This is a genomic window from Winogradskyella undariae, assembly GCF_013285155.1.
GTDB classification, from domain to species: Bacteria; Bacteroidota; Bacteroidia; order Flavobacteriales; family Flavobacteriaceae; genus Winogradskyella; species Winogradskyella undariae.
Window position 1 is genome coordinate 1 of the sequence record NZ_JABTEL010000008.1, and the last position, 57,671, is coordinate 57,671.

At 31.0% G+C, this 57,671-nt stretch carries 60 protein-coding genes; 31 read left to right on the forward strand and 29 right to left on the reverse strand.

The window, feature by feature from the left end:
- Positions 1-817: 817 nt before the first annotated feature.
- Positions 818-1,750, forward strand: a complete 933-nt coding sequence (locus HSX10_RS11610) for a peptidylprolyl isomerase (RefSeq protein WP_173588396.1) — start codon at positions 818-820, stop codon at positions 1,748-1,750.
- 96 nt (positions 1,751-1,846) lie between these two features.
- On the opposite strand, the gene HSX10_RS11615 is transcribed toward HSX10_RS11610, so the two are convergent.
- Complete coding sequence (locus HSX10_RS11615) at positions 1,847-2,407, reverse strand: type 1 glutamine amidotransferase domain-containing protein (protein WP_173588397.1); 561 nt, start codon at positions 2,405-2,407, stop codon at positions 1,847-1,849.
- Between the two features lie 293 nt (positions 2,408-2,700).
- Here HSX10_RS11615 and HSX10_RS11620 point away from each other — a divergent pair, with 293 nt between their 5' ends.
- Positions 2,701-4,173 carry a T9SS type A sorting domain-containing protein gene (locus HSX10_RS11620; RefSeq protein ID WP_173588398.1) on the forward strand — a complete coding sequence of 491 codons (1,473 nt, stop codon included), beginning with the start codon at positions 2,701-2,703 and terminating at the stop codon, positions 4,171-4,173.
- Between the two features lie 76 nt (positions 4,174-4,249).
- Here HSX10_RS11620 and HSX10_RS11625 read toward each other — a convergent pair whose 3' ends face one another.
- The 7 genes from HSX10_RS11625 to HSX10_RS11655 all read right to left on the reverse strand — a co-directional run bounded on the left by HSX10_RS11625 (position 4,250) and on the right by HSX10_RS11655 (position 10,735).
- The gene (locus HSX10_RS11625) at positions 4,250-4,786 is read right to left on the reverse strand and encodes an acyl-CoA thioesterase (RefSeq protein ID WP_173588399.1); all 537 of its coding nucleotides are present in this window, start codon (positions 4,784-4,786) and stop codon (positions 4,250-4,252) included.
- Entirely contained in the window at positions 4,779-5,495 is a 717-nt protein-coding gene (locus HSX10_RS11630; protein WP_367651268.1) for a DUF3307 domain-containing protein, read from the reverse strand. The genes HSX10_RS11625 and HSX10_RS11630 overlap by 8 nt, the downstream gene beginning before the upstream one ends.
- Positions 5,492-6,103, reverse strand: a complete 612-nt coding sequence (locus HSX10_RS11635; RefSeq protein ID WP_173588400.1) for a transcriptional regulator — start codon at positions 6,101-6,103, stop codon at positions 5,492-5,494. Before HSX10_RS11635 ends, HSX10_RS11630 begins: the two co-directional genes overlap by 4 nt.
- A gap of 131 nt (positions 6,104-6,234) precedes the next feature.
- Positions 6,235-7,623, reverse strand: coding sequence for a DNA recombination protein RmuC (locus HSX10_RS11640; protein WP_173588401.1), 1,389 nt, complete (start codon positions 7,621-7,623; stop codon positions 6,235-6,237).
- 92 nt (positions 7,624-7,715) lie between these two features.
- Entirely contained in the window at positions 7,716-8,510 is a 795-nt protein-coding gene (locus tag HSX10_RS11645; RefSeq protein ID WP_173588402.1) for an ABC transporter ATP-binding protein, read from the reverse strand.
- A gap of 1 nt (position 8,511) precedes the next feature.
- Positions 8,512-9,534 (reverse strand): FecCD family ABC transporter permease, encoded by a 1,023-nt coding sequence (locus HSX10_RS11650; protein WP_173588403.1) that lies wholly within the window; start codon positions 9,532-9,534, stop codon positions 8,512-8,514.
- A gap of 49 nt (positions 9,535-9,583) precedes the next feature.
- Entirely contained in the window at positions 9,584-10,735 is a 1,152-nt protein-coding gene (locus HSX10_RS11655; protein ID WP_173588404.1) for an ABC transporter substrate-binding protein, read from the reverse strand.
- Positions 10,736-11,077: 342 nt separating this feature from the next.
- Here HSX10_RS11655 and HSX10_RS11660 point away from each other — a divergent pair, with 342 nt between their 5' ends.
- A complete protein-coding gene (locus HSX10_RS11660) occupies positions 11,078-12,145 on the forward strand; it encodes a YncE family protein (protein ID WP_173588405.1) in 1,068 nt (355 codons plus the stop codon).
- A gap of 114 nt (positions 12,146-12,259) precedes the next feature.
- Here the strand turns inward: HSX10_RS11660 and HSX10_RS11665 are convergent, their stop codons facing one another.
- Positions 12,260-13,690, reverse strand: coding sequence for a GFO_1087 family putative carboxy terminal peptidase (locus tag HSX10_RS11665; protein ID WP_254453236.1), 1,431 nt, complete (start codon positions 13,688-13,690; stop codon positions 12,260-12,262).
- 157 nt (positions 13,691-13,847) lie between these two features.
- Between HSX10_RS11665 and HSX10_RS11670 the strand changes: the two genes are divergently transcribed.
- Genes HSX10_RS11670 through HSX10_RS11685 form a run of 4 tightly spaced genes read left to right on the forward strand, consistent with a single transcriptional unit; the run spans position 13,848 to position 16,018 of the window.
- Positions 13,848-14,357 (forward strand): GFO_1088 family ECF-type sigma factor, encoded by a 510-nt coding sequence (locus HSX10_RS11670; protein ID WP_173588406.1) that lies wholly within the window; start codon positions 13,848-13,850, stop codon positions 14,355-14,357.
- Positions 14,344-14,835, forward strand: a complete 492-nt coding sequence (locus HSX10_RS11675; RefSeq protein ID WP_173588407.1) for a PG0215 family putative anti-sigma factor — start codon at positions 14,344-14,346, stop codon at positions 14,833-14,835. Before HSX10_RS11670 ends, HSX10_RS11675 begins: the two co-directional genes overlap by 14 nt.
- 28 nt (positions 14,836-14,863) lie before the next feature.
- Positions 14,864-15,463 carry a GFO_1090 family protein gene (locus tag HSX10_RS11680; protein ID WP_246293646.1) on the forward strand — a complete coding sequence of 200 codons (600 nt, stop codon included), beginning with the start codon at positions 14,864-14,866 and terminating at the stop codon, positions 15,461-15,463.
- A 9-nt stretch (positions 15,464-15,472) separates the two neighbouring features.
- Complete coding sequence (locus HSX10_RS11685; RefSeq protein WP_173588408.1) at positions 15,473-16,018, forward strand: GFO_1091 family lipoprotein; 546 nt, start codon at positions 15,473-15,475, stop codon at positions 16,016-16,018.
- Positions 16,019-16,066: 48 nt separating this feature from the next.
- Here HSX10_RS11685 and HSX10_RS11690 read toward each other — a convergent pair whose 3' ends face one another.
- The 3 genes from HSX10_RS11690 to HSX10_RS11700 all read right to left on the reverse strand — a co-directional run bounded on the left by HSX10_RS11690 (position 16,067) and on the right by HSX10_RS11700 (position 18,400).
- Entirely contained in the window at positions 16,067-16,294 is a 228-nt protein-coding gene (locus HSX10_RS11690; RefSeq protein WP_173588409.1) for a hypothetical protein, read from the reverse strand.
- 13 nt (positions 16,295-16,307) lie between these two features.
- A complete protein-coding gene (gene purB, locus HSX10_RS11695) occupies positions 16,308-17,651 on the reverse strand; it encodes an adenylosuccinate lyase (protein ID WP_173588410.1) in 1,344 nt (447 codons plus the stop codon).
- A 185-nt stretch (positions 17,652-17,836) separates the two neighbouring features.
- Positions 17,837-18,400: a HEAT-like fold family protein gene (locus HSX10_RS11700; RefSeq protein WP_173588411.1), complete on the reverse strand. Its 564-nt coding sequence runs from the start codon at positions 18,398-18,400 to the stop codon at positions 17,837-17,839.
- Positions 18,401-18,440: 40 nt separating this feature from the next.
- Between HSX10_RS11700 and HSX10_RS11705 the strand changes: the two genes are divergently transcribed.
- Both HSX10_RS11705 and HSX10_RS11710 read left to right on the forward strand, forming a co-directional pair.
- A complete protein-coding gene (locus HSX10_RS11705; protein WP_173588412.1) occupies positions 18,441-18,914 on the forward strand; it encodes a heme-binding domain-containing protein in 474 nt (157 codons plus the stop codon).
- Positions 18,915-18,979: 65 nt separating this feature from the next.
- The gene (locus HSX10_RS11710; RefSeq protein ID WP_173588413.1) at positions 18,980-20,212 is read left to right on the forward strand and encodes a glycosyltransferase; all 1,233 of its coding nucleotides are present in this window, start codon (positions 18,980-18,982) and stop codon (positions 20,210-20,212) included.
- Between the two features lie 28 nt (positions 20,213-20,240).
- On the opposite strand, the gene HSX10_RS11715 is transcribed toward HSX10_RS11710, so the two are convergent.
- From HSX10_RS11715 to HSX10_RS11750, 8 genes are all read right to left on the reverse strand, one after another.
- Complete coding sequence (locus HSX10_RS11715) at positions 20,241-20,912, reverse strand: RluA family pseudouridine synthase (protein ID WP_367651269.1); 672 nt, start codon at positions 20,910-20,912, stop codon at positions 20,241-20,243.
- A gap of 200 nt (positions 20,913-21,112) precedes the next feature.
- Positions 21,113-21,310 carry a hypothetical protein gene (locus HSX10_RS11720; protein ID WP_173588414.1) on the reverse strand — a complete coding sequence of 66 codons (198 nt, stop codon included), beginning with the start codon at positions 21,308-21,310 and terminating at the stop codon, positions 21,113-21,115.
- A gap of 224 nt (positions 21,311-21,534) precedes the next feature.
- Positions 21,535-22,197, reverse strand: a complete 663-nt coding sequence (locus HSX10_RS11725) for a peroxiredoxin-like family protein (protein WP_367651270.1) — start codon at positions 22,195-22,197, stop codon at positions 21,535-21,537.
- 4 nt (positions 22,198-22,201) lie between these two features.
- On the reverse strand, positions 22,202-23,044 hold the full coding sequence (locus tag HSX10_RS11730) for a DUF6503 family protein (RefSeq protein WP_217363267.1): 843 nt from the start codon (positions 23,042-23,044) through the stop codon (positions 22,202-22,204).
- Positions 23,045-23,064: 20 nt separating this feature from the next.
- On the reverse strand, positions 23,065-23,799 hold the full coding sequence (locus tag HSX10_RS11735; protein ID WP_173588416.1) for a glucose 1-dehydrogenase: 735 nt from the start codon (positions 23,797-23,799) through the stop codon (positions 23,065-23,067).
- Positions 23,800-23,805: 6 nt separating this feature from the next.
- Positions 23,806-24,612: a haloacid dehalogenase type II gene (locus HSX10_RS11740; protein ID WP_173588417.1), complete on the reverse strand. Its 807-nt coding sequence runs from the start codon at positions 24,610-24,612 to the stop codon at positions 23,806-23,808.
- A gap of 58 nt (positions 24,613-24,670) precedes the next feature.
- Positions 24,671-25,273 carry a TetR/AcrR family transcriptional regulator gene (locus tag HSX10_RS11745; RefSeq protein WP_173588418.1) on the reverse strand — a complete coding sequence of 201 codons (603 nt, stop codon included), beginning with the start codon at positions 25,271-25,273 and terminating at the stop codon, positions 24,671-24,673.
- Between the two features lie 105 nt (positions 25,274-25,378).
- A complete protein-coding gene (locus HSX10_RS11750) occupies positions 25,379-26,065 on the reverse strand; it encodes an SIR2 family NAD-dependent protein deacylase (RefSeq protein ID WP_173588419.1) in 687 nt (228 codons plus the stop codon).
- Between the two features lie 139 nt (positions 26,066-26,204).
- Between HSX10_RS11750 and HSX10_RS11755 the strand changes: the two genes are divergently transcribed.
- Positions 26,205-26,864, forward strand: a complete 660-nt coding sequence (locus tag HSX10_RS11755; RefSeq protein ID WP_173588420.1) for a TrmH family RNA methyltransferase — start codon at positions 26,205-26,207, stop codon at positions 26,862-26,864.
- Between the two features lie 11 nt (positions 26,865-26,875).
- On the opposite strand, the gene HSX10_RS11760 is transcribed toward HSX10_RS11755, so the two are convergent.
- From HSX10_RS11760 to HSX10_RS11770, 3 genes are all read right to left on the reverse strand, one after another.
- Positions 26,876-27,679: a carboxypeptidase-like regulatory domain-containing protein gene (locus tag HSX10_RS11760; RefSeq protein WP_173588421.1), complete on the reverse strand. Its 804-nt coding sequence runs from the start codon at positions 27,677-27,679 to the stop codon at positions 26,876-26,878.
- 190 nt (positions 27,680-27,869) lie between these two features.
- A complete protein-coding gene (locus HSX10_RS11765) occupies positions 27,870-29,765 on the reverse strand; it encodes a DEAD/DEAH box helicase (RefSeq protein WP_173588422.1) in 1,896 nt (631 codons plus the stop codon).
- Positions 29,766-30,052: 287 nt separating this feature from the next.
- The gene (locus tag HSX10_RS11770; RefSeq protein ID WP_173588423.1) at positions 30,053-30,631 is read right to left on the reverse strand and encodes a non-canonical purine NTP diphosphatase; all 579 of its coding nucleotides are present in this window, start codon (positions 30,629-30,631) and stop codon (positions 30,053-30,055) included.
- A gap of 156 nt (positions 30,632-30,787) precedes the next feature.
- Between HSX10_RS11770 and HSX10_RS11775 the strand changes: the two genes are divergently transcribed.
- A complete protein-coding gene (locus HSX10_RS11775; protein ID WP_173588424.1) occupies positions 30,788-31,684 on the forward strand; it encodes a DUF4421 family protein in 897 nt (298 codons plus the stop codon).
- Positions 31,685-31,917: 233 nt separating this feature from the next.
- A complete protein-coding gene (locus HSX10_RS11780) occupies positions 31,918-32,217 on the forward strand; it encodes an HPF/RaiA family ribosome-associated protein (protein ID WP_173588425.1) in 300 nt (99 codons plus the stop codon).
- Between the two features lie 38 nt (positions 32,218-32,255).
- Here HSX10_RS11780 and rlmH read toward each other — a convergent pair whose 3' ends face one another.
- Positions 32,256-32,729: a 23S rRNA (pseudouridine(1915)-N(3))-methyltransferase RlmH gene (gene rlmH / locus HSX10_RS11785; RefSeq protein ID WP_173588426.1), complete on the reverse strand. Its 474-nt coding sequence runs from the start codon at positions 32,727-32,729 to the stop codon at positions 32,256-32,258.
- 173 nt (positions 32,730-32,902) lie between these two features.
- Between rlmH and nadC the strand changes: the two genes are divergently transcribed.
- The 4 genes from nadC (at position 32,903) to priA (ending at position 37,859) form a co-directional block, all read left to right on the forward strand.
- Positions 32,903-33,760, forward strand: a complete 858-nt coding sequence (gene nadC / locus HSX10_RS11790) for a carboxylating nicotinate-nucleotide diphosphorylase (RefSeq protein WP_173588427.1) — start codon at positions 32,903-32,905, stop codon at positions 33,758-33,760.
- 28 nt (positions 33,761-33,788) lie between these two features.
- Positions 33,789-34,760: a YihY/virulence factor BrkB family protein gene (locus HSX10_RS11795; protein ID WP_173588428.1), complete on the forward strand. Its 972-nt coding sequence runs from the start codon at positions 33,789-33,791 to the stop codon at positions 34,758-34,760.
- A gap of 217 nt (positions 34,761-34,977) precedes the next feature.
- A complete protein-coding gene (locus HSX10_RS11800; protein ID WP_173588429.1) occupies positions 34,978-35,406 on the forward strand; it encodes a DUF2147 domain-containing protein in 429 nt (142 codons plus the stop codon).
- The gene (gene priA / locus HSX10_RS11805) at positions 35,406-37,859 is read left to right on the forward strand and encodes a replication restart helicase PriA (RefSeq protein ID WP_173588430.1); all 2,454 of its coding nucleotides are present in this window, start codon (positions 35,406-35,408) and stop codon (positions 37,857-37,859) included. The genes HSX10_RS11800 and priA overlap by 1 nt, the downstream gene beginning before the upstream one ends.
- Positions 37,860-38,097: 238 nt before the next feature.
- Here the strand turns inward: priA and HSX10_RS11810 are convergent, their stop codons facing one another.
- Positions 38,098-38,793 (reverse strand): LytR/AlgR family response regulator transcription factor, encoded by a 696-nt coding sequence (locus tag HSX10_RS11810; protein ID WP_173588431.1) that lies wholly within the window; start codon positions 38,791-38,793, stop codon positions 38,098-38,100.
- 201 nt (positions 38,794-38,994) lie between these two features.
- Between HSX10_RS11810 and rpsF the strand changes: the two genes are divergently transcribed.
- The 5 genes from rpsF (at position 38,995) to HSX10_RS11835 (ending at position 41,709) form a co-directional block, all read left to right on the forward strand.
- Positions 38,995-39,339: a 30S ribosomal protein S6 gene (gene rpsF, locus HSX10_RS11815; protein WP_173588432.1), complete on the forward strand. Its 345-nt coding sequence runs from the start codon at positions 38,995-38,997 to the stop codon at positions 39,337-39,339.
- The gene (gene rpsR / locus HSX10_RS11820; RefSeq protein WP_173588564.1) at positions 39,339-39,638 is read left to right on the forward strand and encodes a 30S ribosomal protein S18; all 300 of its coding nucleotides are present in this window, start codon (positions 39,339-39,341) and stop codon (positions 39,636-39,638) included. Before rpsF ends, rpsR begins: the two co-directional genes overlap by 1 nt.
- A gap of 14 nt (positions 39,639-39,652) precedes the next feature.
- Complete coding sequence (gene rplI / locus HSX10_RS11825) at positions 39,653-40,114, forward strand: 50S ribosomal protein L9 (protein ID WP_173588433.1); 462 nt, start codon at positions 39,653-39,655, stop codon at positions 40,112-40,114.
- A 135-nt stretch (positions 40,115-40,249) separates the two neighbouring features.
- The gene (locus HSX10_RS11830) at positions 40,250-41,122 is read left to right on the forward strand and encodes a glycerophosphodiester phosphodiesterase family protein (RefSeq protein ID WP_173588434.1); all 873 of its coding nucleotides are present in this window, start codon (positions 40,250-40,252) and stop codon (positions 41,120-41,122) included.
- A gap of 113 nt (positions 41,123-41,235) precedes the next feature.
- Positions 41,236-41,709, forward strand: a complete 474-nt coding sequence (locus tag HSX10_RS11835; RefSeq protein WP_173588435.1) for a DUF6495 family protein — start codon at positions 41,236-41,238, stop codon at positions 41,707-41,709.
- Between the two features lie 234 nt (positions 41,710-41,943).
- Here the strand turns inward: HSX10_RS11835 and HSX10_RS11840 are convergent, their stop codons facing one another.
- Positions 41,944-43,185: an ABC transporter permease gene (locus tag HSX10_RS11840; RefSeq protein ID WP_173588436.1), complete on the reverse strand. Its 1,242-nt coding sequence runs from the start codon at positions 43,183-43,185 to the stop codon at positions 41,944-41,946.
- Positions 43,186-43,385: 200 nt separating this feature from the next.
- Between HSX10_RS11840 and hisS the strand changes: the two genes are divergently transcribed.
- Positions 43,386-44,768, forward strand: a complete 1,383-nt coding sequence (gene hisS / locus HSX10_RS11845) for a histidine--tRNA ligase (protein WP_173588437.1) — start codon at positions 43,386-43,388, stop codon at positions 44,766-44,768.
- Between the two features lie 60 nt (positions 44,769-44,828).
- On the opposite strand, the gene bamG is transcribed toward hisS, so the two are convergent.
- Entirely contained in the window at positions 44,829-46,064 is a 1,236-nt protein-coding gene (gene bamG, locus HSX10_RS11850; protein WP_173588438.1) for a BamG family beta-barrel-assembly machinery protein, read from the reverse strand.
- Complete coding sequence (locus HSX10_RS11855) at positions 46,057-47,364, reverse strand: DUF4270 family protein (RefSeq protein ID WP_173588439.1); 1,308 nt, start codon at positions 47,362-47,364, stop codon at positions 46,057-46,059. The genes bamG and HSX10_RS11855 overlap by 8 nt, the downstream gene beginning before the upstream one ends.
- Positions 47,365-47,982: 618 nt before the next feature.
- Here HSX10_RS11855 and HSX10_RS11860 point away from each other — a divergent pair.
- The 4 genes from HSX10_RS11860 (at position 47,983) to HSX10_RS11875 (ending at position 51,241) form a co-directional block, all read left to right on the forward strand.
- The gene (locus HSX10_RS11860; RefSeq protein ID WP_246293645.1) at positions 47,983-48,978 is read left to right on the forward strand and encodes a Kelch repeat-containing protein; all 996 of its coding nucleotides are present in this window, start codon (positions 47,983-47,985) and stop codon (positions 48,976-48,978) included.
- A gap of 130 nt (positions 48,979-49,108) precedes the next feature.
- The gene (locus HSX10_RS11865) at positions 49,109-49,459 is read left to right on the forward strand and encodes a DUF4907 domain-containing protein (RefSeq protein ID WP_173588441.1); all 351 of its coding nucleotides are present in this window, start codon (positions 49,109-49,111) and stop codon (positions 49,457-49,459) included.
- Positions 49,460-49,511: 52 nt separating this feature from the next.
- Positions 49,512-50,510, forward strand: a complete 999-nt coding sequence (locus tag HSX10_RS11870; RefSeq protein ID WP_173588442.1) for a sensor histidine kinase — start codon at positions 49,512-49,514, stop codon at positions 50,508-50,510.
- Positions 50,511-50,512: 2 nt separating this feature from the next.
- Positions 50,513-51,241: a LytR/AlgR family response regulator transcription factor gene (locus HSX10_RS11875; protein WP_173588443.1), complete on the forward strand. Its 729-nt coding sequence runs from the start codon at positions 50,513-50,515 to the stop codon at positions 51,239-51,241.
- Here HSX10_RS11875 and HSX10_RS11880 read toward each other — a convergent pair.
- Positions 51,238-52,680: an SLC13 family permease gene (locus tag HSX10_RS11880; protein WP_173588444.1), complete on the reverse strand. Its 1,443-nt coding sequence runs from the start codon at positions 52,678-52,680 to the stop codon at positions 51,238-51,240. The genes HSX10_RS11875 and HSX10_RS11880 overlap by 4 nt on opposite strands.
- A gap of 285 nt (positions 52,681-52,965) precedes the next feature.
- On the opposite strand from HSX10_RS11880, the gene HSX10_RS11885 reads away from it, so the two are divergent.
- The 5 genes from HSX10_RS11885 to HSX10_RS18750 all read left to right on the forward strand — a co-directional run bounded on the left by HSX10_RS11885 (position 52,966) and on the right by HSX10_RS18750 (position 57,607).
- Positions 52,966-54,366 carry a nicotinate phosphoribosyltransferase gene (locus tag HSX10_RS11885; protein ID WP_173588565.1) on the forward strand — a complete coding sequence of 467 codons (1,401 nt, stop codon included), beginning with the start codon at positions 52,966-52,968 and terminating at the stop codon, positions 54,364-54,366.
- A 159-nt stretch (positions 54,367-54,525) separates the two neighbouring features.
- Positions 54,526-56,094, forward strand: coding sequence for a tetratricopeptide repeat-containing sensor histidine kinase (locus tag HSX10_RS11890; protein WP_173588445.1), 1,569 nt, complete (start codon positions 54,526-54,528; stop codon positions 56,092-56,094).
- A 2-nt stretch (positions 56,095-56,096) separates the two neighbouring features.
- Positions 56,097-56,762 carry a DNA-binding response regulator gene (locus tag HSX10_RS11895; protein WP_173588446.1) on the forward strand — a complete coding sequence of 222 codons (666 nt, stop codon included), beginning with the start codon at positions 56,097-56,099 and terminating at the stop codon, positions 56,760-56,762.
- A 211-nt stretch (positions 56,763-56,973) separates the two neighbouring features.
- On the forward strand, positions 56,974-57,135 hold the full coding sequence (locus tag HSX10_RS18745) for a hypothetical protein (protein WP_254453237.1): 162 nt from the start codon (positions 56,974-56,976) through the stop codon (positions 57,133-57,135).
- Between the two features lie 280 nt (positions 57,136-57,415).
- Positions 57,416-57,607, forward strand: a complete 192-nt coding sequence (locus HSX10_RS18750) for a hypothetical protein (RefSeq protein ID WP_246293643.1) — start codon at positions 57,416-57,418, stop codon at positions 57,605-57,607.
- Positions 57,608-57,671 lie beyond the last annotated feature (64 nt).

Genomic DNA, 57,671 nt, shown 5'->3' on the forward strand with positions numbered 1-57,671 from the left:
ATTTCACTCGAACTGACGTTGTTTGTGATTATTTGATTTTTGGTTTTAATTTATGTTAGGTGTTATGAGTGGCTCTCGATACTAAATATAAATTTCCGCTTTGCTTCAATTTATATTTCACTCGGACTGACGTTGTTTGTGATTATTTGATTCTTGTTTTTTTTATTTGTGTTAGGTGTTATGAGTGGTTCTCGATATAAAATATAAATTTCCGCTGTGCTTTAATTTACATTTCACTCGAACTGACGTTGTTTTGTGATTATTTGATTTTTGGTTTTTATTTGTTGTTATGTGTGCTAATAGTTCTCGATACAACATATAAATTTCCGCTTTGCTTCAATTAATATTTCATTCGAACTGACGTTGTTTTGTGATTATTTGATTTTTGGCTTTTATTTGTGTTAAGAGTACTGAATGGTTCTCGATACAACATATAAATTTCCGCTGTGCTTTAATTTACATTTCACTCGAACTGACGTTGTTTGTGATTATTTGATTTTCGGTTTTTATTTGTTGTTATGTGTGTTAATAGTTCTCGATACGAAATATAAATTTCCGCTGTGCTTTAATTTACACTTCACTCGAACTGACGTTCTTTTGTGATTATTTGATTCTTGGTTTTTATTTGTGTTAAGTGTTAATGGTTCTTGATATAAAATATAAATTTCCGCTTTGCTTCAATTAATATTTTACTCGAACTGACGGATTATTGTTAAACAATTTATAATATTTTCAGAATCATAGGCTTTAAACTTTTGGCTTTATGTTCTAAACTTTCAATTCACTATCTTTGCAACTTCAAATAAAAACACAGACAATGCAAGACGGTTTATACGCAAAATTCAACACTTCAAAAGGTGAGATATTAGTAAATTTAGAGTTCGAAAAAGCTCCGGGAACGGTAGGTAATTTTGTAGCTTTAGCTGAAGGTAATTTAGAAAATTCGGTGAAGCCACAAGGAACACCTTACTATGATGGCTTAAAATTCCACAGAGTAATTCCTGATTTTATGATTCAAGGTGGTTGTCCACAAGGTACAGGTACTGGAAACCCAGGTTATAAATTTGACGATGAGTTTCATCCCGATTTAAGACATAGTGGGCCTGGTGTTTTAGCTATGGCAAACTCTGGTCCTGGTACAAACGGAAGTCAATTTTATATTACTCACGTTGCTACAGACTGGTTAGATGGTAAACATACTGTTTTTGGAAATGTAGTTGAAGGACAAGATATTGTTGATGCTATTGCTCAAGGTGATACTATTGATAGTTTAGAAATCGTAAGACAAGGAGAAGCAGCAGAAAAATTTAATGCTATTGAAGCTTTTAGAACATTTGAAGGTTCTCGTGAAAAGCGTGTTGCAGCAGAGCGTGAAGCAGCAAGAGCTGAGTTAGATAAATTAGCTCTTGGTTTTGAAGAAACGGCTTCTGGTTTACGTTATAAAATTATTCAAAAAGGAGACGGTAAAAAAGCAGAGAAAGGACAAATGGTTTCTGTACATTATAAAGGTCAGTTAGCAGACGGGACTGTTTTTGATTCGTCTTACAAAAGAAACTCGCCATTAGATTTTCAAGTAGGAGTTGGTCAGGTTATTTCTGGTTGGGATGAAGGAATTTGTTTATTAAACGTTGGTGATAAAGCTCGTTTAGTAATTCCTAGTGATTTAGCATACGGTTCTGCAGGTGCAGGTGGTGTAATTCCACCAGATGCAACTTTAGTATTTGATGTTGAATTAATGGGGACTAAATAATCATTAGTTTAAAAACTCAATTTTTAAATTGAAGTTTTAATCATAAAAAAAAGCGAACTTTTTAAAGTTCGCTTTTTTATTTTTATAATTTTAGTATTATGCGGTTTGCAATTGATGTTTACCTTCATAAACTTCTTCTATTAACTTAGCATTAAATGCAGGTAAATCATTTGGGTTTCTACTTGTTACTAATCCATGATCTACAACAACTTCGCTATCTTCCCATTCAGCACCGGCATTAATCATATCTTGCTTAATAGAACCATAAGAGGTGATTTTACGTCCCTTTAATACATCAGCTTCTGCTAACAACCATGGTGCGTGGCAAATTGCAGCAACGGGTTTTTTATTCTTGAAGAAGGCTTTTACAAAATTAACGGCTTCTTTATTTTGTCTTAAAGTATCTGGATTCATAACGCCTCCAGGTAACATTAAAGCATTATAATCTGCTTCAGAAGCTTCATTTAATGTTTTATCAACATCATATTCATTACTCCAATTACCGTTTTGCCATCCTTTAATTTTTCCTGATTTATCTGAGATGATATGAACGTCAGCTCCAGCTTCTTTTAAAGCATCCATTGGTTCTTTTAATTCACTTTCCTCAAATCCATTTGTTGCTAAAATTGCAACTGTCTTTCTTTTTAAATTTTCCATTTGTGATTTTATTTTATTCATTTTAACTATCACTAAGATAAAGGATGTATTGCGTTGTAGCTAATTTTGAAAGAGGCTTAACTTCAGTTTAATACTAGATGTTAAATGAAGTATGCTACTTGTTAAAATGTAGAAAATAAGTTAAAGCATTTAACAGATTTCGATTTTAAAATATTATAATTTTTATATTTCTAAATATATACTTATAAGAAAATTCTTATAAAGAAAACGATTTTGAATGTTGTTTTTGTAATATTTTTTATAGTTTTATGGCAACTAAAATCAATTTATTTATGAAAAAATTTTTACTCAGTCTTTTAGCAAACATTAGTGTCATTGCGATGCTTTCAGCTCAAGGTTATACCACTCCAGATACCGGAGTCACTTACAGCTTAGATGATCTTGTTACTTTAAGTCCATCTACAATTTCTGTATCAGGTTCGACTTATACATTAGTAGATGAACTTATTATTTCTGCAAGTGATACACTTCTTATCGATTCGGACTTAACTTTAGAAATCGGTGAAAATTTATTAATTACCATTTTTGGAAACTTTACTGTTAATGGAGAAAATGTTGTGTTTACAGCTATTGATCCTACAATGCCTTATGAAGGTTTTCGTTTTGAGCAACTTTCTGATATTAACATTCAAAATGCAACTATAGAATATGGTGGTGGATTGCGTGTGCTTACGGAAACATTTACAATCAATAATTCTTTAATTACAAATAATGTTTCAGGTGTTTCTACAGGTAGTGTTATTTCTCTTCTTAGAGGTAGAGCGCAAATAACAAACAACACCATTACATTTAATGATACTGCAGCAGTGAGTTCTGGTGCTAATAGTGAAGTTTCTGCTTATATCTTTAATAATTATATTGAAGGTAATAATCAAGAAAATTCAAATCGTCCTCAAATTAATATGGGATCTACAATGGAAGATCAACCTTTAGAAATTATTCAGAATACTATTATAGGTGATCGTACTTTAACACAAGTAGGAGGAATTGCAGTTTCTAATTTTGTAGATGGTTTTATAAATGTCATCATTGATGATAATATTATTAGAGATAACCGCTATGGTCTTACTGTTGTTGGTGGTAACTCTTTTGCTTATATAAGAAATAACATCATAGAAGATAATGATTCTCAAAATAGTCCTAATTTAGGTGGAAGTGGTATCTCTTTAAATTCGTCTACTTCAGATATGGAAGTTATTGCGAGTGGAAATGAAATACGTCGTAACTTATGGGGAATAACAGTTATTGGTTCTGCTTCTATTAATTTAGGAGATAATGATGAAAATGTAGGTGAAAATGTGTTTTCTGAAAATGGTAATGGAGGTGTTATCTATGCACTTTATAACAATACGAGTAATGCTATTTCTGCTATGCATAATTGTTGGGATGAAGAAAATACTCCTAACACACTAGCAGATGCAGAAGCTGTAATTGTACACGAAAATGATATCTCTAGTTTAGGATTGGTAACTTTCGATCCTGTAAATTGTGGTTTCTTAAGTGTAGATGAAATAACTCAGAATGCTATTTCAATTTACCCTAATCCAAGTTCTGGTCAATTGACTTTATCTAATAATATGTCATTTAACCAAATGAATGTGTATAGTCTTGATGGAAAACTAATCATGCAAAAAGCTCTTAAAATTGGTGAGAATACTATGTTTTTGGAATTAAATTCGGGTATTTATTTATTAGAATTAAATGGAGAAAACACTAAAGCAACAAAGAAATTAGTCATTAACTAATTTTAGAATATATTCTGTTCTGAATAATTAATTTTTTAAATTAAAAAGCCATTTCTTTACTGAAATGGCTTTCTTTTTAAATTTCTATTTTAACCCTGTAGTCCTTTAAGAGTTCTAAGTATTGATCCACATTTTTGTAGATTTCACTGAGATAGGCATCTTTTTTCACGTCATCTTCACGTCTTTTTATCGCTCTAATAAAACGTTTGGCTTCAATTTTAGAACTTATAACAAGTCCAGGAACAGATTCTGTTTTTCCATTTTCATTAACAGCCACCATTGTGAAATAAGACGAATTACAATGTTTAATGTTTCCTGTTCTAATGTTTTCAGCTTCAACCCTAATCCCAACGACCATAGAAGATTTACCTACATAATTAATAGAGGCTTTCATAGTCACCAATTCACCAACTTCAATAGGTCTTAAGAAGTTTACTTTATCTACAGAAGCAGTTACACAATAACTTCTTGAATGCTTAGATGCACATGCAAAGGCAATTTGATCCATTAAACTTAAGATGTAACCTCCATGAATTTTACCACCAAAATTAGTGTTAGATGGTAGCATCAGTTCTGAAATTTCAATCTTTGATTCTTTTATTGATTTAAACATATATTTTTAAATTTAAGTAAAGTAGGCTTACAAGTATAGCGATTCCAAAACTTATAAGTGTACCAATTAAAATGTATTCCGTTAGTTTTCGTTCTCCAGAAGCGGTAAGATCACCAAATCTAAAAACAGATTTTGCTGTGATTAAAAAACCAACAGCTTCCCAATGATCAGTCGCAATAAATATAAAGACTAACAAGCGCTCTAATATGCCAATGTAGGTTCCGGCATCTTTTAAAGATTCTTTGTCTTTTGTGATTTTAGTAATGTTCCATTTAGAAAATATAATTTTCATTATTATAGAAGTCGGTGTCGTTAAAAAAGCAGCACAAATGACCAATAATAGAAAATGAGAACTAAAAGAAAAGGTAAATGGTAAATCTCCTTCAGAGAATAAGATTGTTAAACCTATAATAGAAACGATATGTAAAAGTTGATCTATAAAAAAGTATAAACGTTTTGTTTTTTTATGTTGAAGTAAAAGCTTAGCTCCATCAATAATGAGATGTAAAGCGCCAATACTTAATATTAGTAAGGTATAACTTAAATCCCATACCATTAAAAACATCAAGGCGATATGAATACTAGCATGGACATACAGCCAAACTGATTTTAGTTTTTTTCTCTCTTTTGCTTTAACCCATTTATCAGGTTGCATAAAAAAATCACCAATAAGATGCGCTAAGGTCAATTTTAAAATTAATAACATCATAGTTGGCTAATTTTTTGTCTGTATAAACGGTCTAAATCTAATATTTCGTCTAAATAGGCGCGCTTTTGACGCTTACTTACAGCATCTTGGTTAATACCAATAATTTTAGCTAATTCCACTTGAATCATGTTAGGATGTTCTAAACTGAGTTTTACAATTTCGGCAGAATTAACCGTCCAATTATCCATAGCAATAAGCGCTAGCCTAAAATAAAGATTAATTTCTTTATTTAAGACCTTGTCTTTCGTTTTTATTTTAAGGTTTTGTTTGTCTTTTTTTAAAGTTTCAAAAGTTTCGCCAGAGTAGATAAAGGCTTCACCGTTAGATTCGCTAACAGAATCTCCCTGGTAATCTTTTGTGCCAATACCAATAGACATACGTACATCTAAGTTTTTTACAGATTTTAAAAATGCTTTTATGTAAACTGCATTTTTAAAGCTATCCTCAATAGTTGTGCATTCTAATTGAAAGCTGTCTCCTCTATAAATATCGTAAAAATTAGTATCTGTAGTTATTTGAGCTAAAGCAGACTTTAGAGGTGTAAGCCAAAGTTCTTCGTTTGTGGCTTGACGCGATTTTATAATATCTCCAGTAATAATACTCGTCATAATTAAACTATTAATATATCAAATATATTCCTTATTTATGGAATAAACAAGTATATTCCTTTTTAAGGGCATAATTTTAATTATTCTGTTTTAAAGGCATAATATAGATTATGCTTAATTATAGGCATATTTTATAAATCGTCTTCTGAAGCACGTTTTATAATACTTTCAGGAAGTGCTTTTTTAGCTTTAGCACCCATTTTTTTTATTTTTTCAACTCTGGTAATCAAGTTGCCTTTACCATCAACAAGTTTGTTCATCGCAGAAGAATAATCACTTTTAGCAGCATCTATCTTTTTACCAACACTCGTTAAATCGATGACTAAACCTTCGAATTTATCATACAAAGCTCCTGCTTGTTTTGCTATTTCAATGGCATTTTGTTGTTGTTTTTCGTTATTCCACATAGAATCAACAGTACGTAATGTTGCTAAAAGGGTAGAAGGGGTGACAATAACAATGTTCTGCTCAAACGCTTTATTATAAAGAGAATTATCTTCATTTATAGCTACAGCAAAAGCAGGTTCAATAGGAATAAACATCAGTACAAAGTCTGGTGATTCAATATCATATAGATCTTGGTAATTCTTAGCTGACAGTTGGTCTACATGTTTCTTTATAGAATTCACATGTGCTTTTAAAAATAGCGGACGTTCCTCATCTTCTGCGTTAACAAATTGTTCGTATGCCGTTAGTGAAACTTTAGAATCAATAATCATTTTTTTAGAATCCGGAAGGTGTAACACCACATCTGGTAGTACACGAGAACCATCTTCGCGCTGAAAATTTTGCTGTACAAAATACTCCCTATCTTTTTCTAATCCTGATTTTTCTAAAACGCGCTCTAATACCAATTCGCCCCAATTACCTTGTGTTTTACTATCGCCTTTTAAAGCTCTTGTAAGGTTGGTGGCTTCTTTTGTCATTTGCTGATTCAGGTCTTTTAAACCTAAAAGCTGCTCTTTTAAAGCAGAATGCATACTGATACTTTCCTTTTGTGTATCATCTACTTTTTTCTCAAAGGTTTTTATTTTTTCTTCAAGCGGATTTAAAATACTTTTTATGTTTTCTTTATTCTGAAGTGTGAATTTTTCTGATTTCTCTTCTAAGATTTTTGAAGCCATTAATTCAAAATCTTTTCGAAGTTGTTCTTGTTGTGTTACAAACTCTTCGTCACGTTTTTGATTTTGTTGTTTTAAGTTTTCAAACTCTGTATTCCGTCTTGAAAGCTCTGCATTCAAAAAATCTTTTTCTCTTCTAATTTCTTCACGTTCCGATTCTATTTTAGAACTGTTTTCTTTAGATGCCGCTAATTGTTGATTGAAATATTGAAGTTGTTTTTCGCTTTCTATTTCCGAAGCTTTTTTAACTTCATTGAGTTGTAGCTGAAGATTTGCATTGCGTTCTTCAAGTGTGCTTTTATCACTTTTACTTTTCAATTGCGCAAATTTAAGCCCGATGAAAGCACCAATACTTGCAGAAACAAGACTGGCTATAAAAAGAATGATGGTGTTGTTCATAATTGAAAAGGATATGAATCAAAGATAATTTTTAATGTTGAAAAATGAATAAGAAGAAAATGAAATAAATGTTGAATGTTAAAATTTTCAGTCTACTTCGTCACACGAAAGCTTCCTGTAATCTCATCAAAAACAATTAAGTCTTTTGGGAAAAGAGAATTAAAAACCCCTTTTGAAATTAAATTACAAGGTTGATCGCAAACCACATGGTCTTTGGTCATCACAATCATAGTATCGCAAAGTTGAATCGCTAAGTCAATTTCGTGAGAAGAAAATAAGATAGTTTTACCTGTTTCTTTAGTTAATTTTTGAAGCAGTTTTAAAATGTAAGCCTTATGATACATATCGAGATGCGACGTTGGTTCGTCTAAAACAATTACATCTGTATCTTGTGCTAAAGCGCGTGCAATCATTACTTTTTGTAATTGTCCATCACTAAGTTCGTAACACTTTTTGTCTTTCAGTTCTGAAATATTAACGAGCGTTAAAGCATTGTTTATAATCGTTGTATCTGACTCCGTGAGGTTTCCTATCCAATTAGTATAAGGATGACGACCTAAAGATACCAATTCGAAAACCGATAAGTTTTTAGAAGTTAAAGGTTCGGTTAAAACAATGCTTAATTGTTTAGCGAGTTCTGAAATAGAGGTTGTTTTAAGTTCCTTATTTTTTAAATAAATAGAACCAGATAATTCAGGTTGTACTTTAATTAAGGTTCTTAATAAGGTTGATTTCCCTATGCCATTAGCCCCCACCAAGCCAATTAATTGTCCTTTTTGCAATTCAAAATTAATATTTGATGCAATTACTGTTTCAGCCTTCTTGGTTTTGTAACCTATAGAAAGTTGATGTGCTTTAAGGATGTTATGTGATGTTTCTTTTTTCATTTTAAAACATCATTTTTCGTTGTTTAACTAATAACCAAATTACAACAGGTGCACCAACCAAAGCTGTTATGGCATTAATTGGTAAGGTGTAATCGCTTCCGGGAACTTGAGCAATACTATCGCAAATTAACATTACAATAGCACCAAATAAAAATACAGCAGGTAGTAATATTTTATGATTTGTTGTTTTAAAAAGCTGTCTTGTTAAATGCGGAATAGCCAAACCAATAAATGCAATTGGACCCGAGAAAGCCGTAATTGTTCCGGCAATTAAACTTGTTGCTAAAATGATAATAAGTCGACTTTGTTTTAAATTTAACCCTAAACTTTTCGCATAATTATCACCTAATAATAAACTGTTTAGTCCTTTTATAGAGGCTATACTTAATAGCAGTCCAACAGCGTAAATGATAAAGAAAATTAAAAGTTCGTACCAAGATAAGTTACTTAAACTTCCAAAGCCCCAAAAGACATATTGTTGCAATTGTTCTGCAGAGCTGAAGTAAGATAAAACACTTACAACAGCTGAGGTAATGCTCCCAAACATTAAACCAATAATTAAAATAGCCATAGTATCTCTCACTTTGTTTGAAACCGCTAAAACGGCAAGTAACACTAAAAAACTACCTAAACTAGCAGCGATAACAATGCTCCATTTAGCAATAAGTGCTGTAGCAAATAAGCCACCAAAAAGCCCTGAACCTAAAATAACTATGGCAACACCTAAACTAGCACCAGAGCTGATACCTAGAACAAAAGGACCTGCTAAGGGGTTTCTAAACAATGTCTGCATTAATAATCCTGAAATTCCTAGACCTGAACCCACCATAATTGCAGTGAGTGCTTTAGGGAGTCTAAATTCCATAATAATAACTTGCCAAGTATCATTATCAGTTGTAGAGCATAAGCTTTTAAGAACTTCAGAAAATGGAATGCTGATAGAACCAAGACTAATGTTAAGTACAAAACAAAACAAGAGAATAGCAGCTAGAATTATAAATTGATATGTGTAGTTGGTTTTCATTAATGAGTAGAGCTTTAAGTTCTTTTGAATATTGAAACTCTCAACGTTTTTATTTTAATTTTTTGAAAAAATAAGGTGTATAATCTTGCAACAATTCTGGGTGGCAAACTTTAATTAAATCTTTTAAAACTAAATCGGGTCTTGCAGAGCCTAATTCATAATACAACACACCACCAGTTGCTCCTGTAGTGTTAGAAAAGCTATAAATATTTTGTTTTTTGAAGGCTTCAAAATTAGTATATAATGCGTTGGCTTCTTCAAGTTGTTTTAAACTGGTATAATAAGATGGACTTAACCATATGTCAGCCATTTTGGCTTTATTTAATACGGCTTCAAAACTTAAAGCTAAACTACCATTACCTGTAGTGTCGCTCCATAAATAATTAACATTGGCATCTTTTAGAAATTGAGCTTCTGCACTAGAGCCATTTGGAAGATACCATACATCTTTATATAGTGCACCACTAAAAACAGTAGGTTGAAAATCAACTTGTTTAGCGATTTCTTTAGCCTCTAAGTAGTCTTTTTCAATTTTATTAAAGATAGAATCGGCTTCTTTTTCTTTATTAAAAAGCGCACCAAATAATTTTATCCATTCCGCTTTTGCTAAGGCAGAAGACTCTACCCAATCACCATTATAAATAACAGGAATGCCTACTTTTTTAATCGTTTCAAAGGTTTTGTTTACACCATCTACTCCAAATCCAATGACAACATCAGGGTTTAGTTCTAATAAAACCTCGGTATTTATGCCTTCGTTTTTTCCGAGTTCTCTAACTTTTTTATCATCTATTAATTTTCTGGTTTTCTCTGATGACACATAATTTGTACCTGGGAATCCCACTAATTTATCTTCAATATTTAGAAGTTCTAAAGCGGGAATATGTGTTGTAGAAGTCACCACCATTTTTGTGATTGGGGTAATTATTACGCCATCATAATCATTTTTATTGTAAGTTGTTTTCGCAGCTTGCTCTTTAGTGAGTACTAAATAGGTGTATTTTTTTTCAGCCTTTGGCCAGGGTTTTGTTATTTCTATAGTTTTTAGATTGTTAGATTGTGAGATTTTAAAACCTTCAGCATATTTTAGAGGAGTCTCTGTTGCTGTTATGCTATCTAATGTATTTGACTCGTTGTTTTTAGTTTCATTTTTACATGCACTAACGATAAGTAGTAGAATGAAGAATTTAATGATTTTCATATGTAACCTTTGTAACTAATGTTTATTTAATGAATCGGTAATTTTGTTAAAAATACAGTCATGAGAGACAATTCAAATTTAACACTATATATCATTTCAGGTGTAATCATAGCGCATTTTTTAATTGGGTTTATTTATCTTATCTATAAAATGAATAAAAAAAAGTGACTTTAATCAAGTTTTAGAGGTCTTTAAAAGTTTATGTTTGTCAACAAATTATTTTCAAATCAAGGATTTTTTCGATAACTATAAGTTTTATGCTGAAAATCTTTGGGAACTCTAGGTTGAGTTATGATATTAATTTTAAGTTTCAAATTCAATATAATTTTTAAACCAATTACAATGAAAAAAGTCATTTTATCAATTTTTGCAATGTCATTATTTATCGTTTCATGTTCGGAAGATAATGATGATAATATATCAACGGAGCCTTTAGGTGCTTATGAAGATGGAATTATAGTTAGTGGAGAAGGGTCTTTTTCGTCACCAAGCTCAATATCTTTTATTTCTGAAGACTTAATGTTATCAGAAAATGAAATTTATTTTAATGTCAACAATGAAGCTACAGATGTGTATTTACAATCTATAGGTTTTGATGAGGATAAGGCATATATCGTTGCAGATGCAGGAACAATTACAGTTGTTAATCGTTACACATTCGAAAAATTAGCAACTATTTCTACAGGTTTAACAACACCAAGATATATTGCTTTTGAAGATAATACAGCTTATGTATCAGATTGGGGAGATCCTTTTGATGCAACAGATGATTATGTTGCAGTAATTGATTTAACTTCTAATACCGTAATTTCTACAATTTCTGTTTCTGAAGGTCCAGAACAAGTTTTAGAAGCATCGGATAAACTTTATGTATCTCATAAAGGTGGTTATGGTCTTAATAATGTGATTTCTGTGATTAATATAGCAGATAGTGCAGTTGAAACAATAACCGTAAATGATGTGCCAGATGAAATGTTTATAGATGAATCTGGAGATTTATTAGTATTGAGTTCTGGTGCTGATCAATCTTGGTTAACACCACCTGTTGAAACTGAAGCAGCAATTACAAGAATTGATTTAAGTGATAATTCTATAATTTCTAACTTAGAATTTCCTACAGGTGAGCACCCAAGTTTAATGGCTTATGAAGATGGTACTGCTTATTATATTTTAAATAATGAAGTCTATGGTTTAACGGATAATGCTACAAGTTTACCAATATCTTCTTTATTTGGTATAACGACAGCTAATGCTTATGGTTTATCTGTTGATGATAATCAATTATTTGTTACAGATGCAAATGCTAGCTTTTCTGGAAATAGTACTTTATTGGTTTATGATTTAGTGTCAGGAACAGAAATGAATACGTTTAGTGTTGGAGTATTAGCTTCAAAAATCTATTTTAACTAAATGATAATATCTTCAAATAGATCCTAGTACTATTAGATTTCGTTTGAATTGTTAACATAAAAGCCGCTTCTATAAATTATAGAAGCGGCTTTTTATTTCTTATAAAGTTAAAGGTTAATCAATTTGCATATCTTGTTGTAAAGCCGAAATTGGAAGACTTATTTCTCTAAGCTTAGGAAGTTCTTCTGTAAAAGTTGAAGATCTTCCTGATAAAGACATATGCGATATAGCAGCTGCTAAGAGTGGCTCATTAACATCACCAAGAATTCCTAGGTTGGTTACCGATTCTGAAAGATCAATATCTGGCACCATACCAGTAGAAGGTACTAATTCTTCATTTACATTAGTAGAATTAGCGATTAAAGGTTGTAGTGCATAAGTGTGGCTTGGATTTGCTTCTGTATCTGAAAATAATGTAGGAGAATCGTAAACGGTTCTAGAGGCTTGTGTTTTTCCAACAGTATTCTCGCCAATCACAACAACTTCAATGTAAGGTTTTAGACTATTAATAACTAATTCACTAGCAGAAGCCGTTCTTCTATTTGTTGTTAGTATATACACTTTAGAGAGATTAAGACTGTTTATAGAACCACCACCGTCTATTGAGTTTGTAAATAAATAGTTGGTGTCGTTACTTGCTAAGTTTTCATTGTAAAATAATTTAGAGTAAACTTCACCTGTAAACTGCCCTGTAACCATACTACCCAAATAAGCTGCTGTTTGTACAGATCCACCACCATTATATCTTAAATCGATAACTAATTCGCTAACACCAGCAGCATTAAACTCACCAAAAGCATCGTTAAGATTATTATCAAATTCATTGGTAAAACCGTTATACATTAAATAGCCTATGCTTGTTCCATTTACATTTAAAACTTCTGTTTTATGAACAGGGTTTTCAGTGTAAGAAACTTTTGTAAGGCTTGCGTTAATACCTGAAAGTACAATAGTGTCATCATCATTAGTATCAGAAGTATCATTATCATCATAATCTGCTAAATTTAAGGTGTAAGATGTACTACTTAATAAATTGACATAATTATTTAGGGTTAAATTTTCATCATTAATAGCTCTAAAAATTTGACCACGCTCTAAACCTAAGTTTTCTGCAGGACTGTTTGCTAACACTAAAGTTATAGCACCAAAAACTTCAGTATCACTTCCTGGTACATAATATAAATTGTATTCTATTCCGTTACTAAGCGATATTCCGGATAGTGCATTTTGAAGATCAAAATAATTACTGTAAATACCACTGAATCTATCGATTTCGTTTGGTAAGTATAATAGAGATTCAAATAATTCTTCTGGAGAAGCGTAACTATTTAAATAGTCAACGTACTCGTCTGTTGTTGTAAATCGGTCATCAGAGAGATTTGGTATTTCAGATTTGTATAAGTAAACAAAATTCATTGCCTTCCATACAAAATCATTAATTTCTTCGGTGGATGCATCTATAATATTATCATCCATATCTTCAAAACAACTTGTTACAGAAAATAGAATAATACAGGTAAAAAGTAATATCTTAAATTTTTTCATCTTTAAATTTTTCTTCTATTAGCAATATAAATGTAAAACTCTAAATTTACTCACATTATTATAAATAAAAAAAACTTTGTAACAAAAGCCAAAGTGTATCGTCGTAATAATGAAGGCGAATAATAATCAACTTCACCAACCAACCAATCAAACAATAATGAAGCAAGCAGATTTTGTAAGCTTAGTAATGCCATTTAAGGATAAAGTATTTCGTTTAGCTAAACGATTACTCGTTTCTCGTGAAGAAGCCGAAGATGCTACGCAAGAAATACTTTTAAAATTATGGAAAAATAGTAAAAAGATTGGTGATTATAAAAATGTAGAAGCTTTTAGTATGACGATGACTAAGAATTTTTGCTTAGATCGTTTGAAATCTAAACAAGCACAGAATTTAAAAATCGTTCATAGTAATTACACGGATAACAATTCGTCATTACAAAAACAAGTAGAAGCAAAAGATAGTATAGATTGGGTTTCTAAAATAATGGAAGACCTGCCAGAACAGCAAAAAATAATTGTTCAATTAAGAGATATTGAAGAATATGATTATGCAGAAATTGCAAAAATGCTAGATATGAACGAAACAGCAATTCGTGTTAATTTATCTAGAGCAAGAAAAACAATAAGAGAAAAATTAACGAGTACACATCAACATGGACTTAAATAATATAGAAAAGTTAATAGAAAAATACAATAGTGCGGAAACCACATTGCAAGAAGAAGCAGAGTTAAAAGCCTATTTTAAAAGCAATAATGTAGCGCCACATTTAGAGCATTACAAGCCAATGTTTCTATTTTTTTCTGAATCTAAAAAAGAGCAGTATACCAAAGACGTTCCATTAAACACTAAGAAAACAAAATTGTATCAATGGATTTCTGTCGCAGCAGTAGCTGTTTTAATGCTTGGTTTTTTTATTCCTAATTGGAGTAATGAACCCAAAACTCTAGCGGATTATACGCCAGAAGAACAGGAGTTATATTTAGAGACCAAGCAAACGCTCTCCTTAATTTCTAAAAATTTAAATAAAGGTTTGCTAGGAATGAATGCATTAGATATGACGGGTGAAAATCTTAATATGGGATTGGAAAAAGCAAGTTATATAACTGTATTTGGAGATACAACAAATAAATTATTAAAGAATTAAAAACAAAAACATTAAAAAACAAAATCTTATGAAAAATTATAAATCGTACTTAAAAATGGGGAAAAAGACCGTGATAATAGCCGTATTGATGCTAACAACATTAACCTCTTTTGGTCAATCTGCAATAGACAAACTAGAAGATGATGAAAATGTAATGGCGTTGGTTCTAAATCAAAAAATGTTTAGAATGTTAGCAACAATGGGGATGAATGTAGAGGATTCTGAAGATCAAGAATATGTTGACATGGTTAATAATATTACGAGTCTTAAAGTTTTTACATCAGGTGATGAAGCGACCTCAAAAAAAATGACAACTACCGTGAAGAGTTATTTGACATCTGCAAAATTAGAAGAATTAATGCGTTTTAAAGAAGGAGATAAAACAGTAAAATTCTATGTAAAGGAAGGGAAAGATGAAAATCATGTAAAAGAACTCGTTATGTTTATGACCGGTTTAGGTGAGTTAACTGAAGGTGGAAATATAGAGGTGAATGGTAAGAATCTTAATTTTGAAACTGTTGTAATCTCTTTAACCGGAGATATCGATTTAAGACAAATATCTAAAATGACGAGCCAAATGGATATTCCAGGTGGAGATCAGTTAAAGAAAGCAGGAAATAAAAAATAAATAGAACTTATGATACAATCAATCAAAAAATCAATGGTAATGTTGTTTCTGGTTGCGGCTTTTACGAGCTGTAACCAAGAGCCTACATTACAAACCTATTATGTAGATAACGAATTAGAGCCTGGTTTTGCTTCGTTTGATATCCCTTCAAGTTTTTTCAATGTTGAAAATATTGAAATGACTAAAGAACAAAAAGAAGCTTATAATTCTGTAGATAAGTTGAATGTATTAACTTATATGAAAGATAACACTGATACAGAGGTGTATAAATCAGAATTAGCAAAGGTTAATACCATTCTTAAAGATCCTAAATACGAAGAATTAATACGTGGTGGGAGTGTTAAAGAGGGGAAATTTGTAGTCAAATTTCTAGGTGATGTAGATCGTATAGATGAACTTATCATTTTTGGAAACGCTACAAATAAAGGTTTTGTAATTGCAAGAATTTTAGGTGATGATATGAATGCGAGCCAGCTAATGTCTTTAGGTTCTGTACTTAAAAATGCAGATTTTGATGAAGAAAAACTAAAAGGTTTAAAAGACTTTTTTAAATAATCTGACATTATGGTGAGCAATAAAGTTTATCAGTAACTTATTTAAATGTTAATTAAAATCGTCTTGAGGAGTATCTTCAAGACGATTTTTTTCTGCTTTATTTTTAAAAGCGTATAAACAAGCTATTATAAAGAGAAACCCAAAACTGGTAAATAAGATTATTTTTATAAAAAGATAATCAAGTAAATCAAATAGACCAGATATAAACAAACCAAGTGCTACAAGGGTTGCAAGTGTTAAAGCAATTTTGTCTTTTGATTTTGGAATGAGTTTCACAAATAGTTAAATATTAGATCCCAGTATAATTACTAGGAGTAATCGCTTTTAATTCCGATTTAATAGCATCAGAAACCTCTAAGGTATCAATAAAATTTGAAATAGAAGTTTGCGTAATCGCTTCGTTAGTTCTTGTTAATCCTTTTAAGGCTTCGTATGGGTTAGGGTAGCTTTCACGTCTTAATATCGTTTGAATAGCTTCTGCTACTACAGCCCAGTTATTTTCAAGATCTTGAGCAAATTTAGGTTCATTCAATAATAATTTACCTAAACCTTTTACTGTAGATTTAAAACCAATAATTGTATGTCCAAAAGGTACACCAACATTTCTTAAAACCGTACTATCTGTTAAATCACGTTGCAATCTAGAAAGCGGTAATTTTGCAGAAAGGTGTTCAAAAATAGCATTTGCCATTCCTAAATTCCCTTCACTATTTTCAAAATCAATAGGATTTACTTTATGTGGCATTGCAGAACTTCCTACCTCACCAGCTTTAATTTTTTGTTTAAAATAATCCATTGATACATACGTCCAGATATCTCTATCTAAATCAATGATTATTGTATTTATACGTTTAAGACCATCAAACAAAGCTGCTGCATGATCGTAATGTTCTATTTGAGTTGTTGGAAAAGAATGTTGTAATCCTAATTTTCCTTGAACAAATTCTGTTCCAAAAGCTTTCCAATCAATGTTTGGATAAGCTACTTTATGAGCGTTGTAATTTCCTGTTGCACCACCAAATTTAGCCGCACTTGGTACATTGTTTAATAAATTAAATTGCTCTTTTAATCGCGCGGCAAAAACGCTAATCTCTTTTCCTAAACGTGTAGGAGAAGCTGGTTGACCATGCGTTCTAGCTAACATTGGGATATGTGCCCAATCTGTAGCTAAGCCTTCAATTTTCTCTAATAATTCTGAATATTCAGGAACATAAACATCATTCATCGCATCCTTAATACTTAAAGGAATTGCAGTGTTGTTAATGTCTTGAGACGTTAATCCGAAGTGAATAAATTCTTTGTATGCAGAAAGCTCTAAAGCATCAAATTTATCTTTAATAAAGTACTCAACCGCTTTTACATCGTGATTGGTAACTTTTTCGATATCTTTAATAGCTTGTGCATCAATTGCAGTAAAGTTTTTATAAATCGCTCTTAAATCTTCAAAAACAGAAGAAGATACAGATTCTAATTGTGGTAATGGTAATTCACAAAGTGCGATAAAATATTCGATTTCTACTAAAACACGGTATTTAATCAGTGCCTCTTCTGAGAAATAATCTTTTAATTTTTCGACTTTAGATCGGTAACGACCATCTATTGGTGAGATTGCATTTAGTGCTGAAAGTGCCATTTATATTGATTTTTTAGAAGCGTCAAATATAAGAAACTAAGTTGAAAAATGAGGTATACTATAACAGGAATAGCACGTCTTTTTTATGATTAAATATTTAGACTTATTTATAATATAGAATATTTATTTTTCTAACAACTAACAACTAACAACTAACAACTAACAACTAACAACTAACAACTAACTCACTTTTTAATCTTTTTCAATATATGTCTTGCTCTAGCTTTAAAAGCGGCACTTTGTGTTTTAAAATCACGTTCTAATATAATTACTAATTCTGGGTGAATCCAATCATATTCATTTCCTAACATGTACAAACTTGTCATAGCGTAGGCTTTTGGTGCTACTTTTTCATCGTTTATCATCCAATCAAAACAAGCCGCTGTAATTTTTTCTTTATGTTGTTCAGATATATGAGATGCCATTATATTATCTGTTTTTGTGTAATTAGCAGTTACTAAAAGTTCGCAGATTTTAGCAACAGGTCTTACCGCAGGATCTAAATGTACCTTATGCATATTTTGTGTAAATACATTTAAATGCGGAATTATTTCTATAATACTTTCGCTGCACATAAACTCAAAAACCCAAGCAGCTCTGCACGAAATTTTATCATCAACATCAAAAAGAATTTCTAATAATGGTTTTACCAATTCTGGATTAGAGATAACCAAATTAGAATAATGTAAACGTTTTTCACGAGAATGATTTACGTGCTTTAATTCTTTATAGAGTTTAGCTTTGGTCAAAATAAAAATGTTAATTTTATGACTTTAAAATTAATGAAAAATGAAGATTATAAAAAGAATAGGACTCATACTTTTAGTTGTATTAATTATTGCACAATTTTTTGGGCCTAAAAAAAATGTAGGAGATAGTGGTTCTTTGGAACCTTTTTATGCGGACACCAATCCATCCGATAATGTAAAATTAATTTTAAAAAATGCCTGTTTAGATTGTCATAGTGACAATACGAATTACCCTTGGTATAATAATATTACACCCGTTAATTATTGGTTAGATGAACACGTTAAAGATGGTGTAAAGCATTTAAATTTATCGAAGTGGGATGATTATTCGGATAAGAAAAAAGACCATAAATTAGATGAATTAATTGAAATGGTCGAAGAAAAAGAAATGCCCTTAGATAGTTATACTTGGATACATGACGAGGCAAAATTAACGGAAGCGCAAATAGAAGACGTTACAGCTTGGGCAAAAACCGTACGATTAAAATATATTTTTTTGAAAGACGCTGAGTAACTCTAAGAATTTCAAAATTAGTACTATTGCATTTTAGTACTCTAATTGAATTTTAGAATCTTTTTATGAATAAAAAATTACTCGTTATTGGTTTTGTTTGGCCTGAACCTAAAAGTTCAGCAGCTGGTAGTCGCATACTTCAGTTGATTACACAATTTCAAAAACAAGGTTATATTGTTACGTTTTCTTCAGCAGCTAAAACTTCTGATAATACATTTGATTTAAGTACTATAAATGTTGAAACGAAGCCAATTCATTTAAATGATTCTTCTTTTGATGAATTTGTTAAAGCATTAAGCCCAAATTTGGTATTGTTTGATCGTTTTATGTCCGAAGAACAATATGGATGGCGTGTGGTAGAACAATGTCCGGATGCTATTAGAGTTTTAGATACAGAAGATTTTCATGGTTTGCGAAAGGCTAGGGAAGTGGCTTTAAAAAAGAATGAAATCGTTTCTTTATCTTATTTGCAAAACGAAACAACTAAACGCGAAATAGCAAGTATTTACCGTTGCGATTTAAGCATTATGATTTCTGAAGTTGAAATAGAAATTTTAACTAAGCAATTTAAAATTGATAAAAGCTTACTCTATTATTTACCTTTTTTATTAGACCCTATTTTGGAAGTGGATATAAAACAATTGCCAACTTTTGAAGAAAGGAAACATTTTATTACCATTGGTAATTTTCTACATGCACCAAATTATGATGCCGTTTTATATTTAAAGCGGAGTATTTGGCCATTAATAAGGCGACAATTACCTAAAGCAGAGTTGCATATTTATGGCGCTTATGAATCTCAAAAAGTAACACAATTACATAAACCTAAAGAAGGCTTTTTTATTAAAGGATTTGCTGAAGATGTAAATGAGGTTATGAAAAATGCTAAAGTATGTTTTGCATCCTTACGCTTTGGCGCAGGTCTAAAAGGGAAACTTGTAGATGCTATGCAAAACGGAACGCCCTGTGTTATGACAAGTATTGCTGCTGAAGCAATGTTTGCCGATTTTGAAATTAATGGATTTATTGAAGATAATCCTGAAGATTTTGCAGAAAAAGCAGTTGAGATTTACAATAATGTAGAACTTTGGAAAGAAAACCAAAAAAATGGATTTCAGGTTTTAAATCAACGTTTTAATAAAGCTAATTTTGAAGAAGGATTCACATTTAAAATTGAAGAACTTTCTAGTGATCTGAATTCTCACCGTGAAAACAATTTTATAGGACAATTATTTATGCATCAATCTATGCAGAGTAGTAAGTACATGAGTAAGTGGATTGAAGCGAAGAATAAGTGATGTTTAATTTGTTTTAAAGTGAAAAAGATTAGTTTATTTCTCCTACTTCCAAAGTATTAAATATCTTTTTAAAATTCAATGGAAAGTCATCTTTTAAGTACATTTCTTCTTTTGTAAATGGATGTACAAATTTTAGAGAATAAGCATGTAGATACAATCCTTTTCCATTTAAAATAAGCGATTCAATTCCGTAATCTTTATCACCTAAAATAGGGTTTCCTAGATCAGAAAGATGTTTGCGTAATTGATGTCTTCGTCCTGTAAAAGGTTCTAATTCCACTAAATTAAGGTAACCAAACCTTTCAGAAGGAACCGTTTGATGGACTTTGTAATTAGATTTACACGGTTTGTCATCTACTTCCGTAGTGATAGTTCCTTCAGGTTTCATGTTACCAATAGCAACTGCATAGTAAGTTTTCTTAATAGCTCTGTCTTCAAATAATTTATTTAAAGCACGGATGCTACTACTGGTTTTTCCAACTAATAAAATACCTGTCGTAGGGAAATCTAAGCGATGCACCGGTTGTGGTTGTGTTGCATCTTCTAATGTACTTTGTTTTAGATTCTGAATAAGTGCATTGGCAATGGTTTTAAAATGATTACCACTGACTAAAATGCCACCAGGTTTGTGAATTATGGCTAAATAATCATCCTCAAATAAAACTTTAAGTTTAAAGATGAGCCGTTTTTTAGGACTCACATTTTCAGGAACCGATAAAGTAATAATTTCACCACCATTTATAAATGTTGCAGAAGTTGCAATGTTTTCATTTACAGAAATATAATCTTTTTTTAATGCTTTTTTAAAAGCCGATTTTGTTGGAAAGGCATCAAAAATTCCAACGCCATAATCTTGAAGTCGAATAGCGATAGAGCGTTGAGGTACAATATGAGTTTCTGTTAATTTGATGATTTTATATTTGTTTTAGAAGTACTAAAAATTAAAGCCGTTAGTAATAAACCTATACCGATACCTGTTGCAGAACCTTTAATAAAATCCGTTAATTGTACGTAATATGAAATAATCTGTGAAGCTGCAATTATAAATAATCCAACACATAGAAGTAATAAAGTTTTTTGTTGTTTTCTTGTTTTCATCTTGTTCTGTTTTTAATATTAGTAATTCAAGTTTAAAATTTGTTACACTATATTATCTTAATATTTAAAGCAACTATTACAAGTTAATTTAAAATAATTACTGTTGCAAATTCAACTTAAACAGTTTTAAAAAATGCATAAAAAAAAAGCCATTATTAAATAATGACTTTTTTAGTAAAAATGAACAGAACTATTAATCAAATAGTAATTTTAGTATAATTTATTTAAAAATTATTCTTTAAAAACGCTGTAATTTCAGAGGGTTCAGCTCTGTTTCTATAGTCCGTGTTCAAATAAGCGTAATCAATCTTTCCTTCTTCATTTATTATATAGGTGGCAGCTAACGGAAGTTCGTTAGAGGTGTCACCATTATGATCATTTAACCCAAATGATGCGTTATATACTTTAGCAACATCATCGGTTAATTTAAATACTATTCCGTAGTCTTTAGCTACTTTATTTCCAATATCACTTAAGACTTCAAACTCTAAGTCGTTTTTTTCTGAAGTACTTACAGAAGCATCTGGTAATTCTGGAGTTAATGCTAATAAATTAGCTCCGTTAGCTTTAAAATTTGGTAATTCTTGCTGTAATTGTCGTAATGTAAGGTTACAATACGGGCACCATCCGCCGCGATACCATGTGAGTACAACAGGACCTTTTTTTAAGTAATCTTCTAACGTTACCGGTTTTCCTAAAGCATTTATTAATGTGAAATTAGGAGCTTGTTGTCCAACCTGTTTTGCTAAACTTAATATGTCGCTATTTTCTACATCTGCAAATCCAGCAGCATAAATTTCCTTTTTTGTCTCGTCTGCATTTAATTCAAAATTGGCTTTCTTTTCATCTAATTTAGATTTCAAAGAAGTTGTGTTTGTATCGCTCATCATTTTATATTTTAAAGTCTTCTTCTTTTAAATTGTTATCAAATTTAATATCAGTCCAGGTGACGTAAATCCAAGGTAAATCTGTGACTTCAGCTTCCCAGTTAGATTTTTTATACTGGCGTTTTGTGGGGATTAACATACCGTCAATATCTTCATATTCTAATTGCATTAAATTAGGTATATCCATTTTTCCAAAATCAGCAACCGTAAACAAAAACTGATCTACCATTCCTGTTTCTTTATTAATATAAAGTTGATAAATATCAGTTGGTTTATTTTTTTCTGAAGTGAAAGAGATTTTTACAATCTCATAAGCTTTATTATCAATGCTTTTGTCTCCTAAATAATCGTAAACAACTCCTGGATCTAATAATTTAGGCATCATAGAAAACCAATAGAAATTAGTAGGTCTATTAAAAGCAACACGTTTTAAATAGGCTTCGTCATTCATTTCTACTCCATCATGTTTAAGCCAATATGTATCACCGTCATAACCTTGCTCTATTAAGCCTTTTAGATTAGGAAGCGTTCTTTCATGTTGCTTATATGCGCCATAAGATAATTCGCCGTTAAACATATACTTTTCAGTACTCACATCTTTTTTACCATCTGGTGTTTGGTAAGTGTAGGTGTAAACCACATCTTTTTTGTTTAAAAGCGTCTGGTAGTTACCTGTTTTTTGAGTGAGGTTATACACTAATTCTTGTCCTTTATTAGCAAAAGTCTTAATAGCTTCTTCTTTAGCAATTTCGGCCTCAAGGGGAAGAGGTGTTTCTGTTTTAGCTTTGTTGTTATTACAAGAAGCTAATAAAAGACAAGTGATAAATGTTAATGTATAGATTTTCATTATATTTTTTTATTTATTATTTAAACTAGAGCGCCATTAGCTCCAATTACTTGACCAGAGATCCATTTAGAATCATCGCTTGCTAAAAATAATACAACTTTAGCTATATCTATAGGCTTTGCAAGTCTATTAAAAGCATTCATACTGCTTAGTTTATCAATGAATTCTTGTGATTTTCCTTTCATAAATAATTCGGTTTCTGTAGCGCCTGGTGCAAGAGCGTTTACAGAAATTCCTCTACCAATTTCTTTTGAAAAAACACGTGTCATTTGTTCTACAGCAGCTTTAGAAGCTGAGTATAGGGCATAGGTAGGAAACATTAATTTTACCGTGCTTGAAGAAATATTTATGATATTTCCGTTGTCTTCCAATTTATGAAATGCTTCTTGTAAGGTATTAAAGATTCCTTTTACATTGATATCAAATTGTTTTGAGAAATCTTCTTCAGTATTATCTTTCAAAGGTTTTGAAATCATAACACCAGCATTGTTTACCAATACATCTACTTTTCCATAAGTTGAAATGGTTTTATCAAATAATTGTGTAACATCTGCTTTATTGCTTACATCTGCTTTTATTGCTACTGCAGTTCCGCCAGCTTCTGTAATTGTATTTACAGTATTTTGAGCTTCATCAGCACTATTAGAATGATTAACAACAACTTTAGCGCCGTTTTTTGCTAATTGAATAGCGATTTCTTTACCGATTCCTCTAGAAGAACCTGTAACGATGATTACTTTGTTATCTAAGGTCATAATATTTTATTTTAAAGCAATTAAACGTTCGGCGATTAATTTTAAATTAGATTCATTAATTTCTGGGTTTGGAGCTAATGGATATAATTGAGCACCAGGTCTTCCTACAAAAGCACCTCTCCAGCCTGCCCAAATAGCACCTGCAATATCCCATCCATGCGCTGCAACTAGTAAACATTCACTTGGTTCTACACCCATTTTTCTAGCAGCCCAATCATAAGCATCTGTGTGTGGCTTAAATTTTCCCATATCTTCAATACTTAAACGTTCTTCAAAATAATCTAATAATCCAGCATTTTTAAATTGTGTTTCTACACCTTTATTAGAAGAATTTGTAAATGAAACTAATTTATAACCTGCTTTTTTTAAGTCCGTTAAAGCTTTTTTTACTTCAGGGTGTGCTGGTAAAGAACGAATAGGACCTAAAATAGATTCTCTTGCCTCTTCTTCTGTAATTGTAATACCGTGATTAGCCGCTACCATTTGTAAAGCTGCGGCACCAATAATACCGAAATCATTATATTGTCTACCTACTGTACTAACTAAAGAATATTGTAACATAGTGGTAAACCATAACGGTAATAAATCACTTCTGTTACCTAAAACTTTACCTACGCTATCTTTCATAGCAGTAAGGTCTAGTAATGTTTCATTAACGTCAAAAAATAATACTTTAGGTCTTGTTGTATCCATGTTTTCTTTTTTTTCTTCTGATTTTGTATTTGCAGCGAATCCAAATTGAGGAATTGTAGCTCCTGCTAAACCTAGCATTGCTGATTTTTTAATAAAACTTCTTCTGTTGTTTGTATTCATTGCTCTTGTTTTTTGTTTAAAACATACTATATGGTATGTTTTTTGATTAAAAAAAATATTAGGGTTCTAATTGTTTTAGATATAAAGAAAGGCCCAAAATATAATCGTCTATAACTTGATCATCATTATAGAGCTTTCTAATTCCACGTATGCCTTCAAAAGCACTAATTAAATAAATAGCAACGGCATTACTTGAAATATCTTTGTTAATGCTGTTTTCTAATTTACCTCTTTCTAATAAGTGAATCAATGCAGCTTTCCATTCTTCAATAATACGTTTTAATGCTATTTGATAAGCTTCTTCTTCGTCTGCAATTTCATTAATGAAATTATTCATAGGGCAGCCATGCTGCTTATCGTAAAGGGAAAATGATTTTATTCGACCAGAAAATGTAGTTTCTAATAACTTTAGAGCATTTCCATCTTGATAGAGTGGTGTAATCATTCCATCATAAACACGTTTTTGTATTTTGGTGCTGATAACTTCTAAGCCTAACTCTTTTTTACTTTTATAGTGATGATAAAAAGCACCTTTGGTAAGCTTGGTTGCTTTCATTATTTTATCTACACTAGTGGTTTTAAAACCCTCTTTATAGAACAACTTAAAGGACTCATTGAGAATTAACTCTTTAGTAAGTTCTGATTTTTGTTTTTGTTCCATGGTTCAAAAATAAATAAAATAAAATACTAAGTAGTATGTTTTTGTTTTTTTGTAAAATATTTAACAAGAATTAGGGGCGTGCTATTTCATTTTATGGAAGTCGATCTATTCGTTTTCGGTTAAAATTTCTAATAAGGTTTTGGTACCTTCCGTAGCCGATTTTTCAATCATAATTACTTTTTTATTACTGACATGAGCCGGTTTTGGATCTATATAATAAATTGGAATATTAGGTTGTACATAATCCATTAATCCAGCAGCAGGGTAAACTTGCATGCTTGTACCAATTATGACTAAAATATCTGCTTGTTTACAAATTTCCATAGCCTTATCAATCATAGGAACAGCTTCTCCAAACCATACGATATGTGGTCTTAGTTGGTAGCCTTTGGCACAAGTGTCTCCCAGTTTAATATCTTCATTACAAATTTTAATATCATTTTCATCTTCAGAGCTTCTCATTTTACGCAGTTCACCATGTAAGTGAATGATATTGTTACTGCCTGCTCGTTCGTGTAAATCATCTACATTCTGCGTAATTATAGTAACGTGATATTTTTTTTCTAAAGCAGCTAAATCAAAATGGGCTTGGTTGGGTTTTACTTCATTCAGTTGTTGTCTTCGTTGATTATAAAAATCTAAAACTAAAGCAGGATTCTTTTTAAAACCTTCAGGTGTTGCAACTTCCATTACGTCATGGCCTTCCCAAAGTCCATCTGCGTCTCTAAATGTTTTTATGCCACTTTCGGCACTAATACCTGCTCCTGTTAATACGACGATGTGTTTTTTCATAGTTTAAAAATAGTGATTTATGTAATAGTATATAGAATACAATATGATTAGTATTTTATTTTTTTAAAGTATTTAAGTTTTAATAAAATGATTGCGAAGCTTCGTGTTATTTGTTACTATATTTTATATTTTTGAATATATGAAAGCAGATTTAAAACTTTTAGAATATCTAGAAACATTTCTTACCGAAAACAGAATTGAGCGTTTTAATAGTGTTTTACCAAATAGAACAAAGCATTTTACTGTTGCTACAGAAGATGTATACCAATTGCATAATACAAGTGCAGTTATGCGTACATGTGATGTTTTTGGAGTTCAAGAATTAAATATTGTAGAAGAGGTAAATTCTAAAAGTATTGATCGCGAAATAGCTATGGGAGCCCAAAAATGGGTAGATCTTAATCGTTTTAATTCGGTTGCAGATTGTATTAAGGATTTAAAAGCTAAGGATTATCAAATTGTGGCAACCACACCTCATGCCGAAGATTGCGAACTAATAGATTTTGATATTACAAAGAAGTCGTGTTTTTTCTTTGGAAGAGAGACAGAAGGTTTATCTCCACAAGTAATTGATGAAGCCGATTGCTTTTTAAAAATTCCGATGGTGGGTTTTACTGAAAGTCTAAATATTTCGGTTTCTGCTGCTATTATTCTTCAGCACGTTACGGCACAATTGAGAAAATCTGAAATAGATTGGAAATTAACAGATGATGAAATTTTAGAAAAACGATTCGATTGGATTAAAAAGACATTAAAAGATTATGATGCAATTGTAGAACGTTACAATAGTGGTCTTTAAGTCTGTATAAATTAATCTTTATCTTTGCTGTTTTTACGCTCTTTACTACGCTTAATCACCTTGTATTCTTCATAACATTCACTAATGGCATCTAATACTTGAAGATCGTTAGCGGTGTTAATAAAGTCCTTAGAGTAGTTACATTGATTCACAATTTCGTCTAAATCAAATTTAGTGACCTGTAGTAAAACAAGAAGCATTTCTCTATCAAAACGTTTAGAAAGTTGACTTCTAATCTCGTCATCTTCTTTCATTTTCTTTAGCTTGTGCATCTCATTCGGTTTTCTACCAAACATATTATATAAGAAATCTGCAGGATTAAATATAGCGCCAAGAACTTTGGTTGCTATATTCGTTTTTCCAGCTTCATAACCTTGACCTGGTAAGCCTGATATACGATAGCGATTATTAGACGTTATTGGAACTTGATTCATATCAACCTTTAGGTAACCAGTTAGTTGAAGTTGCTTTACAGTAACCTCTTCTAATGCTAAAGCTAATTCGGTCATTTCAATTTTAGTATTTCCAAATTTTAACCAGTCATTAGTTACTCTAACTTTAATAGATTTAAAACCTAAATATGATAAATGTAAGGTATCATTTACTTTGGCTCTTATTTCAAAAACACCATCTTCATTTGTTGCTGTACCAACAACTTGATTGATATTAACAATATTTGCTTCGCTTAAAGGAAGGCTTGTAGAAGAGCTAACTAAAGTTCCTTTAACTTTTGTAGGTGTTTGTGTTGCTGTACTATCTTGGCTAAAGCCATTGATGGTAGTTAAGCATATAAATAATAAAAGTAGATATCGCATGTAAATGTGTTACGTTGTAAAGGTAATAAAGAAATCGGATTTAACATATTGCAGGTTTAGATTTGACTAAATATTAACTTTTTTAGATTTATAATTGATTAAATTAGGGCTAAAAAAAATCCAAAACCTAAAGTAATAGTAATACTTTAAGTTTTGGATTTTTATATAAATTTAAGGTGTAATCGATAAATTAGTCTCTTCTTCTAGAACGTCTTGGTCTTTCTGAACCAGATCCACTAGATTCTGAAGAACGTCTGTCTCCACGAGAATCGTTAAATGATCTTTCTCCTCTATCACTAGAACGTCTATCAGAGCTTCCACCATCAGAGCGTCTATCACTAGAACGTCTATCACTAGAACGTCTATCTCCTCTTGGTTTATCATCTCGTCTACGGCTTCCGCCTCCGCCACCAGAACGTCTATCGTTTCCACCACGACCTCTTCCGCCGCCGCTTCTGCCACCACGACTTCTGCCTTTATCTTCACTAACTTCAACATTTACATAACGACCTTCATATTTAAAGTCTGTAAAGAATGCTAAAACTTTTTCTTGTAATCCTTTTTCAGTATTAAAGAAAGAGAAGCTTTCTTTAACATCTACTTTAAATACATCATCACGTCCTAATTCTAATTGTTCTTTTAAGAAATCTTTCAATTTCATCCAATCAAAACCATCCTTGCTACCAACGTTTATAAAGTAACGCGAGTCATTAGATTGTTTATCGTAATCACGTCCACCATCTCTATCAGAATCTCTAGAGGCTACAGTCCCTAAATCTTTCGATTTTTGGTAATAGTTAAAGAAACGGTTAAATTCTACTGAGAAGAATTTTTTAATTAATTCTTCTTTATCTGTATCTGCGAATAATTCGTTGATATTTTCAAGATGCTTATCAATTTCGTGATTAGTTTCAGTAGTATGAATTTTGTTTGCTAAAGACATTAATTGTACTTCAACAATATCAACGCCAGAAGGAATTTCTTTCTTTTCAAATTCTTTCTTAATGATACGTTCAATACCTTTTATCTTTCTAACTTCACTTTTAGAAACAATAACCATTGAGATACCTGTTTTACCAGCACGTCCTGTTCTACCTGAACGGTGTGTGTAAATTTCAGGTTCATCAGGTAATTGGTAGTTAATTACGTGTGTAATATCATCTACATCAATACCACGAGCAGCAACATCAGTTGCAACTAACATTTGTATTTGATTGTTACGGAAAGATTTCATTACTAAATCACGTTGATTTTGACTTAAATCTCCATGTAATGCTCCTGCAGAATAACCATCTTCAATTAAGTTTTCGGCTACTTTTTGAGTATCTCTTTTTGTACGACAGAAAATCACAGAGAAAATATCTGGATTAGCATCTGCCAAACGTTTTAAAGCTTGGTAACGATCTCTAGCATTAACTAAATAATATTCGTGCGTTACGTTACTTGTACTTTCATTTTTATTACCAACAGTAATTTCTGTTGGATTATCCATGAATTTCTTTGCAATGGTTGCTACTTCTTTAGGCATTGTTGCAGAGAATAACCATGTATTTTTTTCTTCTGGGGTATGAGAAAGGATATCAGTAATATCTTCTTTGAATCCCATGTTTAACATCTCATCAGCTTCATCTAAAACGCTGTACTGTATTTTAGAGATATCAACCATTCTACGGCTAATCATATCTTTCATACGACCAGGTGTAGCCACAATAATTTGTGCACCACGTTTTACGGCTCTTGCTTGGTCAGAAATGCTAGATCCACCATAAATGGCAACTACATTTAAACCTTTACAATGTTTACCGTAGGCTTTAAGTTCGTTTGTGATTTGTAAACAGAGTTCACGAGTAGGAGATAAGATAAGGCCTTGAGTTGTTCTGCTAGCAATATCTATTTTTTGCAACATCGGAAATCCGAAGGCTGCTGTTTTACCAGTACCAGTTTGCGCCAAAGCCACTAAGTCTATGTCTTGTTCTAATAAAAGTGGGATTGCTTTTTCTTGGACTTCACTAGGTTTTTCAAAACCTAAATCCGTAATACCTTTAAGAAGGTCTTCATTAAGACCTAATTCTTGGAATGTGCTCATTGTTGAGTTTTATGTATTCGATTATGTTCTTTTGGTGTTACAAGAGAAGCGAATCGACATACTAAACACTTAAACTTCTAGGTAACACATCCTCACGCTGAGGAATTTAAAAATTCATATCCTGAATTTTTTGCAAGGTGCAAAACTACAACAATTATTTGGAATATAAATTTATTACACCTAATTATTTAGGTTTTATAAAAATATGAATTTGTTTAGAGGTGCGTCAAATTAGGTTTAGCGTATTGATATTTAATATGTTGTATTGGTTTTAAAGGGTTGAAACGTTATTGTTCATCTTTTAAAAAATCTATCAATTTTGAAACGGCTTTTCCTCGATGTCCAATTTTATTTTTTTCTTCAAGAGTAATTTCAGCAAATGTTTTCTCATGACCTTCAGCTTTAAAAACAGGATCGTAACCAAAACCTCCTTCACCATGTTTTTTTGCTGTAATCTCACCTTTACAGATTCCGGTAAACGTATGTAGCTTGCCGTTAAGATGTAAAGCAATTACGGTTTTAAACTGTGCATTTCGGTTAGATTCGTCCTCAAGTTCAGTAAGTAATTTATTAGTATTGTCTTCTGAGTTGCGCTGTGGACCAGCATAACGAGCAGAATATACACCGGGCGCTCCATTTAACGCTTCAACTTCTAAACCTGTGTCATCTGCAAAACAATCGTAGCCATAATGTTTCTTTAAATATTCTGCTTTTTGAATGGCATTACCTTCAATAGTAGGTTGGGTTTCAGGTATATCTTCTGTACAAGCAATATCTTTTAAACTGATGAGTTTAATATGCTGCGGCATAATAGCTTGAACTTCTTTGATTTTATTTAAATTATTAGTTGCGAAAACAAGTTGCATAAGATCTCTTAATTAGTGTAATTTAGCTTTTGTAAAAATAGCAATCTAATTTTGTATCATTTGTCAAAAAAACATATTTTTAATTTAGCCTTGAGAGTCAAGCCTTTTTTTCTTTTCATATTATGTTTTACGGGCTTAACGCTAAGTGCACAAGATATGGAGGATTTAGATTCTCTACTTGTAGATCGGGATATTGATAACTATTCTATTCGATTGTTTACCAATTTTAAAGTCAATAAATTTAGTATTAGAGATGGAGACTCTAAAGCAAAATTTGTGCCCAATAATAGGTATGGCTTGGGGCTTGGGTTTGCTAATGAAAAAATAATTATAGATTTAGCAGTCAATATTAAAAATCCAAATAAAAATAAAACAAGTCGTTTTGATTTACAGGGAACTACCATTCTAAAGAATCGTAATTACGTAAAACTCTTTACACAGATTTATAAAGGTTTTAATGCTAAAAATAACTTTAATGAGCCTACAGTATTTAGAGGAGATGTAAGATCTGTTAGTATAGGTGTTAATTATTTGCACACTTTTGATGATATAGAATTCTCTTATTCACTTTTAAAAGCAGGACTTTCAGAAAAAAATAATAAAAACATATTTGTAACTGGAGGTGTTGGTGTCTTTGGTAGTTTTGATTATTTCTCATCCGACTCAAGCTTACTATCAGAGACGACGAGTCCTTATTTTAATGAGGAAGGAAATGTTAAGCGATACCAAGGTTTATCTTTGGGAGCTATGGGTGGCGTGATTTCTTATTTTAAATTACCTTATGATATTACCGCAACTGTAAACTTTATGCCAGGAATTGGTTTTGCGGCTAAGAAAGTAACAATTGAAGATGATAGCTACCATCCTTCTTCTCCAATGTTATATAAATTAGATTTCTTAATTGGGTTAAATTATAATTTTAATCAATTTTATGTGAGTCTTACTTATAATAACGATCTAAATAGTACGAGTCTAGATTATGGTAATAATTACCTTTTAAATTTAACTAAAGCAAAATTAGCAGTAGGTTATAAGTTAGGACGTCGTAGATAATAATAACATTAAGCTTTCCTTCAGTTTTAGGGTGTTTTTCTTTTTTTTTAGGTGAAATAGATATTTATTTAGCTTTTTTAATGTTGTTTAAATAAAAACTAATTTAGTTTCAAGAATTCTTAATGCACTAAAGTTTTACCAATTATTTATGATATTTATCATCAATAAAAGAAGGTAATATTTGTATCTTAGACAAAAGAACAATTATATTATTCATTTAAAAACTATAAATTATGACAGTAAACTTTCAATACGTAGATATAGATACAAGTGATACGCTTTCAGCATTAACAGAAGAGAAATTAGAAAAATTATCTAATAAGTTTGAATTTTTAATTTCAGCTCAAGTTTATTTTAAGCAAGATGAAAAAGATCATGATGCGGGTAAAATTTGTAATATAGAATTAAGCTTACCTGGTCCCCGTATTTTTGCTACTTCTAATGAGAAAAATTATGAAGTGGCAATGACAGAGACAATTAATGATTTAACAAGACAGCTTAAAAAGAGAAAAGAGATTTATAAAACGCATTAATACATTTTGATGTTTGATTTTTAGAGGGTTTATAGTTTTTAGTGATGATGATAGGGTTCATTTCTAAGAATTGTAAACCCTCTATATAATTGCTCAATAAAGAATAAACGTACCATTTGGTGTGAAAAAGTCATTTTAGACAACCCTAATTTGCCGTTAGCTCTACTATAAACGGCATCTGAAAATCCGTAAGGACCACCAATAACAAATATTAGAGTTTTAATACCAGAGTTCATGTGCTTTTGCAAATAGCCAGAAAACCCAACGGAATCTAATTGTTTTCCGTTTTCATCTAAAAGAATTAAAACATCAGAAGTTTGTGTTTTAGCTAAAATAAGTTCGCCTTCTTTTTCTTTTTGTTGAGCTTCAGATAAGTTTTTAACTTTTTTAAGATCCGGAATCACTTCAAAATCAAACTTAATATAAAAACCTAAACGTTTTGAATAATCGGCAATTAAGGCTTGTAGATTTTTATTGTCGGTTTTGCCAATGGCTATGAGTTTTATATTCATGGTTTTGTTATTTCGAGTGCTTCTGGTTTTTTCGGAATAGTATTGAGAAATCTTGTTTACATGATTCTCGGTGCAAATTTATTGGTTTTACTTACAAATTTACTTCAACTGACTATAGATTTATTCAAATTTTCAGATTTCAATTCCTATTTTTACAGCAAATAAGTATTTTAATGATTTCAAAAGCGCAATTCGATAAAGAAATAGAATTAATAATCTCTAATGCGATTAGGGAAGATGTTGGCGATGGCGACCATAGTTCGTTAGCTTGCATCCCTGCTTCGGCAAAAGGAAAAGCAAAGTTGTTGGTAAAGGATAAAGGGATTATTGCAGGTGTAGAATTTGCAAAACAAGTTTTTGTACATGTCGATCCTGATATGAAAATTGAAACCTTAATTGAAGATGGTAGTCAAGTGAAACATGGAGATATAGCATTCTATGTTGAAGGCGCTTCACAGTCCATTTTAAAGGCTGAACGTTTAGTTTTAAATGCTATGCAGCGTATGAGTGCTATTGCTACCAAAACAAGGCAGTTTGTTGATTTGTTAGAGGGTACAGGAACTAAGATCTTAGATACACGTAAAACGACACCAGGTATTAGAGCGCTAGAAAAATGGGCTGTAAAAATTGGTGGAGGTGAAAATCATAGGTTTGCTTTGTATGATATGATTATGCTAAAAGATAATCATATTGATTTTGCAGGTGGTGTTTCGAAAGCTATAAATTTAACCAAACAATATTTGAAGGAAACCAAGAGGGATTTAAAAATTATTGTGGAGGCTAGAGATCTTGATGAAATTAAAGAAATTTTAGATTGTGGCGGAGTTTATAGAATCTTAATTGATAATTTTAACTATGATGATACACGTAAAGCAGTTAAACTAATTGGTGATCATTGTTTAACGGAATCTTCTGGAGGAATTAATGAAAATACATTAAGAAAATACGCAGAATGTGGTGTTAATTATATTTCTTCTGGTGCTTTAACGCATTCAGTTTACAATATGGATTTAAGTTTAAAAGCAGTATAATTTAAGGTCTTAAATATTTAATTGAATAATGAGTAAACCCATAGAAGATAAATTAAATAAAATTCCAGTTGTAAAGATTGTTGTTCGTTTTTTTAAGCAAATTAAGCTTCCTGGTTTTGAAGGGTTATCTGTTTACGATTTATTAGAACTTTATATTATGGGGATCGTAAATGGAGCACTAACTACTAGGGCTAGTGCTATTGCATTTAGTTTTTTTACGGCTATTTTCCCTTTTTTATTATTTGTAATTATCGTAATTCCTTACATCCCAATAGATGGATTTAGAGTGGAGTTTTTAGATTTTTTAAATTCAATATTACCACCTCAAACTTCCGAGTTTTTAATAGATCGTATATTTAAAGATATGAGTAGTAACACAACAGGGGGATTAATTTCTTCTGTTTTTTTACTGTCTATGTTTTTAATGGCTAACGGCGTTAATGCTGTTTTTTCTGGATTTGAAACGTCTTACCATAAGCAATTAAACCGAAATATTTTTAAGCAATATATGTTTGCGCTTGGTGTAGCATTGATTCTTGTTTTCTTATTGTTATTGACCGTTGCTGTTTTTGGTTATTTTCAAATTTATGTTATTCAACCTTTATATGAAGGTTTTAGTGGTCGTTTCCGAACAGAAGATGATGGCATATTAGGATGGATTATTTTTGCAAAGTATTTGTTTTTTGTGATTATGACTTATTTAGCAACCGCTACGTTGTATTATTTTGGAACAAAGGAAGGGAGAGCGTCTAAATTCTTTTCTGTAGGTGCATTGCTAACTACTTTATTAATAATGTTAACGTCCTTTTTATTTGGTATTTATATTGATAATTTTTCTCAATATAATGAGTTGTATGGTTCGATTGGTGCGTTATTAATTCTGCTTTTATATCTGTGGCTAAATTCTAATATTTTATTGTTAGGATATGAGTTAAATGCATCACTTCAGTTTCTAAGAAAACATCCTGGTTCTCGCAAAAAGATTATAAATCATATTTAAGAGATCGCTTTATAAACTATAATAAGTTTTAATTAAGTAGCTTAATTAAAGTGTGTTTTTGATTTTAAATATCTGTAAAACAATGTTTTATTGTTTTGTTTAGCATTCTATTTTTTGATTTGAATACGTGTTTAGTAAAGCGTTTGATGATCTATAATTATGGTTATTTAATTAAACCCATTACATTTGGGTTATAAACTCTATAAAAACAACAATTATGATTAAGAACACATTTATTCTATTTATCTTATTAATGGTATCGTTTAATCTTACAGGTCAAGACATTCTTGGGAAGTGGAAAACAATTGACGACAACACAGGTAAGGCCAAGTCTTTAGTAGAAATATACAAAGAGGATGGTAAGATTTACGGTAAAATTCTATCCGTGTTTAATCCTGAAAAAGAATTTGCAAAGTGTGTAGATTGTGAGGGTAAGCAAAAAGACCAGAGATTAGTCGGTTTAGTATTCATAGAAGGATTAACTAAAAATGATGATGTTTATGACGGAGGAACAATTCTTAACCCTGAAGATGGTAAAGTTTTTAAATGTAGATTAAAATTAGAAGATGATGATAACGATACACTTCAAGTAAGAGGTTATTTGGCTTTTTTCTATAGAACACAATACTGGAAACGCGTTAAATAATGCTGCACTTTATAGACGTCATTTTACCAATTCCGCTTCAAAAGGCGTTTACATATCATATTACAGAAGCTGAATCTAAGTTTTTGTCAGTAGGTATGCGTGTTGCGGTTCCGTTTGGTAAAAGTAAAATTTATACAGCCTTGGTGCGTAATATTCATCAAAACCCACCAACGGCTTATGATGCTAAAACCATCCATCAAATTCTAGACGACTCACCTGTAATAACAGAAACTCAATTGAAACATTGGGAATGGATTTCTGGTTATTACATGTGTAGTTTAGGAGAGGTAATGCGAGCAGCAATGCCTAATGCTTTTATGTTAGAAAGTGAAACTGTTATTTCTAAAAATGAAAAGACAGAGATTAACGAGTCTGAATTAAAAGACGAAGAATTCTTAATTTATGAGGCTTTAAATCGTCAATCGTCATTAAAGATTAGTGATGTTGTCTCTATTTTAGATAAAAAACGTGTACTACCAGTTATTAATAGTTTAGTAGCAAAAGGGGTTATAAATCTTCAAGAAGAGATTTACGAAAAATACAAGCCCAAATTAGTGCGTTATGTAAAGTTACATCATAACCATAAATCACCTGAAAAGCTTCAAGAATTATTAGAGGAATTAAGCAGAGCTCCAAAACAAAGAGAAGTCGTTTTAACTCTGTTTACTATGGAGGCTTCGCTTAAGCAACCTATAAAAGTTACAGATTTAACGGAGCGAAGTGGTGCATCAACTAGTATTATAAAAACATTAATTGATAAGGATATTTTAGAAGAATATCACATTCAAATAGATCGTGTTCAGTTTGAAGGCGAAGGAGATGCAGCGACAAAACGTTTAAGTGAGGCGCAGCAAATTGCCTACGATGAAGTTGAAGAAATATTTAAAGAAAAATCAGTAGCATTATTACATGGTGTTACATCTTCAGGTAAAACTGAAATCTATGTTCAGCTGATTGAAAAGCAATTAGAATTAGGGAAGCAGGTGTTGTATTTGTTACCTGAAATTGCTTTAACAACGCAGTTGGTGAATCGTCTTCAAGAGTATTTTGGAGAAAAAGTAGCTGTTTTTCATTCTCGATATTCTTCAAACGAACGTGTAGAAGTCTGGCAAAACATGTTGGCCAGTTCAGAAAAAGCGCAAGTGGTAATCGGGGCTCGTTCGTCATTATTATTGCCATTTCGTAATTTGGGGTTAATCATCGTAGATGAAGAGCACGAGCAATCTTTTAAGCAATTTGATCCAGCACCTCGTTATCATGCTAGGGATGCGGCAATTGTTTTAGCAAATATTTTTAAAGCTAAGACCCTTTTAGGATCTGCAACACCGAGTTTAGAAAGTTATTTTAATGCTAGTCAGGGTAAATATGGCTTGGTTGAATTAAATACGCGTTACAATAACGTTTTAATGCCAGATATAGAGCTTGTAGATATCGCAGATAAGTACAAGCGTAAGCGCATGAAAGGTCATTTTAGCGACCGGCTTATTGAAGAAATGACAGAAACTTTAGATGAAGGTTTTCAAATTATATTATTTCAAAATAGAAGAGGTTTTTCGCCTGTTATAGAATGTACCACTTGCGGAACTTCACCACAATGTCCTAATTGCGATGTAAGTTTAACTTATCATCAATACCGAGATCAATTGCGTTGTCATTATTGTGGTTATAATTCAGTAATGCTAAAAGCTTGTCAGGGTTGCGGAAATTCAACTTTAGATACAAAAGGCTTTGGTACGGAGCAGATAGAAGCAGAGGTAAAAGTTTTATTCCCTGAGAAAAAAGTAGCACGTATGGATTTAGATACCACACGTGGAAAATACGGTTTTGAGAAGATTATAAATAGTTTTGAGCAACGAGAAGTTGATATTTTGGTAGGTACGCAAATGTTGACCAAGGGGCTCGATTTTAGGTGTGTGAAATTAGTCGGGATTATGAATGCAGATAACTTACTTAACTTCCCTGATTTTAGAGCACACGAGCGTAGTTATCAATTAATGGCTCAGGTTTCTGGTAGAGCTGGTCGGACAGATTTACGCGGAAAAGTATTGATTCAGACTTACAACCCGCATCATAATATTTTGCAGCAAGTTTCTACAAATTCTTATAAGGAAATGTTCGCAGAACAGATGAATGAGCGTTACAATTTTAAATATCCACCAATCTATAGGTTGATAAAAATTACTTTTAAGCATAAAGATTACGACCGTGTTAATTTAGCGGCAGATTGGTATGCTAAATCTTTAAAACAATTATTTAAAACGAATGTTTTAGGTCCGGAATTTCCACCGGTTTCTAGAATACGTAATTTATATCATAAAAATATATTGATAAAAATTCCAGAAAAACAATCTTTAGGAAAAACAAAAGAAGCGATAAGAAAGATTGATAATAGTTTTAATGCTGTTAAAGATTTTAGATCTGTACGTGTGGTGATTAATGTAGATAATTATTAAGACTTAGTCGGTTTTTTTAACCTTTTTTGATGTTTAAAGTTGCTAAAAAAGAACTTGTATTTTATTAAAAACACATTGTTTAGTAATACAAATAGTTTTTTCTGGTTTAAGTAAAAAAGGTTTCAACTCTGCTTAACCGAACTTTATTTATCTTATTATTAAAATCAAAAAATCCCAAGCAAGGCTCAGGATTTCTGTAAATTATAATGTATTACTTTAAATGTATATGCGTTTGGGGTTACATATTATTTAAAGCGTCTACTAATTGTGTCTTTTTATTACGACTCAATGGAATTTCATAAGCGCCAACTTCAACATTTTTACTGTTAAATCTGTCAATTTTATCCAGGTTCACAATATAAGATTTGTGAATTCTTAAAAACTTACCTTCAGGTAATTCGCTTTCAAAAGCTTTCATAGTTGATAATACAACTAGGCTGTTTTCTTCTGTTACTACTTTTACGTAATCACCAAGAGCTTCAATCCATTTAATATCCTTAATATATACTTTACGTTTTTTAAGGTTACTTTTTACAAAGATATGTTCACCTTCAGTCTCATTAAAGTCTAATTTTAATTTGTGCTGCTCAATAGCTTTTTCTACGGCAATATTAAAACGATCTTTAGTAATTGGTTTCTGAAGATAATCAGTAGCGTCGTAATTAAATGCTTTAAAAGCATATTCTGTTTTACCAGTAACAAAAATAATTTGGGGTTTGTTGTTAAGTACATCAAGTAACTCAAAACCGTTTAATACAGGCATCTCTATATCTAGGAAGATAAGATCTACTTTATGTGTATTAAGACCGTTTTTTGTTTCTAACGCACTGCTGTATTCTGCAATAAGATTAAGAGAGGAATGATTCTCAATTAACTTTACTATAGAGAGACGCTGAATCGCAGAATCATCAACAACTACACAGTTTAAAGTCATAACATTATTAATTTTAGGTTAAGATATCGACAATAGTACAATAAATTCGGTTAAAAAACAAATAATACCGACAAACAGTATGTTAAGATATGCTAAAATCTAAAGATAACGTGTTTTAAATTAACCTTTAAAAACTTTGTCTAAGTTAGAAATAATTATTATTTTTGCAGCCGTTTTTAACAATAAACAAAATTATTTATTATGAATCATTATGAAACTGTTTTCATCTTAAATCCCGTTTTATCTGAAGACCAGATAAAGGAGACAGTAAAGAAATATGAGGATTTCCTCGTTTCTAAAGGAGCTAAGATGGTATCAAAAGAAGATTGGGGGCTAAAAAAATTAGCATATCCAATTCAAAACAAAAAAAGTGGTTTTTACCATTTATTTGAATTTACCGTAGATGGTGAAGCAATTGAGCCTTTAGAGGTTGAATTTAGACGTGATGAGCGTTTTATGCGTTACTTAACTGTGAAGTTAGACAAACATGCTATTTCATGGGCTGAGAGAAGAAGAGAGAAACTTAAAGTTAAAGCAAAAGCATAATTATGTCATCAATAGAACAACAAGCAAAAGGAAAAAAAGACGGCGAAATTAGATATTTAACTCCGTTAAATATTGAGACGTCTAAAGTTAAAAAATATTGTCGTTTCAAAAAATCTGGAATCAAGTATGTAGATTATAAAGATGCAGACTGGCTATTAGGTTTTGTAAACGAACAAGGTAAGTTATTACCAAGACGTTTAACAGGAACTTCTTTAAAGTATCAAAGAAAAGTATCTGTAGCAGTAAAAAGAGCAAGACATTTAGCATTAATGCCGTATGTTGCTGATTTATTAAAATAAAATATCATAACACAATGGAACTTATATTAAAACAAGACGTTGATAATTTAGGATTTAAAGACGATATTGTATCTGTTAAGAACGGTTATGGTAGAAATTTTTTAATTCCTCACGGACAAGCTGTAATGGCAACTTCTTCTGCTAAGAAAGTATTAGCAGAAACTTTAAAGCAAAGAGCTTATAAAGAAAAAACTATTATTGCTGATGCAGAAAAAACTGCTGAAGGATTAAATGGTTTAGATATTAAAATCACAGCTAAGGCTGGAACTGGAGCAACTGCTGGAGATAAATTATTTGGTTCTATTACCAATATGGATTTAGCTGCTGCACTTAAAGCTGCAGGTCATGAAGTTGATAAAAAGTTTATCGCTATTACAGGTGGTAACATTAAGCGTTTAGGTCAATATGTAGCTGCAATCAGATTACATAGATCAGTAACTGTAGATTTAACTTTCGAAGTTATTGCTGACGCATAATCTTTAGTCATACAATTTTAAAGAACCGTTTAGTTTAACTAAACGGTTTTTTTGTAATTAATTTTTTTAACATCATTTAAATTTTACATCACCTTGCTAGTTTCTATAATTAGGAGGTTTTAAAGTGGTTTTTATATGAAAAATATCTTTTTAATTTTTGTCGTATTTTCTTTTTTTAGTTGTAATAAATTAACAGCTCAAAAAGTATCAGCTGAAGTTCATCACTCAAAATTGATAGAGCTTTTTAAAGCTTCAGAAAATAATTATCCAAATATTAGTGTCCATCGCGGAGGTAAAGGACTAGTTGATTATCCTGAGAACAGTTTAGAAGTTTTACAATATGTTAGTGATAGCATTTCAGCTATCTACGAAATAGATGTAGCGCAAACTAAGGATGGTCATTTGGTGTTAATGCACGATAATTCTATAGATAGAACGACAACAGGAAGTGGTAAAGTCAGCGATTTAACCTATGATGAATTACTAAAATTCAATATGGTTGACGATTACGGCAATGAAACAAAATTTAAAATTCCTTTATTTTCAGAAATTTTAGCCTGGAGTAAAGAAAATAACGTTATTCTAACAGTTGATATTAAGCCTAGCGTAAGCACAGAAGTTGTTATTGATGCTATTAGAGAAGCTAGTGCTGAAGATATTTGCATCATTATTACCTATGATGTAGAAGAGACTAAAATGGTATACGAGCTAGCATCAGATTTATTAATATCTGTTTCAGCTAGAAGTAATGAAGAATTTGATCGTTTGTTAGAAACTAAAATTCCAACAAATAATATGATTGCCTTTACAGGAACTCGCTTATCTGATGTTTCACTTTTTAAAAGATTACACGACTACAATATTGTCTGTATGCTTGGAACCATCGGTAACTTAGATAAAAGTGCAGAAGCTAAAGGTGAAAAATTATATGCAAAGTGGAAAAAAATGGGGATTGATATTATTGCTACAGATAGACCCTTTGCTGCTTTTGGTGCTATAAATATGTAATGCCATATTTTCATTATAGTATTTTAGGTGTTGAAATACTTTTGAATAAAAAATATAAATAACCTTTTAAAGACGTAGCATCTCATCTTTAAAAAACAGATAATTATTACCAGATGAAATATTCTAGATTAACAAAAGAACAATTTGAAGAATTACATAAAGAATTCATCAATTTTTTAGCCACACAATCTATTACAGGAGATGAGTGGGCAGATATAAAAAAGAATAAACCTGAAGCTGCAGAACAAGAATTAGACGTTTTTAGTGACTTAGTATGGCTTGGTGTTTTAAGTAAAGTTGAATATTTAGAACATATTTCACCAAACCAAATTCATCTTTTTCAATGTCAGGAAAAGAGTATGCGATTAATTGCTCTTAAAATTGAGATTCCTGAAGTAGATTTTACGACTAAAGAAGGTTTTGAGTGGTTACGTAATAATTTATTATCTAATTCTGTTGAATTTTTTAACGCTAAAAAAGATTATACAGAAGATAAACACTTAGATCTTTTTAAAATGATTGAATCTGGTGCAAATATCACTAAAGGAGAATTATTTAATTATTTTGCAAATTTAGTAAAAGGATAAACTGTCCTATAATATTATAAAAAAAACACTCATTTTCTAAATGAGTGTTTTTTTTTGTTTCGTTACTTCGTGTGATTTTAGAGGAACGATAAAATTATATCGAGAAGTTTTAAGTTCTCTATTTAAACAGTTATTTATTTCTCTATCTACTTAAGTTTATGTCAGGCATTCTAACTGCTGTCAACTTAATTATTTATATTTTATTGAATTAAACTCCCTTTGTTTAAATGAATTTTACTCATAACGTAAAGATTCAATAGGATCTAATTTAGCTGCTTTTGTTGCAGGATATAGACCAGAAATTACAGCAACTATAAAAGCGATACTTGTGGCCCAAATCATAGCCACCCATGGAATGGAGAATTCTAAATCAAATCCTTTTGCAACACCCCAACCAATTAATATTCCTAAGAAAATCCCTAATAAACCACCTAATTGTCCAATAATTATGGTTTCCATAAAAAACTGAAACGCTATAGTTTTACTTTTTGCACCAAGTGCTTTTCTAACTCCTATTTCTCTTGTACGCTCACTCACCGAAACAAGCATAATATTCATTAAGGCAATTGTAGATCCAAAAATGGTAATAATACTAATAATCCAAGCAGCGACATAAAGTGCAGCTGTATTTTGTGCAACACGATTTAGTAAATCGTCACTTCGTTCAATACCAAAATCATTCTTTTCAATAGGATTTAATCCTCTTATATTTCTAAACGTAAGTATCGCATCATCTTGAGCACTTTCAAGCATATCAGTATTATCTACTTTTACACTTAAACTATAATTAATGTTAGGATTGGTAAAAATAGATCGTGCTTTTTGAATGGGCATTATAACACGTAAATCTTGATTATTTCCAAAAGTAGATCCCTTTTCTTTTAAAATTCCAATGACTTTAAATTTAGAACCTCTAACGCTTATTGTTTTTCCTACAGGATTTTCAACAGGAAATAACGCTTTTTGTAAATCGCTACCAATAACACAAACAGCATTACTATTACCCACATCAAAAACATTAATAGAACGTCCGTTTTCGATTTCTAATCCCGAATTTTCAATAAAAAACTCATTAGCACCAAGCACAGCAACTTCAGGATCTGTTTTTTTGTTTTCGTATTTTACTTCTGCAGTAGAAGTTCCGTAAAACGATACCGCTACTTTTGTAAAAGGATAATTATAGGTGTCTTCAAAATCTTTTACATTTCTGTAATCTATAATCGGATTTATTTTTTGTCGTTCTCGACTACTTTGGCGTTGTGCAGTAAATTCGTAACGTTGAAAATTGAAGGTATTAGAACCCATTGAAGAAAAATTACTAGAAATCGTATTTTCTAAAGCCGAAACACCACTCAAAATTCCGACCAAAGCCATAATTCCAATAGCAATAATTAAAACCGTTAAAATGGTTCGGAGTAATTGACTTTTAATAGAATCGAAGGCAATTCTAATATTTTCTTTAGCTAATGAAAACATAGTTTTTTTCGCGTTAGTTGGGTTGTTTAAAGTATAAGACGACGTAATCTGCATAAAGTTACTATAAAATCTAATTATCTTAGTAAGACCTCTGAAAATTATAATATTTTTGCGTAGAATATCAATGTTTGATTTAAATGTTGAATTCATTTTAAAATTAAGTTTCATTAAAAGAGATTCCTATTTATAAGGAACATATTATGGCACAAAAACCAAGCATCCCAAAAGGTACAAGAGATTTTAACGCAGAAGAAGTTGCAAAGCGTTCTTATATTATGGAGACGATAAAAGCGCAATTTCAGATTTTTGGATTTCAACCTATTGAAACTCCAAGTTTTGAAAATTCTGATACTTTAATGGGGAAATATGGTGATGAAGGAGATCGCTTGATTTTTAAGATTTTAAATAGTGGAGAATTTCTAAAGAAAATTTCAGAAGATGATTACAGTTCTAAATCTGAAAGTAAATTAACGCCTAAGATCTCAGAAAAAGCATTGCGTTACGATCTTACAGTCCCTTTTGCACGTTATGTTGTACAACACCAAAACGATATAGAGTTTCCGTTTAAGCGTTACCAAATTCAACCCGTTTGGCGTGCAGACCGTCCACAAAAAGGACGTTTTAGAGAGTTTTTTCAATGTGATGCCGATGTTGTAGGTTCTAAATCTTTATTTCAAGAAGTAGAATTTGTACAGTTATATGATGCTGTTTTTTCAGCTTTAAAATTAGAAGGTGTTACCATTAAAATAAACAATCGTAAAATCTTATCTGGTATTGCAGAAGTTATTGGAGCACAAGATAAATTAATCGATTTTACGGTAGCTTTGGATAAGCTAGATAAAATAGGAGAGGAGAAGGTAAAAGAAGAAATGCGTGGTAAAGGTATTTCTGAAGAAGGCATTGAGAAGCTTCAACCTTTATTTACTTTAAAAGGTGATTTTGGTGATCAAATAGAAAGCTTAAAAACTATTTTAAGTACTTCAGAAGTAGGCTTAAAAGGTATTGACGAGCTTGAATTTATAAACACAGCGATTTTAACTTTAGAATTAAAAACAGCAAAATTACAATTAGATGTTACTTTAGCGAGAGGTCTAAATTATTATACAGGTGCTATATTTGAAGTCTCTGCTCCCGAAGGTGTAAAAATGGGCTCCATTGGTGGAGGTGGTCGCTATGATGACCTTACCGGAATTTTTGGTCTTAAAGACATGAGTGGCGTTGGGATTAGTTTTGGTTTAGACCGAATTTACTTGGTACTTGAAGAATTAGGATTATTCCCCTCAACGATAGCAGAATCTACAAAAGTGCTCTTTATAAATTTTGGTGATAAAGAAGCAATGTATAGTTTAGGTGCTGTAACAAAGTTAAGGCGTGCAAATATTAAAGCTGAACTATTTCCGGATGCAGCTGTTTCTGGTAAGCAAATGAAAAAGCAAATGAATTACGCAAACCGTCGTAATATTCCATTTGTAGTGATTATGGGGGACGAGGAATTGAAATCGGAAATCTTCACATTAAAAGATATGATTTCCGGAGAGCAGCATAAAGTTGATTTTGAAGCTTTGCTAGCGCTATTAAAATAAAAAAAAGTCTCAATCCTAAATAAGGGTTGAGACTTTTTAATTACTGAAACAATTAACCTCTTAATTAAATTTTCGTTTTTGAAACCATAAATCAGATAATGATAAATTGATGTTTATGGTATTTACATATTCTTGAATAAGAATACTTTCTGTCGTTCCTTTTTTACTTAGGGCATAAGATATGTTTAAGAGAGATCTTCTACCAAGAGGTAACCCAATACCTAAAGACCCCGTGTAAGAATCAATATTTGTACCATCTATTTTAAGATACCCAGAGTTGTAGTTTAAACCCATTCTAAAATCAACACGGTCCCAATATTTATAACTAGTAGGATCCTTAGCGTAAGATGCACCTAGGCTAAAAATATTTTGATCTGTATAATCTCCTATAGCATCTGACTGATCTGTACTAGACCAAAAATTTATGTTGTAATCTGCTGTTAAAAGTAAATTTTTAAATTTGGTACTATAACCAAATCCGATTTTTAAAGGAAGGTAAAAACTATCTATAGACTCGTCTTCTGTTTCTTCAAGAATACTATAAGCTGCATTTGAATATTTACCAATGACTACATCTTTACTACCTTTTAAAACTGTAGGTAAATCTACAATTAATCCAAAATTATGTTTATCTAATAAATTGTATTGTAAACCTAAACCAAGTTGTGCTCCACTATAGTAATTGCTTTCATTAATTTCTAAATAACTATTAGAAGTGATTATAGATTCTGTTTCATCTATTTTGCCAAATAGATATGATGCTTTTACACCAATATTAAAGTCCTTAAAATAGGTTCGGGCATAGTCTAATCTTATCTCACTCAAACCTCCAGTACCGATAATATTACTTGTGAATTCCTCTTCACTCCCTTCAATATTATTTTCTAAGCCTGTAAGAGAGTATCCGACAGTGGTAGCAGGTTTTAAAGTTAATCCTATACCGTAATTGTTATTACGGTTAAACGCCAATGAGATATTTGTAAAATTATAGGTTGTGTTTTGTTCGTCTAAATCATCAGCTGTTAAGTTAATAAATTCAACAGAGCCTCCGAAGTCAAATGTAATTTCATTTTCTTTTAGCGATATAAATGAAGCAGGATTGTAAAGGTTAATTCCGTAATCAGCATCTAAAGAAATTCCTGTCTTACCAAGACCACTATTTCTTCCTGCATTAGAGTTGTTTTCAACACCTAAGCCAAAAAGAGAATAAGGTGAACCCGTAAGACTGTTAGTTTGAGAATAGCTATAAACCCCAAACAGCATTGTGAAAATTATTATGTACTTAGACTTATTCATATACTGCATAGGTTATAATTAATTTTGTTTTATAATCTGACCGCTGACTGTCATTAAAAATTATTTTATTTACGGTAGAATTATAATTTGCTGGAATTAAAATAAGAGCATCTTCAGTTTCTGGACTCTCAGTTAGCTTTTGATCTACAAAATCAATAACAGGAACGGTGTAAGTAACGTCATTATATTCAGAATCTTCATTTGTAACTTCTGCAGTAACGACATCAACACTATTAGAAACTTGACTCGCTAAATCGTTGTTTTGATCTATTGTATAAAGTAACAATGATTGACTTAGAGGTTGAATATCAGAAAGTGAATCAAAATTAGGTTCTATATAAAGTACAGCGTCTAAAATTGTTCCTTCGCTACCTATATCATAAATATTTTTAATATTAGGGAACTCTATTCGAGTTACATAACCTGTACCAGCTTGATTGTAACTAATATTATTACTTTGTTGAGACGCTAAATTATATTCTTGATCAGTAATCGCTTCAAGAGGTAGGCCACTAACATCACTTTCTATGTGATTATAATAAGTGTTTATATTTAAATCATAAGTGTATTCGTCAGTTTCTACTTCATCAGGAATGGTGTAATAAAATCTAAGATAACTAATACCACTAGTTGCAGAAAAACCAATAACGGAGCTATTGTCATTGTCTCCTGGTCGTATGGTAAGTCCTTGTAATTGTTGGTAAAGAGATTCTTGATCTGTAATGTTATTATCTCTTATCGCATTAAATATTTCCTCTCCAAAATCATAAGGTAGAGTTATGTAAAGAGAATCTTTATTAGGCGTAGGATAATAGCTTTTACTTATAATTGGTGTTGATTCATATGCTGTTTCTGTTGTATTATAGTAATAAGGATCATTATCATCAGTATCCATTTTTTCTGTTAGTTTATGGATATTAATAGTAGAGACTTGTGTCGTGTCATTATAATAATAAGTATCGTAATCAAGATTTATACCTACACTGTCTAAAATAGCATCATTGTCTATGAAATAAGATGATGAACTAAGCTGAAAATAAGCTGAAGATTTTACAATCCCCATATCATTATCATTATACTGACCTACTAATAGACGAACATTATCAGAATCTGATGTCGTAATGGAATCAAATTTCATTGTAGACAATTGAACCGTAAATGTATCAATAGAGAGAACTCTAATATTGGTGCCAGTGAAGTCTTCTCCTGCTAATAAGCTATCTTCTATGTCTGTAGAACATGCTACTACCATCGTTAAAACGGTAATTACTGTAAATAATTTTAGAAATGATTTCAACATTTGTTTTGTAGAATTTTTACAAAAAAAAGGCCCAATTGATCTAATAAAAAGTATAATATACATAGAGCGTATATTTGTCTACAAAAAGGGCTTTTTATACTATAAAAGTTTGTACTTTGTTTTATAGATTAAAAATTGGTGTTTGTCTACAAAAAAATAGCTTAGGTATATTTTGTAATTGAAGTATAAGATTGTGGTAGTATTTTAGCAAACAATGAAAAAAAATGTAACACATTATTTAATCTTTAATCTCGTTAATATGGTGTCGTTTGGGCAAGTAATGTTCACAACAACAAACCAAGGAGATTTAATATCGTTAGAATTTAGATTTTAAAGCAAAGCCTAAATCTGTATATGCAAACAATGCTTCTGATTTTAATTTGATAGATGAATCATATAACGATTCTAAACTAGAATTTAAAGCTTTAAAATTAGCGCTAGATTATAAATTTCAATTTGATTAGAATTGGTCTTCAAATTTTGGTGTAGGCTATTTAACAGCAAGTGAATTAACAATAAGCGAAAATAAAAATACAATTTATGACTTTGAAGCTAATAATTCTCTGTCATTAAACATAGGAATCAGTTTAAACATAAATAATAAATAAAATGAGAAAAATGAATAACAAACCAGCCGTGATAATGCTTTATTTAGGAGCCGTATTGGCACTATTTACGAGTTGTAATAGCGATGATGATGATGATAATTTAGGTAACTGGGTAAAGACATCTACATTTAATGAAGAAGCAAGAAGTAGTTCATCTGCCTTTAGTATTGGTAGCATTGGATATATGGGTACTGGATATGACGGTAGTGATTATTACAATGATTTTTGGGGTTATAACATGGATACAAATTCATGGCAACAATTATCAGATTTCCCAGGTATAGAAAGAAGTTCTGCAACTTCATTTGTAATTGGTAACAACGGTTATATGGGAACTGGTTATGATGGAGATTTAAACGAAGAGTTATCTGATTTTTATAAATACGATGTAAGTTTAAATAGTTGGACACAAATAGCAGATTTTGGTGGTACAGCGAGATATGGATCTGTTGGTTTTGGATCAGATAGCTATGGTTATGTAGGTACAGGTTACGACGGTAGTGATAAAAAAGATTTTTGGAAATATGATCCTACTGCTGATTCTTGGGTAGAAATATCTGGTTTTGGTGGAGATAAGAGAAGAGATGGTGTGACTTTCACAATAGGAAACGAAGTCTATTTAGGAACGGGAATTAGTAACGGTGTATATGAATTAGATTTCTGGTCTTTTAATTTAGATTCTGAAGTTTGGACGCAACATGATGATATTGATGAAGATGATGATGATTACGTTTTTAGATCTAATGCAGTAGCATTCTCTATTGATGGTAAAGGATATATTGCTTGTGGTGACTATTCAGGAAGTATAAGTACAGTTTATCAATATACGCCTTCTAATGATAGTTGGGAAGAAAGAACAGCTTTTGAGAATTTTGCAAGAAGAGATGCTGTAGCATTCGGAGATGGATCACGTGCTTTTGTAGCTTTAGGTAGAAACGGAACTTTGTATCTAGATGATAACATGGAATTTTTCCCTAATGCAGAGCAAGACGACGACGATAATTAAGATATTAAAATTTGTTTAGATTGATTGATGGGTCATCACTGTAGTGATTGACGGTATGACCAAATTTAGAGTCAGGGTAATGTAGGTATCCTTCATTAATCCTGGCTCTTTTTTTTAAATTAAAAAAAAGATGAAAAAATTTTTAAATTATAAAACTGTTTTTTTAGGGATTACAACCCTATTTGTATTGTTTTTTTATATTCAATTTATAGGCAGTGAGAATTCTAAAGAAGATCAAAGTTCATTTGCTTTACAAGTCATAGAGCAAGATAGCCTCTGGATTTATGAAGTATATGAAGGAAATAGTTTATTTATTCGACAAGAATATATTCCAGCTGTAAAAGGAAGACAAGGGTTTCAGTCTAAAGAAGACGCAGAAAAAATTGGTAACCTTGTTATGAGTAAACTTTCTAATAACAAGATGCCGATTATTAGTGTAGAAGAGTTAAATGCTAATGCTATAACTTTTAAGAAAATTTAATTCTATTTAAGTTTAAATGTTGATAAAACAGATATCTTATAAAGAGTTAATTGTGCATATCATAATATGGTTATGTATAAGTATATTTCCTCTGCTTACAGCTTATATTGATTTAGGTGAAATTCCTTCAGCGATGTATTTTAGACAAGTAATACGTCCAATTTTATTTTATGTTAATTACTTATTTTTAGTACCTTATATTTTATTAAAACGTAAATTAGGACTCTACGTTATAGTTTCTATTCTCTTCTTATTACTTTACAATTATGTGGGTGAAGAATTAATAGCATCACATTTTGCAAGCCAATTTATAGACATGCCAAAGTCACCAAGTGGTAGACCAGGTGGTCCTTTAGTTATAAGACATGCAATCCCATTAGTATTTTCATTTTCCATCTTTCTTTTAGGTGGTATTTTTAGTTTAGTCGTTGATTTTTACAAAAGAGATCGCGAGTCTAAAGAATTAGAAAATGAACAAAAAGAAATTAAATTACAGTTTTTAAGAAACCAATTAAATCCTCACTTTTTGTTTAATTCACTAAATAGTATTTACTCTTTAGTACGAAGCAAATCAGATAATGCACCAGAAGCCGTAATTACATTATCAGAATTGATGAGATATATGCTTTATGAGGCTAAAGATGAAAAAGTCGCCTTAGAAAAGGAAATGAATTACATACAACATTATATTGCTTTACAACGCTTACGACTTAAAAATACTGAAGCTGTTAAATTGAATATAAAAGGAGAGACAAAAAACCTTAAAATCTATCCTTTATTGCTAATTTCATTTATTGAAAATGCTTTTAAATATGGAACAGACTATAAAGGAAATACACATATAGACATTAAAATTGAAGTTGTTGGAAATAAATTTTACTTCCATATCGAAAATATTATAGGGTTATATAAACGTGATGATAAAAACTCTGGTGTTGGATTAGAGAATATTAAAAATCAATTTAATTATCTGTACAAAAATAATCATGAGCTAACCATAACGGAAGACAAATCTTATTATAGAGTTCATTTAACTTTAAATCTAGAATAATTATGAAATGTATAATAATAGATGATGAGCCTTTAGCTATAGATATCATAGAATCGTATTGTCAGGCATTAGGTGCAGTAGATGTAATAGCTACATTTACAAACGCTATAGAAGCTTTAGATTTTATAAATAATAATCCAATAGATTTAGTGTTTTCTGATATTGAAATGCCTAATATTTCTGGTATTGAGTTAATTAGATCGCTTGAAGGTAAGGTGCCTTATTTTATTTTTACAACAGCTTATCCAGAATATGCATTAGAAGGGTTTGATCTTAATGCTATAGATTATTTAGTGAAACCGATTCCGTTTCCTAGGTTTATAAAAGCTGTAAACAGAGTAAAAGAAATGCTAAAATTAATTCATGGTAATACACCTTTTAATGTGTCTTCAGCAGGTTGTGAAGTTGTAAACCATGAAGATGATTTCATTTTTGTAAAATCGGAATATGAAAATATAAAGATAGATATTAAAAAAATTAAAATAATTCAAGGTCTAAAAGATTACTTAAAGATTCATTCAGAAGACTCTAAAGCCATTTTAACCTTAATGAGTTTTAAAGAAATACAGTCTAAATTACCCGAAAATACTTTTATAAGGGTTCACCGTTCTTATATTGTAAATGTGAATAAAATCACATCAATTCAAAAAAATAGAATTATCATTAAAGATGAAAGAATTCCTATCGGTGAAAGTTATAAATCGTTGGTTTATAGTCGCTTAAATATTTAATTTAAATCCCAAATTAGAGGAAGAATAAAGTAAACGACTAGTGTTACGAGTATAATAGAAATCACATTCATCCAAATACCTTTTTTTACCATATCTTCTATTTTTAAATACCCCGATCCAAAAACTACAGCATTTGGAGGTGTTGCCACGGGCAGCATGAAAGCACAAGAAGCCGCTAGAGTTGCACTTACAAGTAAAATATAAGGATGTATATTAAGTACTGCTGCTAGAGAAACTAAAACAGGTAAAAGCATTGCTGTTGTTGCCATATTAGAGGTGATTTCAGTTAAGAAGTTTACTGCAGTAATTAAGATTAAAAGCAATAAAAAGATAGACATCCCTACAAGAGAAGTCATTTGGTTACCTATCCATTCGGCCAATCCACTAACTTCAAAACCTGAAGCTAATGCCATACCGCCACCAAAAAGTAATAAAATACCCCAAGGTAATTTTACGGCGTCATTCCAAGTGATTAGAGCTTTGCTTTTTTTAGCATCCGGAATTAAAAATAAAGCGATGGCAGCTATAATCGCAATAATAGTATCATCTATTGCAGGCAGCCATTTTACTAAAATAAAAGATCTGCAAATCCATGCCAGAGCAGTAATTGAAAATACGGTTAAAATGACTTTTTCTTCATAAGATATTTTACCTAAGGCTTTTAGTTGCTTATCGATTTCTTGTTCTCCTCCTGGAAATTCTTTTTGTTCAAATTTAAAAGCAAATCGGGTTAAATAAAACCAACAAATAAATAATAAGATTACGCTAATAGGAAACCCAAACATAAACCATTGTGCAAACGTAATTTCAGTATGGTAAGTACTTTCTACAACACCTGCCAATACCAAATTAGGAGGCGTACCAATGAGAGTCGCAATACCACCAATCGAAGAGCTATAAGCAATGGCCAGCATTAGTGCTTTACCAAAAATTAAATTTTCATTAACATTAGTGTTAGGGTTGTCTTCTAATTGTAATACAATGGCAATACCAACAGGCAGAATCATAACGGCTGTAGCTGTATTCGAAATCCACATGGATAGTAAAGCTGTGGCCATCATAAAGCCAAGAATAATTTTATTAATGTTAGTCCCAACAACTTTTATAATATTAAGGGCAATTCGTTTATGAAGGTTCCATTTTTCAATAGTAATAGCAATAATAAATCCACCAAGGAATAGAAAAATATATTTATGACCATAAGAAGCCGTAGTATCTCCTAGAGAAAGTCCACCAGATAGAGGAAACAGGATAATGGGTAGTAAAGCGGTTACTGGGATGGCAATAGCCTCTGTAATCCACCAAACAGCAACCCATGCTGTAGAGGCTAAAATAGCATTAGCAGAATCGTCTAAACCTTCAGGGTGAAAGAAAAAGTTGACAAGTATAAATAACAAAGGTCCTAAAAAGAGACCAATTTTCTTTTTTGTAGTTTTCATTTTAAAATGAAGCAGAAATTATAAAGTGTTGTTATATTCCGTTGAGAATTTTGGATTATGGAAGGTATCATATTTTTATGAATTAACAAATGAAGACATCTAAAAAATCATGAAGAATATTTTTAGCTGAAAAGCTATCGTTTTGTTGCTTTAGAGTAAGGTTTACAATGGTTTAATACAAAATCTAAAGCAGAAATTATTCAATATTAAATACATCTATAATTATGTTAGTTTTGTACTTTTATCTCTAATTTAGAAGACTTAAAATTTACTTTTTAAAACAGCATTATGAATATTACAGCATCTTATACCGATCTTTATCAACTTACTATGGCTCAGGTCTATTTTAAGACTAAGCCTAAAGGACGGGCTGTTTTTGATTACTATTTTAGAAATAATCCTTTTAAAGGGGGGTATGCCATCTTTGCGGGTTTAGAGGATGTATTAAATATACTTGAAACAATTCAATTTTCAGCTTCTGATATTACTTATCTAGAACAACATGGCTTTGAAAAAGAGTTTTTAGATTATTTAGAAAACTTTCAATTTACAGGCTCTATTTTTTCATGCAAAGAAGGAGATGTTGTTTTTCCTAATCGACCTATTTTACAAGTAGAGGCTAATATTATTGAAGCACAAATTATAGAAACATTTTTACTAAACTTACTTAATTTTCAAACATTAATAGCGACTAAAGCAGGCCGGATTCGTTACAGTGCTCAAGATGAAATTTTATTAGATATGGGGTTACGTCGTGCGCATGCTACAGGTGGTTATTATGCTTCTAGAGCTGCTTATATAGGTGGTTTTAATAGTACAAGTAATGTTATTGCAGCTAAAGATTATAACATTCCTTCTTCAGGAACCATGGCACATTCTTTTATTCAAAGTTATGGAGACGAATTAAAAGCGTTTCGCGATTTTGCTAAAATTCGTCCTATAAATTGTGTGTTTTTAGTCGATACTTACAACACACTAAAAAGCGGTTTACCTAATGCTATTATAGTGGCTAAAGAAATGGAAAGTAGTGGTAAAAAGCTTTTAGGAGTACGATTAGATAGTGGTGATTTAGCTTATCTATCTAAAAAAGTACGCAAAATTTTAGATGATGCAGATTTAAGTTACGTAAAAATTATAGCCTCAAACCAACTTGATGAATACGTTATAAAAAGTTTAAAAGAACAAGGAGCTCCAATTGATATATATGGTGTAGGTACAAATTTAGTTACAGGGAAACCTGATGCATCATTAGGAGGTGTTTATAAATTATCAGAGTACAATGGGGAACCACGGATTAAGCTTTCAGAAAATATAGAGAAAACGTCATTACCATCAAAAAAACAAGTGTTTAGAATGATTGATGAAAACGGTATGTTTTATGGTGCTGATGCTATTGTGCTTTACGATGAGGAAGTTGTAACAGAAATGATACATGCTTATGACCCGACTAAAAGTTTGAATCTTACTAGTTTTTTACATGAGCCTTTACTAGAAAAAGTAATGGAAAATGGAAAGAAAGTTAGCCCTCCACGTTCAGTTCAAGATATCGCTGAATACACTAAAACTAGGCTAGCGCAACTCCCAGAAGAATATAAGCGTTTTCAAAATCCACATAAATATAAAATAGGATTAAGTCATAAATTAAAACAAGAACGCGATATTTTAATGCAGAAATATATGTTTTAAAAGACCTTTTATTGAAGATTTTAATGTTGATTAATTCTAGTTTTAGACAAAAAGAAATAATCAAAATCTTAGTATTTTAGATTTATGATACCAATCACAAAGTCATCTCTTTTTTTTTCTATAATATTTGTGCTTTTAAGCTTTTTTAGTATTCAAAAAATGAGCGCTCAGCACTATGTTGATAGTGTAAGTTATTATTCAAAATTAGCATTACAACCTCAGAAAGCCAATGATTTAGTTAAAGCAAAAGCTTTTTTTAAAAATAACATTCATAGCTCTATAAAAAAAAATGATACTAAATATACGTTACGGTTTTTATATTATATAGCTAGTGTCGATTTTAAGTTAGGGGCTTATGATGAGAGTGAAGAAACTGTGGTGAAAGCCTTGAAGCTTATAGATACTATGGAAGATACGTCTTTTACCATAGCAATAAAAAAAAGTTTTTATAATCTTTTAGGTATAATCTATCAAGAAAATAAGAATCAGACCAAAGCTCTAGATCTTTATAATAAAACATTGTCAATGGCAGTGACCACTAAGGATAGTGCTATTGTTTACAATAATATTTCTGTCTTTTATATAAATGATAAGGATAGTGTTAACGCAAAAAAAGCACTACAAAAGGCTTATAAATTAATACCAAGACTTGCAGATACATTAACCCAAGCATTAATTTTAGATAATTTAGGGATGCTTTATCTAAAAACAAAATCAGATAAAGCTTTTTCGTTAATAAATCAAGGACTAAACTTACGAGAAAAAGTAAAGGATACTTCAAGAATTTACACAAGTTATATTCATTTAGCAGAGTATTATAAAAGTACAGGTGATACTTTAAAATCTAAAACATATGCTTTAAGAGCATTAAATTATGCTCAGAAAATAAAATCTCCCTCTTTTGAAAATAACGCACTCGGCATCTTAATGAAGATAAGTGATGATCCTTATGCTAATAATTTTAAAGAATTAAACGATAGCATACAAAAAGCAGAACAAGAGAATAGATATCAGTTTGCTATGATTAGGTATGAGGTTTCTAAAAAAGAACTAGAATTAGAGCAAAGTGAAAGAATAAAAGAACGGATTATTATTGTTTCGGTATTTGTTATTACAATTATTGTTTTTGTAGGTGCTTATCAAAAATTCAAATATAAAAAAGAGAAGCTTCAAGAAGTTTATGAAACAGAATCTAAAATCTCTAAACGTATACACGACGAGGTTGCTAATGATTTATTTCATGTTATGACAAGGCTTGAAGATAAGGATGAAGTTGATGAGGATATTAAAAATGACCTTCATAATTTATATTACAAAACACGAGATATTTCAAAAGAACACGACGTTATTAATACAGAACTTCCTTTTCTTCATAGTTTAAGCGAATTAATTGATAATTTTAATAATGAAGATACAAATATTATTATTAAAAGTATTTCGGTGATTCCTTGGGAAGCAATCCCAAAATTAAATAAAACCACGATTTATAAGGTGTTACAAGAGTTACTCATTAATATGAAAAAGCACAGTGAAGCCACAATTGTTGTTTTTGTTTTTAGTTTAGATAGAAAAAAAGTAACAATCAGTTATAGTGATAATGGTGTTGGATGTAATATAAAAAAGGGTTCTGGATTGCAGAATACGGAAAACCGTATTGATGCTATTAATGGAACTATTACTTTTGAATCAGAACCAAATAAAGGATTTAAAACTAAAATTAGAGTTTAGTAATGTTTAAAAGAGTTTTAATAAATGATGATCACGATGCTATTTTAGCTAGTATTGAATTGATATTAGCCGATTTAAATGTGAAATCAATTGATAAATCTCAATATTGTGATGAAGCTTATTTAAAATTAAAAAAGGCGGAATTAGATAATGAAAATTACGACTTATTAATTACCGATTTATCATTTAAAAAAGATCATAGAGCAATAGATGTAGATTCTGGAGAATCTCTTATTGCTAAAATACGAAGTGATTTCCCTGAGTTGCCTATCATAGTTTATTCCATGAAAGATCAACTTCAAAAGATTCGTGGGTTAGTTAAAAATTATAATATTAATGGTTATGTGTGTAAGGATCGTAGAGGAGCTTTAGAATTAAAAGAAGCAATAAGTAGTGTGTTTAATAAAGATGTTTATATCTCACCTCAGGTAAAAAATGCAATGAGCCCAAAATCACAATTAGAAATAGATGATTTTGATATTACATTATTAAAAATGCTTTCTCAAGGATTATCTCAGGATGAAATTAGTACATCGATGAAATTTCAAGGAATTCAACCTAATAGCTTAAGTACTATTGAAAAACGACTCAATAAACTTAAGGAACAATTTAAGGCAAGTAATGCCATTCATTTGATATCCATAACAAAAGATTTAGGATTAATTTAAAAGATTTAAATCATAGATAAAGACATCGACACTATTCTTAGTATAAAGTTGTAGGGGATTTTATGTTATAAGTGTATTGATGTTTAAAGGCAACTAGAAATAGTTGTCTTTTTTATTTGAAGAATTACAGGAAACCTCAAATAGGTATTAATAATATTATTTAAATCAATTATTAAATGAAAAAATAGTACTTTTTATTGTTGTTTGCATATTGGTATTTCAATCAAAAATTACAGCTCAAAATGATGGAGCTTTAGCTGCTGGCATAACAGGAGGCTTGTTAGCCGTTGGAACTGGGATTGCTGCAGTAAAGCAAATGGAAGAGCGTGCAGAACTTAATGCAACACAGTACATTCTTGTAAATCATCCTTAATTATCAAGTTTTTCTTTAAAAACCTTAGATTTTGATGGGGGAAAATTAAAAGATATGTCAGCCGTTTTTGTGATTTCTTATACCCGTAGATAAGCCTCTATTAAATTGAAAGAAACAAGTTTTATTTGCTTTTACGAGTCAAAGATGGATTAGTGCTAACGGTATTAATTTTGATAAAATTACGTGGTATTTAATTGATGCGGATGAGTGGTTAAATATGATGGTTGCTTATCTAAGGGTGTCTTTTGGAGAAAAAGATGAAAATGCTTTATAAACCACATTGAAAGAAGGAAAAGTTGTGAATAAAGGGGTGAAAGTTAAAAGTAAATTAGTTATTCCTTTTTATAAATTAGAAGGAGGTATGTATTTTGCAACTGATTATTCAGAAGAGATGAAGTTATTATATAATGAAAGATCTTTGGGGATTTTTTTTAAAGAATCAAAAGATTTAGTGCAAATTGGGAGGTGGTGATCTAATTAAAATACATGAATATTTTTTTGATGAAGATAATTAATACATAAGACTCTATCTAAAT

Coding starts and splice junctions, on each gene's coding strand:
- HSX10_RS11745 (WP_173588418.1), bottom strand. CDS start 25,273: ATGGAACAAAAACAAAAATCAGAACTTACTAAAGAGTTAATTCTCAAT.
- HSX10_RS11865 (WP_173588441.1), top strand. CDS start 49,109: ATGAAAAAATTTTTAAATTATAAAACTGTTTTTTTAGGGATTACAACC.
- HSX10_RS11875 (WP_173588443.1), top strand. CDS start 50,513: ATGAAATGTATAATAATAGATGATGAGCCTTTAGCTATAGATATCATA.
- HSX10_RS11725 (WP_367651270.1), bottom strand. CDS start 22,197: ATGAGCGATACAAACACAACTTCTTTGAAATCTAAATTAGATGAAAAG.
- HSX10_RS11670 (WP_173588406.1), top strand. CDS start 13,848: ATGAAGCAAGCAGATTTTGTAAGCTTAGTAATGCCATTTAAGGATAAA.
- HSX10_RS11645 (WP_173588402.1), bottom strand. CDS start 8,510: ATGAAAAAAGAAACATCACATAACATCCTTAAAGCACATCAACTTTCT.
- HSX10_RS11615 (WP_173588397.1), bottom strand. CDS start 2,407: ATGGAAAATTTAAAAAGAAAGACAGTTGCAATTTTAGCAACAAATGGA.
- HSX10_RS11630 (WP_367651268.1), bottom strand. CDS start 5,495: ATGATGTTATTAATTTTAAAATTGACCTTAGCGCATCTTATTGGTGAT.
- HSX10_RS11895 (WP_173588446.1), top strand. CDS start 56,097: ATGTTTAAAAGAGTTTTAATAAATGATGATCACGATGCTATTTTAGCT.
- hisS (WP_173588437.1), top strand. CDS start 43,386: ATGGCACAAAAACCAAGCATCCCAAAAGGTACAAGAGATTTTAACGCA.
- HSX10_RS11775 (WP_173588424.1), top strand. CDS start 30,788: ATGGAGGATTTAGATTCTCTACTTGTAGATCGGGATATTGATAACTAT.
- HSX10_RS11770 (WP_173588423.1), bottom strand. CDS start 30,631: ATGCAACTTGTTTTCGCAACTAATAATTTAAATAAAATCAAAGAAGTT.
- HSX10_RS11685 (WP_173588408.1), top strand. CDS start 15,473: ATGATACAATCAATCAAAAAATCAATGGTAATGTTGTTTCTGGTTGCG.
- HSX10_RS11625 (WP_173588399.1), bottom strand. CDS start 4,786: ATGTTTAAATCAATAAAAGAATCAAAGATTGAAATTTCAGAACTGATG.
- HSX10_RS11710 (WP_173588413.1), top strand. CDS start 18,980: ATGAATAAAAAATTACTCGTTATTGGTTTTGTTTGGCCTGAACCTAAA.
- HSX10_RS11655 (WP_173588404.1), bottom strand. CDS start 10,735: ATGAAAATCATTAAATTCTTCATTCTACTACTTATCGTTAGTGCATGT.
- HSX10_RS11880 (WP_173588444.1), bottom strand. CDS start 52,680: ATGAAAACTACAAAAAAGAAAATTGGTCTCTTTTTAGGACCTTTGTTA.
- HSX10_RS11810 (WP_173588431.1), bottom strand. CDS start 38,793: ATGACTTTAAACTGTGTAGTTGTTGATGATTCTGCGATTCAGCGTCTC.
- HSX10_RS11780 (WP_173588425.1), top strand. CDS start 31,918: ATGACAGTAAACTTTCAATACGTAGATATAGATACAAGTGATACGCTT.
- HSX10_RS11860 (WP_246293645.1), top strand. CDS start 47,983: ATGAATAACAAACCAGCCGTGATAATGCTTTATTTAGGAGCCGTATTG.
- HSX10_RS11735 (WP_173588416.1), bottom strand. CDS start 23,799: ATGACCTTAGATAACAAAGTAATCATCGTTACAGGTTCTTCTAGAGGA.
- priA (WP_173588430.1), top strand. CDS start 35,406: ATGCTGCACTTTATAGACGTCATTTTACCAATTCCGCTTCAAAAGGCG.
- HSX10_RS11830 (WP_173588434.1), top strand. CDS start 40,250: ATGAAAAATATCTTTTTAATTTTTGTCGTATTTTCTTTTTTTAGTTGT.
- HSX10_RS11765 (WP_173588422.1), bottom strand. CDS start 29,765: ATGAGCACATTCCAAGAATTAGGTCTTAATGAAGACCTTCTTAAAGGT.
- HSX10_RS11650 (WP_173588403.1), bottom strand. CDS start 9,534: ATGAAAACCAACTACACATATCAATTTATAATTCTAGCTGCTATTCTC.
- HSX10_RS11640 (WP_173588401.1), bottom strand. CDS start 7,623: ATGAACAACACCATCATTCTTTTTATAGCCAGTCTTGTTTCTGCAAGT.
- HSX10_RS11755 (WP_173588420.1), top strand. CDS start 26,205: ATGAAAGCAGATTTAAAACTTTTAGAATATCTAGAAACATTTCTTACC.
- HSX10_RS11800 (WP_173588429.1), top strand. CDS start 34,978: ATGATTAAGAACACATTTATTCTATTTATCTTATTAATGGTATCGTTT.
- HSX10_RS11610 (WP_173588396.1), top strand. CDS start 818: ATGCAAGACGGTTTATACGCAAAATTCAACACTTCAAAAGGTGAGATA.
- rpsF (WP_173588432.1), top strand. CDS start 38,995: ATGAATCATTATGAAACTGTTTTCATCTTAAATCCCGTTTTATCTGAA.
- rlmH (WP_173588426.1), bottom strand. CDS start 32,729: ATGAATATAAAACTCATAGCCATTGGCAAAACCGACAATAAAAATCTA.
- HSX10_RS11720 (WP_173588414.1), bottom strand. CDS start 21,310: ATGAAAACAAGAAAACAACAAAAAACTTTATTACTTCTATGTGTTGGA.
- HSX10_RS11740 (WP_173588417.1), bottom strand. CDS start 24,612: ATGAATACAAACAACAGAAGAAGTTTTATTAAAAAATCAGCAATGCTA.
- purB (WP_173588410.1), bottom strand. CDS start 17,651: ATGGCACTTTCAGCACTAAATGCAATCTCACCAATAGATGGTCGTTAC.
- HSX10_RS11675 (WP_173588407.1), top strand. CDS start 14,344: ATGGACTTAAATAATATAGAAAAGTTAATAGAAAAATACAATAGTGCG.
- HSX10_RS11795 (WP_173588428.1), top strand. CDS start 33,789: ATGAGTAAACCCATAGAAGATAAATTAAATAAAATTCCAGTTGTAAAG.
- rplI (WP_173588433.1), top strand. CDS start 39,653: ATGGAACTTATATTAAAACAAGACGTTGATAATTTAGGATTTAAAGAC.
- HSX10_RS11705 (WP_173588412.1), top strand. CDS start 18,441: ATGAAGATTATAAAAAGAATAGGACTCATACTTTTAGTTGTATTAATT.
- HSX10_RS11890 (WP_173588445.1), top strand. CDS start 54,526: ATGAGCGCTCAGCACTATGTTGATAGTGTAAGTTATTATTCAAAATTA.
- HSX10_RS11750 (WP_173588419.1), bottom strand. CDS start 26,065: ATGAAAAAACACATCGTCGTATTAACAGGAGCAGGTATTAGTGCCGAA.
- HSX10_RS11620 (WP_173588398.1), top strand. CDS start 2,701: ATGAAAAAATTTTTACTCAGTCTTTTAGCAAACATTAGTGTCATTGCG.
- HSX10_RS11855 (WP_173588439.1), bottom strand. CDS start 47,364: ATGTTGAAATCATTTCTAAAATTATTTACAGTAATTACCGTTTTAACG.
- HSX10_RS11660 (WP_173588405.1), top strand. CDS start 11,078: ATGAAAAAAGTCATTTTATCAATTTTTGCAATGTCATTATTTATCGTT.
- bamG (WP_173588438.1), bottom strand. CDS start 46,064: ATGAATAAGTCTAAGTACATAATAATTTTCACAATGCTGTTTGGGGTT.
- HSX10_RS11835 (WP_173588435.1), top strand. CDS start 41,236: ATGAAATATTCTAGATTAACAAAAGAACAATTTGAAGAATTACATAAA.
- HSX10_RS11665 (WP_254453236.1), bottom strand. CDS start 13,690: ATGAAAAAATTTAAGATATTACTTTTTACCTGTATTATTCTATTTTCT.
- HSX10_RS11635 (WP_173588400.1), bottom strand. CDS start 6,103: ATGACGAGTATTATTACTGGAGATATTATAAAATCGCGTCAAGCCACA.
- HSX10_RS11760 (WP_173588421.1), bottom strand. CDS start 27,679: ATGCGATATCTACTTTTATTATTTATATGCTTAACTACCATCAATGGC.
- HSX10_RS11840 (WP_173588436.1), bottom strand. CDS start 43,185: ATGTTTTCATTAGCTAAAGAAAATATTAGAATTGCCTTCGATTCTATT.
- HSX10_RS11680 (WP_246293646.1), top strand. CDS start 14,864: ATGAAAAATTATAAATCGTACTTAAAAATGGGGAAAAAGACCGTGATA.
- HSX10_RS11730 (WP_217363267.1), bottom strand. CDS start 23,044: ATGAAAATCTATACATTAACATTTATCACTTGTCTTTTATTAGCTTCT.
- nadC (WP_173588427.1), top strand. CDS start 32,903: ATGATTTCAAAAGCGCAATTCGATAAAGAAATAGAATTAATAATCTCT.